Source organism: Pseudomonas sp. Sample_16 (assembly GCF_004307665.1).
Lineage (GTDB): Bacteria > Pseudomonadota > Gammaproteobacteria > Pseudomonadales > Pseudomonadaceae > Aquipseudomonas.
Map to the genome: position 1 here is coordinate 1 of NZ_RCOB01000109.1, position 47,937 is coordinate 47,937.

43 protein-coding genes and 1 pseudogene are annotated in these 47,937 nt (G+C 60.6%); 21 read left to right on the forward strand and 23 right to left on the reverse strand.

The features are described 5' to 3' along the window. Positions 1 to 27: 27 nt before the first annotated feature. From D8U69_RS15995 to D8U69_RS16005, 3 genes are all read right to left on the reverse strand, one after another. On the reverse strand, positions 28 to 639 hold the full coding sequence (locus D8U69_RS15995) for a 3'-5' exonuclease (RefSeq protein ID WP_130907699.1): 612 nt from the start codon (positions 637 to 639) through the stop codon (positions 28 to 30). A gap of 23 nt (positions 640 to 662) precedes the next feature. Beyond that, positions 663 to 1,142 (reverse strand): NYN domain-containing protein, encoded by a 480-nt coding sequence (locus D8U69_RS16000; RefSeq protein ID WP_008022614.1) that lies wholly within the window; start codon positions 1,140 to 1,142, stop codon positions 663 to 665. A 131-nt stretch (positions 1,143 to 1,273) separates the two neighbouring features. After that, the gene (locus D8U69_RS16005) at positions 1,274 to 2,038 is read right to left on the reverse strand and encodes a DUF2076 domain-containing protein (protein WP_056855726.1); all 765 of its coding nucleotides are present in this window, start codon (positions 2,036 to 2,038) and stop codon (positions 1,274 to 1,276) included. A gap of 178 nt (positions 2,039 to 2,216) precedes the next feature. On the opposite strand from D8U69_RS16005, the gene D8U69_RS16010 reads away from it, so the two are divergent. Together D8U69_RS16010 and D8U69_RS16015 are read left to right on the forward strand one after the other, a co-directional pair. Further along, the gene (locus tag D8U69_RS16010) at positions 2,217 to 2,891 is read left to right on the forward strand and encodes a YciC family protein (RefSeq protein ID WP_056855894.1); all 675 of its coding nucleotides are present in this window, start codon (positions 2,217 to 2,219) and stop codon (positions 2,889 to 2,891) included. 66 nt (positions 2,892 to 2,957) lie between these two features. Beyond that, the gene (locus D8U69_RS16015; RefSeq protein ID WP_130907700.1) at positions 2,958 to 4,037 is read left to right on the forward strand and encodes an endonuclease/exonuclease/phosphatase family protein; all 1,080 of its coding nucleotides are present in this window, start codon (positions 2,958 to 2,960) and stop codon (positions 4,035 to 4,037) included. 86 nt (positions 4,038 to 4,123) lie between these two features. Here D8U69_RS16015 and D8U69_RS16020 read toward each other — a convergent pair whose 3' ends face one another. The 6 genes from D8U69_RS16020 to D8U69_RS16045 all read right to left on the reverse strand — a co-directional run bounded on the left by D8U69_RS16020 (position 4,124) and on the right by D8U69_RS16045 (position 11,781). Continuing rightward, positions 4,124 to 4,558, reverse strand: coding sequence for a RidA family protein (locus D8U69_RS16020; protein ID WP_056855728.1), 435 nt, complete (start codon positions 4,556 to 4,558; stop codon positions 4,124 to 4,126). A gap of 51 nt (positions 4,559 to 4,609) precedes the next feature. Further along, positions 4,610 to 5,875 (reverse strand): NAD(P)/FAD-dependent oxidoreductase, encoded by a 1,266-nt coding sequence (locus D8U69_RS16025; protein WP_130905831.1) that lies wholly within the window; start codon positions 5,873 to 5,875, stop codon positions 4,610 to 4,612. A gap of 252 nt (positions 5,876 to 6,127) precedes the next feature. After that, complete coding sequence (locus D8U69_RS16030; protein WP_056855730.1) at positions 6,128 to 7,510, reverse strand: aspartate aminotransferase family protein; 1,383 nt, start codon at positions 7,508 to 7,510, stop codon at positions 6,128 to 6,130. A gap of 28 nt (positions 7,511 to 7,538) precedes the next feature. Then, a complete protein-coding gene (locus tag D8U69_RS16035) occupies positions 7,539 to 8,984 on the reverse strand; it encodes an APC family permease (RefSeq protein ID WP_130907701.1) in 1,446 nt (481 codons plus the stop codon). A 102-nt stretch (positions 8,985 to 9,086) separates the two neighbouring features. Next, positions 9,087 to 10,076 carry an ABC transporter substrate-binding protein gene (locus tag D8U69_RS16040; RefSeq protein ID WP_347237902.1) on the reverse strand — a complete coding sequence of 330 codons (990 nt, stop codon included), beginning with the start codon at positions 10,074 to 10,076 and terminating at the stop codon, positions 9,087 to 9,089. Between the two features lie 214 nt (positions 10,077 to 10,290). After that, positions 10,291 to 11,781, reverse strand: coding sequence for an aldehyde dehydrogenase (locus D8U69_RS16045; protein WP_056855732.1), 1,491 nt, complete (start codon positions 11,779 to 11,781; stop codon positions 10,291 to 10,293). Positions 11,782 to 12,010: 229 nt separating this feature from the next. Here D8U69_RS16045 and D8U69_RS16050 point away from each other — a divergent pair, with 229 nt between their 5' ends. Then, positions 12,011 to 12,931 carry a LysR family transcriptional regulator gene (locus tag D8U69_RS16050; RefSeq protein ID WP_056855733.1) on the forward strand — a complete coding sequence of 307 codons (921 nt, stop codon included), beginning with the start codon at positions 12,011 to 12,013 and terminating at the stop codon, positions 12,929 to 12,931. Between the two features lie 14 nt (positions 12,932 to 12,945). On the opposite strand, the gene argE is transcribed toward D8U69_RS16050, so the two are convergent. The 3 genes from argE to hrpB all read right to left on the reverse strand — a co-directional run bounded on the left by argE (position 12,946) and on the right by hrpB (position 17,425). Further along, positions 12,946 to 14,115 carry an acetylornithine deacetylase gene (argE, locus tag D8U69_RS16055; RefSeq protein ID WP_130907702.1) on the reverse strand — a complete coding sequence of 390 codons (1,170 nt, stop codon included), beginning with the start codon at positions 14,113 to 14,115 and terminating at the stop codon, positions 12,946 to 12,948. Continuing rightward, positions 14,108 to 14,785 (reverse strand): DUF1028 domain-containing protein, encoded by a 678-nt coding sequence (locus D8U69_RS16060; RefSeq protein ID WP_056855735.1) that lies wholly within the window; start codon positions 14,783 to 14,785, stop codon positions 14,108 to 14,110. Before D8U69_RS16060 ends, argE begins: the two co-directional genes overlap by 8 nt. Positions 14,786 to 14,905: 120 nt before the next feature. Further along, positions 14,906 to 17,425, reverse strand: a complete 2,520-nt coding sequence (gene hrpB / locus D8U69_RS16065; protein WP_130907703.1) for an ATP-dependent helicase HrpB — start codon at positions 17,423 to 17,425, stop codon at positions 14,906 to 14,908. A gap of 109 nt (positions 17,426 to 17,534) precedes the next feature. Between hrpB and D8U69_RS16070 the strand changes: the two genes are divergently transcribed. Beyond that, a complete protein-coding gene (locus D8U69_RS16070; RefSeq protein WP_056855778.1) occupies positions 17,535 to 17,954 on the forward strand; it encodes a hypothetical protein in 420 nt (139 codons plus the stop codon). 29 nt (positions 17,955 to 17,983) lie between these two features. Continuing rightward, on the forward strand, positions 17,984 to 18,892 hold the full coding sequence (locus D8U69_RS16075) for a cation diffusion facilitator family transporter (protein WP_130905825.1): 909 nt from the start codon (positions 17,984 to 17,986) through the stop codon (positions 18,890 to 18,892). Here the strand turns inward: D8U69_RS16075 and D8U69_RS16080 are convergent. Beyond that, entirely contained in the window at positions 18,874 to 19,899 is a 1,026-nt protein-coding gene (locus D8U69_RS16080; protein ID WP_130907704.1) for a DUF6515 family protein, read from the reverse strand. The two genes, D8U69_RS16075 and D8U69_RS16080, sit on opposite strands and share 19 nt — an antisense overlap. Positions 19,900 to 20,375: 476 nt before the next feature. Here D8U69_RS16080 and D8U69_RS16085 point away from each other — a divergent pair, with 476 nt between their 5' ends. Together D8U69_RS16085 and D8U69_RS16090 are read left to right on the forward strand one after the other, a co-directional pair. Next, positions 20,376 to 20,855: an Lrp/AsnC family transcriptional regulator gene (locus D8U69_RS16085; RefSeq protein ID WP_056855781.1), complete on the forward strand. Its 480-nt coding sequence runs from the start codon at positions 20,376 to 20,378 to the stop codon at positions 20,853 to 20,855. 213 nt (positions 20,856 to 21,068) lie between these two features. Beyond that, a complete protein-coding gene (locus D8U69_RS16090; protein WP_056855782.1) occupies positions 21,069 to 21,278 on the forward strand; it encodes a DUF2788 domain-containing protein in 210 nt (69 codons plus the stop codon). Here D8U69_RS16090 and D8U69_RS16095 read toward each other — a convergent pair. From D8U69_RS16095 to D8U69_RS16110, 4 genes are all read right to left on the reverse strand, one after another. Next, a complete protein-coding gene (locus tag D8U69_RS16095) occupies positions 21,273 to 21,908 on the reverse strand; it encodes a pseudouridine synthase (protein WP_130907705.1) in 636 nt (211 codons plus the stop codon). The two genes, D8U69_RS16090 and D8U69_RS16095, sit on opposite strands and share 6 nt — an antisense overlap. 72 nt (positions 21,909 to 21,980) lie before the next feature. Beyond that, entirely contained in the window at positions 21,981 to 23,480 is a 1,500-nt protein-coding gene (gene amn, locus D8U69_RS16100) for an AMP nucleosidase (RefSeq protein WP_177336594.1), read from the reverse strand. Between the two features lie 178 nt (positions 23,481 to 23,658). After that, the gene (locus D8U69_RS16105; RefSeq protein ID WP_130907706.1) at positions 23,659 to 25,308 is read right to left on the reverse strand and encodes an acyl-CoA dehydrogenase family protein; all 1,650 of its coding nucleotides are present in this window, start codon (positions 25,306 to 25,308) and stop codon (positions 23,659 to 23,661) included. Positions 25,309 to 25,382: 74 nt separating this feature from the next. Continuing rightward, positions 25,383 to 27,767, reverse strand: coding sequence for a hybrid sensor histidine kinase/response regulator (locus D8U69_RS16110; protein ID WP_056855785.1), 2,385 nt, complete (start codon positions 27,765 to 27,767; stop codon positions 25,383 to 25,385). A gap of 389 nt (positions 27,768 to 28,156) precedes the next feature. On the opposite strand from D8U69_RS16110, the gene D8U69_RS16115 reads away from it, so the two are divergent. The 4 genes from D8U69_RS16115 to D8U69_RS16130 all read left to right on the forward strand — a co-directional run bounded on the left by D8U69_RS16115 (position 28,157) and on the right by D8U69_RS16130 (position 31,688). Further along, positions 28,157 to 28,954, forward strand: coding sequence for a hydroxymethylpyrimidine/phosphomethylpyrimidine kinase (locus tag D8U69_RS16115; RefSeq protein WP_056855786.1), 798 nt, complete (start codon positions 28,157 to 28,159; stop codon positions 28,952 to 28,954). Positions 28,955 to 28,986: 32 nt separating this feature from the next. Next, positions 28,987 to 29,610: a thiamine phosphate synthase gene (gene thiE, locus D8U69_RS16120; protein ID WP_130907707.1), complete on the forward strand. Its 624-nt coding sequence runs from the start codon at positions 28,987 to 28,989 to the stop codon at positions 29,608 to 29,610. Between the two features lie 15 nt (positions 29,611 to 29,625). After that, positions 29,626 to 30,909 carry a glutamate-1-semialdehyde 2,1-aminomutase gene (gene hemL, locus D8U69_RS16125; RefSeq protein ID WP_056855788.1) on the forward strand — a complete coding sequence of 428 codons (1,284 nt, stop codon included), beginning with the start codon at positions 29,626 to 29,628 and terminating at the stop codon, positions 30,907 to 30,909. A 224-nt stretch (positions 30,910 to 31,133) separates the two neighbouring features. Next, complete coding sequence (locus tag D8U69_RS16130; protein WP_056855789.1) at positions 31,134 to 31,688, forward strand: tetratricopeptide repeat protein; 555 nt, start codon at positions 31,134 to 31,136, stop codon at positions 31,686 to 31,688. Positions 31,689 to 31,906: 218 nt separating this feature from the next. Here the strand turns inward: D8U69_RS16130 and D8U69_RS16135 are convergent, their stop codons facing one another. After that, positions 31,907 to 32,236, reverse strand: coding sequence for a DUF1820 family protein (locus tag D8U69_RS16135; protein ID WP_003185742.1), 330 nt, complete (start codon positions 32,234 to 32,236; stop codon positions 31,907 to 31,909). Between the two features lie 136 nt (positions 32,237 to 32,372). Between D8U69_RS16135 and miaB the strand changes: the two genes are divergently transcribed. The 5 genes from miaB to lnt all read left to right on the forward strand — a co-directional run bounded on the left by miaB (position 32,373) and on the right by lnt (position 37,802). After that, complete coding sequence (gene miaB, locus D8U69_RS16140; protein ID WP_056855790.1) at positions 32,373 to 33,701, forward strand: tRNA (N6-isopentenyl adenosine(37)-C2)-methylthiotransferase MiaB; 1,329 nt, start codon at positions 32,373 to 32,375, stop codon at positions 33,699 to 33,701. A 229-nt stretch (positions 33,702 to 33,930) separates the two neighbouring features. Further along, positions 33,931 to 34,938 (forward strand): PhoH family protein, encoded by a 1,008-nt coding sequence (locus D8U69_RS16145; RefSeq protein ID WP_056855791.1) that lies wholly within the window; start codon positions 33,931 to 33,933, stop codon positions 34,936 to 34,938. Beyond that, positions 34,931 to 35,425 (forward strand): rRNA maturation RNase YbeY, encoded by a 495-nt coding sequence (gene ybeY, locus D8U69_RS16150; protein WP_130907708.1) that lies wholly within the window; start codon positions 34,931 to 34,933, stop codon positions 35,423 to 35,425. The genes D8U69_RS16145 and ybeY overlap by 8 nt, the downstream gene beginning before the upstream one ends. A gap of 5 nt (positions 35,426 to 35,430) precedes the next feature. Next, entirely contained in the window at positions 35,431 to 36,270 is an 840-nt protein-coding gene (locus D8U69_RS16155) for an HlyC/CorC family transporter (protein ID WP_128606005.1), read from the forward strand. Positions 36,271 to 36,278: 8 nt separating this feature from the next. Then, positions 36,279 to 37,802: an apolipoprotein N-acyltransferase gene (gene lnt / locus D8U69_RS16160; RefSeq protein ID WP_130907709.1), complete on the forward strand. Its 1,524-nt coding sequence runs from the start codon at positions 36,279 to 36,281 to the stop codon at positions 37,800 to 37,802. A 97-nt stretch (positions 37,803 to 37,899) separates the two neighbouring features. Here the strand turns inward: lnt and D8U69_RS16165 are convergent, their stop codons facing one another. Continuing rightward, complete coding sequence (locus D8U69_RS16165) at positions 37,900 to 38,661, reverse strand: YdcF family protein (RefSeq protein ID WP_130907710.1); 762 nt, start codon at positions 38,659 to 38,661, stop codon at positions 37,900 to 37,902. Positions 38,662 to 38,765: 104 nt separating this feature from the next. Beyond that, positions 38,766 to 39,086, reverse strand: coding sequence for a hypothetical protein (locus tag D8U69_RS16170; protein WP_056855795.1), 321 nt, complete (start codon positions 39,084 to 39,086; stop codon positions 38,766 to 38,768). Between the two features lie 281 nt (positions 39,087 to 39,367). Here D8U69_RS16170 and leuS point away from each other — a divergent pair, with 281 nt between their 5' ends. From leuS to D8U69_RS16195, 5 genes are all read left to right on the forward strand, one after another. Next, positions 39,368 to 41,974: a leucine--tRNA ligase gene (leuS, locus tag D8U69_RS16175; protein WP_130907711.1), complete on the forward strand. Its 2,607-nt coding sequence runs from the start codon at positions 39,368 to 39,370 to the stop codon at positions 41,972 to 41,974. Positions 41,975 to 42,062: 88 nt separating this feature from the next. Then, a complete protein-coding gene (gene lptE, locus D8U69_RS16180) occupies positions 42,063 to 42,668 on the forward strand; it encodes an LPS assembly lipoprotein LptE (RefSeq protein WP_056855902.1) in 606 nt (201 codons plus the stop codon). A 39-nt stretch (positions 42,669 to 42,707) separates the two neighbouring features. Then, the gene (gene holA / locus D8U69_RS16185; RefSeq protein WP_130907712.1) at positions 42,708 to 43,745 is read left to right on the forward strand and encodes a DNA polymerase III subunit delta; all 1,038 of its coding nucleotides are present in this window, start codon (positions 42,708 to 42,710) and stop codon (positions 43,743 to 43,745) included. A 231-nt stretch (positions 43,746 to 43,976) separates the two neighbouring features. Then, positions 43,977 to 44,141, forward strand: a complete 165-nt coding sequence (arfA, locus tag D8U69_RS16190) for an alternative ribosome rescue factor ArfA (protein ID WP_130907713.1) — start codon at positions 43,977 to 43,979, stop codon at positions 44,139 to 44,141. 62 nt (positions 44,142 to 44,203) lie between these two features. Then, positions 44,204 to 45,526, forward strand: a complete 1,323-nt coding sequence (locus D8U69_RS16195; RefSeq protein WP_130903858.1) for a lytic murein transglycosylase — start codon at positions 44,204 to 44,206, stop codon at positions 45,524 to 45,526. A gap of 92 nt (positions 45,527 to 45,618) precedes the next feature. Here D8U69_RS16195 and D8U69_RS16200 read toward each other — a convergent pair whose 3' ends face one another. The 3 genes and pseudogenes from D8U69_RS16200 to D8U69_RS16210 form a co-directional block, all read right to left on the reverse strand. Continuing rightward, positions 45,619 to 46,569 (reverse strand): LD-carboxypeptidase, encoded by a 951-nt coding sequence (locus tag D8U69_RS16200; RefSeq protein WP_130903859.1) that lies wholly within the window; start codon positions 46,567 to 46,569, stop codon positions 45,619 to 45,621. Positions 46,570 to 46,745: 176 nt separating this feature from the next. Beyond that, positions 46,746 to 47,744 (reverse strand): lipoyl synthase, encoded by a 999-nt coding sequence (gene lipA, locus D8U69_RS16205; protein WP_162250583.1) that lies wholly within the window; start codon positions 47,742 to 47,744, stop codon positions 46,746 to 46,748. Positions 47,745 to 47,769: 25 nt separating this feature from the next. Beyond that, positions 47,770 to 47,937, reverse strand: a pseudogene (locus D8U69_RS16210) (octanoyltransferase); the annotation flags it as partial.

A 47,937-nucleotide genomic window follows, 5' to 3' on the forward strand; every position in this document is an offset into this window, starting at 1 on the left:
GCGTGGGAACGATCAGTGGCGTTGAATTTAGAACCCGCGATGGCGTTTGAGATGCTCGTTGACCTTCGCCGCCGGGACTTTCTGCAACTTGCACAGCAAATCATGGGACAACTCCCGCACCCCGTGCTTGTGCCGCAACTCTTCAGCCAGATGCGCAGTCAGGTTGGCGGCCATCTCGGCATCAGCCATCGCCCGGTGAGCCTTGCCGGTGTGCGGCAGGTTGGCGAACGTGGTGAGGGTGCCGAGTTTGTGGTTCGGCGCGGCGGGCATCAGTCGGCGGGCCAGCAGCAGCGAACAGGCGAAGTTCTGCAACCGCGTACGTTTGATTCGCCCCAGTTCGAAGTCCCAGAACTTCTGGTCGAACGCGGCGTTGTGCGCCAGCAACGGTGTGATGCCGACGAATTCATTGACCTCGTTCATCACCTGCTCCGCCGATGGCGCAGCGCGTAGCATGGCGTTGCTGATGCCGGTGAGCTGTTCGATGAAGGCCGGGACACGCACGCCGGCATTCATCAGGCTTTGGTAACGCTCGACGATGCGCCCCTGTTCAAGGATCACCACGGCAATTTCCGTGGCCCGGCAACTGCTGCTCGGGGAGATCCCGGTGGTTTCAAAGTCGATGACTGCAATGCGTTCCAAACCTGTTTCAACTCCGTAAAAAATCAATTCTTGAGCAGCAGGGCGCCTTCGATCGGCACGTAGCGGCTGGCAGCGCGGATCAGCGAGTTGGCGGTCAGGCCCGGCACGCCATAAGCCACCGCTTGCACCCCGTGCTTGCTGATGATGCGTTCGAGCAACATATCGAAATCGCCGTCACCGGAGGCCAGCACGATTTCGTCGACGTGGTCGGCGGCGTCCATGATGTCGAGGGTGATGCCCACGTCCCAGTCACCTTTGGCCGAGCCGTCGCTGCGCTGGATGTAAGGCTTGAGCTTCACGGTGAAACCGAGGTTGCGCAGGATCTGCTGGAACTGCTGCTGTTTGCTGTCGCCACGGTCGATGGCGTAGGCATAGGCTTCGACAATCTCGCCCTGTTTGCTGACATCAGCCCACAGCGCGGCGTAGTTGAAGTGACAACCATAGGCCTGACGCACGGTGTAGTAGAGGTTCTGGACATCGGCGAACACAGCGATCTTTTTCACCGCACATCCCCTTGGGCGCAGACAGGATCAGGCACCAGGCCCGAAAAGTTGCCCAGTATGCCAGCCAAAAGGAAGGTTCCGCGAATAATCGGCTATGTGGCGAGGGAGCTTGCTCCCTCGCCACAGATTTATCAGACGAAGGAGTCGTCGTCGCCGCCGAACAAAGATGAACTGTCATCGCTGTAGTCAGCGTCGCTGAAACCGCCCTGGTCGTTGTCGTAGGAATCGTTGCCGGCCATGCGCTGGTCGTCGCCCCAGCCGTTGTTGCCCTGGTCGTTGACCTGGGCCGGTTCTTCCTTGATCACTTCGACAATTTCCTGCGGTTGCTGGTTATGCTGGAACAGGCTGCTGATGCCTTGCGCCAGCATTACACCACCGGCGACACCGGCCGCGGTTTTCAGCGCGCCACCGAGAAAACTGCCGCCGGCCGCTGCGGGCGCTTGTTGCTGCGGTGCATAGCCCTGTTGTGGAAAGCCTTGCTGTGGCGGTTGCGAGTTGAACGAAGGACGCGCCGGCTCGCGCCAGCCGCCCCCACTCGACACCGGCGGATGTTGCGCGGGCACAGGCTGAGGATCACGGTGTCCGCCACCAAAGATGCTCGACAGAAATCCACCGCTGCTCGGCGCCGGTGCAGCCGTCTGCGCCTTGGCCTGTTGCAGCTCGGCCTGCAATGTCTGGACTTGCGCACTCAGCTGTTTGTTCTGCTCGTCGAGGCTTTTGATGGCCGCCTCTTGCACCAGAATCGCCTGGGTCATGAAATAACCTGCCGCCGGTTGGCGCGTCAGGTGTTCCTTGATCCGCGCCTCGGCCTGGGCGTCGCGCGGGGCTGAGTCCGTTTCGGCCTGTTGCAGCCGGGAAAACAGTCCATCGATCAGGGTTTGTTCTTCGCTGTTCATGGCGACCTCGTAGATTGCCGGGGAAATCGTTGCCCTTCTCCACTGAAGATAAGGCACTCGACCTTAATGGAGGCTGAAACAAGATGTTTCAATGCCCTTTACCGAACGTTTACGTTTGCGTCCCCAAGGGCTTGATCGGTTAAAGTGGGCCACTGCTTTCAACCTGCGATACCGACTGATGAATCCGTTAGATGTACTGCGAGACTCCCTGTATTTCTTCAAGCGCAATCTGGGCCAGATCGTGCAGCTGTGCCTGCCGCTGGTGATTATCGAGGCGCTGTTGCAACAAGTCGTCGACCGCTCCACCGAGCCGGACAGCTTCCCCGGCATCAGCGTGATCGTCGGCCTGCTGGTTTACCCGCTGTACACCGCCGCGCTCATTCTGTTCCTCGATGCCCGCAGCCGTGGCGAATCGCCAAGCAACCGCGAACTGCTGTCGAGATCTGCTTATCTGTGGCCGCGTTTCGCCCTGCTGACGGCACTCAACACGCTGCTGATTCTGCTGGGCCTGTCGCTGTATTTCCTGCCGGGCATCTGGTTGATGGTCACCCTGGCGTTCGGCGAGTACCTGCTGGTGCTGCGCGGCCTGGCACCACTGCAAGCGATGAAGGAAAGCCTGCGCCTGACCCGTGGTCATTTCCTGCGCATCCTGGTGTGCATCCTGTGCGTGATGGGGCCATTGTGGCTGCTCAAGGGCGCGACGCTGGCGGCGTATCCAGAGCCGCAAAACCCGGTGATCTCGCTGCTGATCGACAGTGCCCACAGCTTCCTGCAACTGTTCACCAGCGTGGTGCTGTTCCGTCTGTTCATGCTGATCGGCGAAGAGCCGAAAAAAATCGACGGGCCACTCTGACCTTGGGCGACCGCCCGTCACTCGGGTATGCTCGGGGTCAACTTCCGTAACGCTATAAGCCGAGCCATGACCCGACTGCTGCGCTACACCTTGCTGGGATTGTTGATCGTCATCGGCCTGACCGGTGTGATGGTGTATAGCCTGACCTGGCGCCCCGAAGCCCGCGAAGTGCTGCCAGTCAGCTGCAGCACCGGGGCACCGTCTCTGGTTCCCGGCCAGGCGCTGAAGGTGATGACCTGGAACGTTCAGTACCTGGCGGGCAAGCGGTACGTGTTCTGGAATGACCTGGCCGACGGCACCGATGAGAATCCCACGCCCCAAGACATGGCCTTCAGCCTCGATGAAGTGGCGCGGGTGATTCGTGACGAGCAACCGGACGTGGTGCTGTTGCAGGAACTCGATGACGGGGCCAAGGCCAGCGATTACCAGCACCAGCTCAAACTGCTGCAGGAACGGCTCGCCGATCTGTACCCGTGCAGTACCAGCGCATTCGACTGGAAGGCTGAGTTTGTTCCTGATCCACACATCTTCGGCAGCGTTGGCCGGCAACTGGCAACCTTGAGCCGCTACCAGATCGACCATGCCCAGCGCCTGCAATTGCCGGTCGCGTCGGCCAACCTGATCAGTCGCCAGTTCCAGCCAAAAAACGCCTTGCTGGTGGCTTATCTGCCTTTGAGCGACGGCAGTCAATTGGCGCTGCTCAATACTCATCTGGAACGCGCCACGCAACCCGACGAAACGCTGCTGGCGCAGGTATCGGCCGTGGCCAAAGCCCTCGATAAACTCGAAAGCCGCGGGACGCCATGGCTGATCGGCGGCGACTTCAATCTGTTGCCGTTGGGGCAATACCAGCGCCTGCCCGCCGAACAACGCTCGCCCTACTCCGCCGACAGCGCCCTGCACGTGTTGTGGGACAAATACCCGATGATCCCCAACAACAACGAAGCCAGCGGCATCGATCGTGCGCGCTGGCTGACCCATTACCCGAACGATCCGAGCCTGAGCGGCCCGGATCGCACCGTCGACTACCTGTTCTACAGCCCGCGCATCAAGCGGGTCGAGGCAACGGTGAGGCAAGACGATACGTTGCGCATCTCCGACCACTTGCCGGTGATTGCGCGGTTCCTGCTGCCGGCGACACCATGATCCTGTGAGCAAAGCTTGCTCGCGATGACGCCGACACATTCAAGAGAAGGTGACCGACATACCGCCATCGCGAGCAAGCTCGGCGCCTACAGGGTTTGCGTTGCCTGCCAGTCGTCCGGGATGACCGCGATCACGTCGATTTCCATCAGCCACTGCGGTTGACCAAGCCCGGAAATCACCAACCCGGTCGAGATCGGGAACACGCCTTTCAACCACTTGCCCACCACTTGATAAACCGGTTCGCGGTAACGCGGGTCGATGATGTACGTGGTGGTCTTGACGATGTGCGACAGATCACTCCCCGCCTCTTCCAGCAGCTGCTTGACGTTTTTCATCGCCTGTTCGGCCTGGGCGGCCGGGTCGCCAAGGCCTACCAGGTTGCCCTCGAAATCAGTGCCGATCTGGCCGCGCACATACACCGTGTTGCCCGCGCGCACAGCCTGGCAAAGATCATTGTCCAGTGACTGGTTGGGATAGGTGTCTTTGGTATTGAACATGCGAATTCGCGTGTGAGTAGGCATCAACTGAGTCCCTGAAACGTGATTGAAAAGGGTCATTCCCGCGGTCGACTGTCACCGCTGTGAAGGGTCGCGGTATTCGAGGTACTGGCGCTGCGTGGCAATGTGCCCGGCGACATGCTTGGCGTCGTGCCAGACTCCCCAGATAAAGCTCGAACCGCGACGCGACAGCCATGGCAGGCCGACAAAGTAGACACCCGGCTCGTTCGAGACACCGCGCTGATGCCGTGGCTTGCCCTTCTCGTCGAACGTGTCGACCTGCAGCCAGCTGTAATCGACGGCGTAGCCGGTTGCCCAGATGATCGAGGTAATGCCCGCCTCGGCCAGATCGAGTTCGAGAATCGGGCGAGTGACGCACTCCGGGTCGGGCAGCATGAAGCGGGCTTCGGGTTCTTCCGGAAGGTCGAGTCCGTTGCGGGCAATGTAGGCATCCGCCGCGTCCAGCAGCGACAGGTAATTCTCGTCGCCCGCAGCGATGTTGCGCGCCAGATCCGGCTGGAACGTCACCACGCCGTCGTTGAACGATCGGGTCAGCCCCACCAGCGTGACGCCTTGTTTGGCGAGACCGCGGAAATCGACGGTGTGGCCACCCCGCGCACCGCTCACCGCGATGGTCACGTGCTCGCGACCCGGCTCCATGGTTTCAAGATCCCACAGCCCCAGAACCCCCAACCACCAACAAAAATCACGGTTGCGATAGCTGCGAGGCGGACGATCATGCTGGCCGACCGACAGATAGACCTGTTTACCGGCGCGCTGCAGCTCATCGGCAATCTGCACACCGGAAGAGCCTGCACCGACCACCAGCACACCGCCCTCGGGTAGCTGCTGTGGGTTGAAATACTCGGCCGAGTGAATCTGCGTGACCGTGCTGTCTTTCGGCGCAATCGGTGGGATGACCGGACGCTGGAAAGGACCGGTCGCCGCCACCACGCGATTGGCCTGGATCACGCCTTCGGAGGTTTCGATGGTGAAGCCTGGACGGTCACTGTTGCGCACCACTTTTTTCACTTCGACGCCAGTACGAATCGGCGCTTCGAATTTCTCGGCATAGGCTTCGAAGTACGCGGCAACGCGATCCTTTGAAGCGAAGGCGTCGGGCTCCAGATCTTCAAAAGCCAGGCCGGGGAAGCGGTCATGCCAAACCGGGCCGTTAGCCACCAGCGAATCCCAACGCCCGGTGCGCCACGCTTCAGCGATGCGGTTACGCTCCAGGACGAGGTGCGGCACACCGAGTTTGCTCAGGTGCTCGCTCATGGCGACGCCAGCCTGGCCGGCACCGACAACAAGCGTATCTATTTCTATCTTTTTATCATTCATGCTTGCGTCCTTCAGAGAGGCAACTAAGGCGCGACAAGTCGCGACCGTTCAGCTGTTTTAATAATTAATTCCGCGTCGATAACTTTGCTGGCGGGGTAGTTTTATTGTGCTTAGCGAATGCCAATAGCGAAAATATGATTTTTGTCGTTGTTGCCCATGAAAAAACTAACTAACAACTACATGGATAAATGCATTAACTGTGGGAGCGAGCCTGCTCGCTCCCACAGTTAATGGAGGCGAGCCGGTATTTATTTAGAGCACACCAATTTCTTTGGCAGTTCTATCAACCGCTATCTTGGTCTTGGCAACCAGTTCGTCGATTTCAGCGCGCGTTGCGATCAATGCCGGGGCCATGATCATGCGGCCCAGCGTCGAGCGAATAATCAGGCCTTCCTCAAAACCGATCGTGCGGCAACGCCAGGCGATATCGCCTTCGTTGGCGAAGCGTTTGCGAGTCGCCTTGTCCTCGGCAAACTGCAACGCGGCGACCAGACCGACACCCTGGATTTCACCCACCAGCGGATGATTGCCGAACACCTCACGCAGACACTGCTGCAGGTACGGGCCGGTGTCGCTTTTCACTTGGCTGACGACGCCCTCATCGCGCAACGCCGTGAGGTTGGCAATTGCCACGGCGGCCGCTACCGGGTGACCGGAATAAGTCAGGCCGTGGGCAAATACGCCGCCCTGCTCGACCAGCACTTCGGCCATGCGCCGACTCAGAATCAAGCCGCCCATGGGGATGTAGCCCGAGGTCAGGCCCTTGGCGATCGACAGGGTGTCCGGCTCGAAATCAAAGTGTTGGTGGGCGAACCATTCACCGGTACGGCCGAAACCACCGATCACTTCGTCAGCACACAGCAGCACATCGTACTTGCGACAGATTCGCTGGATTTCCGGCCAGTAGCTCTCTGGCGGGAAGATCATGCCGCCCGCGCCCTGGAACGGTTCGGCGATAAACGCAGCGACGTTTTCCGCGCCCAGTTCGAGAATCTTGGTTTCCAGTTGCCGGGCCGCGCGCAGGCCGAATTCGGCAGGCGTCAGGTCACCTTCGTGCGCAAACCAGTAAGGTTCGTCGATGTGCGCGACATCCGGAATCACTCCGCCCATTTCGTGCATGAATTTCATGCCGCCCATCGCGCTGGCGGCCAACGTAGAGCCGTGGTATCCGTTCCAGCGACCGATCATGATCTTCTTCTGCGGCTTGCCGAGTACCTGCCAGTAACGGCGCACGGTACGGATCAACACCTCATTGGCTTCAGAGCCGGAGTTGGTGTAGATCGCGTGGCTGTAGTGCTTGGGCAACAGGCTGAACAGCAGCTCGGACAGCTCGACTACCGCCGGGTGAGTGGTGTGGAAGAACATGTTGTAGTACGGCAACTGCTCCAATTGCCGAGTCGCTGCCGCGGCCAGATCCTTGCGACCGTAGCCGAGGTTGGTGCACCACAAACCGGACATGCCATCAAGGTAACGATTGCCGTCGTTGTCCCACAGGTGTAACCGCTCGCCACCGACGATCACGCGCGGCCCCTCTTCGTTCAACGCCTTCTGATCGAGGAAGGCATGAATGTGGTGGGCGGCATCGGCCGCTTGGTAGTCCTTGGTTTCACGCTGTGGTTTGTAATCGGTTGTCATTTTTTATTCTCCTGAATTGAATAAAGGTTCAGTTCCCGGACACGGTAGTCAGCGGTGCCACGGCAGGCACACCGTTGTCCTGCGATTCGTTTTGGATCAGGGGTTCGGGCGTAAACAGCGGTTTGCGCATCACGAATTTGACCCACACCACGGCGATCACCGATATCACGCCCAGTACCACGCCAGCGCAAGCAAAAATGCTGGCGGTCATTTCCGGTGTTGGCGACACGTGGTAGATCGCAAACAACATGCCGAGGATGCCAACCACTTGCGGCCATGGATAAAACGGTGAGCGAAATGGACGCGCCAGATGGGGATAGCGCCGGCGCAAGGCGATCACATCGATGTGCACGATGATGTACGCCAGCAGCCAGGCGAGCGCGGCAGCCAACAGCAACAAGCTGATCGCAGCCGCGTCGTGCCCCAGAATGAGGATCGGCAGGCCGGTGATCGCGGCAACGAACAACACCGCCACCCAAGGCGTTCGGCCACGTGCCGTGAGCATCCTGAACTGCGGGAAAGCCTGGCCGTTTTGCGCCATGCCGTAGAGCATGCGCGGCAACGCTGCCAGCGAAGAATTCACGGTGCTGCAAGTCGCAGTGATGGCGGCGATGACCAGAAACAGCTTGCCGGCTTCACCGAACACAGTGGTCGCCACCAGATAATGCGGCAGTGCGTCACTGGCCAGTTGCTCGCGTGGAATGCACAGCAAAGCGCCAAAGCAATACAACGCGATCACGCCGAAGATCACCGTCAAACCAATGGTCATCGAACGTGGAATATTGCGCTCGGGATTGCGGGTTTCTTCCACCAGCGGGCAGACGAATTCGGCCCCGACAAAACCCCATACCGCCATCGCCGCCAGGGTAATTGCACCGAACTCCAACGGGTTCCAACCCTGATCGAGCGGCAGCTGCAAACTGGCCTGGCCGTTACTCAGAGAAGCCAGGCCCATGGCAACGAGGATCACCACCATCACCAGCGCCAGCACGTTCTGCAGCTTGGCGAAGACATCGATGCCGAACAGATTCAAAACGGTGAACAGTCCCAGCACCCCGTAGGCCACTACCATGTGTGGAATGACATCCGGATAGACCTTGCTGATCACCAGGTCCAGCAACAGCAGTTCGGCCGACAGCGCAAACATCGCCACCACCATGTACCCCGAGAAGGTCGCGAGAATGGCCGGGAAATGCCCGATCGCCACTTCGGTGTAACTGCTGAGGCTGCCCGCCCGCGGGATCATCAAGGCCAGTTCGGAGAACGACCAGGCATAGGTGATTGCCAACACATAAGCGATGGCCAGCGGAATGATGAACCCGAAACCGGCGATGCCCGCACCTTGCAGCATCAGCACCATGACGCCCTGCGATACTACGACGCCCACCGCAACGGCAAGTAATGAACCCAGCCCCAGAACCCGGCGCAAACCGCCAGACTGCGCTTGGACGGACGCGGTTGTACTTGAACTCATGACAAAACTCCCCGTGTTTTCTTGTTGTTGATCGCCTCCGCGCGGAAGGCAGGGATAAACATCGCCACTCATCCTTGAATGGCGACAGGCGACAGCAATGGCTTAGCGGGCCGCCCAGGCGTTGAAGCGTTCCTCGAGTTCTTCGCCGTGATCGACCCAGAACGTGGCATCGACCAGTTGGCCTTCAGACAGGTTGGCTTGAGCGGTGGGCAATTGGGCAAGTGTGTCGGCCGGCAGCTGCGCCAGCACATCCTTGCGGATCGGGCCGTAGGGGATCTGGCTGGAGAAAGATTTCTGGCCGCTCGCCTGGCTGGCAAACACGATGAAGCGTTCGGCCAGCGACTTGTTCGGGCTACCGCGAACAATCGCCCAGTGATCAGGATCGTAGAGGTGGCCGTTCCAGGAGATCGCCAGCTTCGAACCTTCCTTCTGCGCCACGGCAATCCGCCCGTTATAGGCCGCCGACATCACCACGTCACCCGCTGCCAGCCATTGCGGCGGCTGCGCTCCGGCTTCCCACCACTGGATCGACGGCTTGATCTGGTCGAGCTTGTGAAACGCCCGGTCCACGCCTTCCTTGGTCCCCAGCACTTTGTACAGGTCATCCTGTTGGACCCCATCGGCGAGCAGCGCCACTTCCAGCGTGTACTTGGCGCCCTTGCGCAGGCCGCGCTTGCCAGGAAATTGCTGCAGGTTCCACATGTCCGCCCAGGACGTCGGTGCCGCCGCCACCTTGTTCGAGTTGTAGGCAAGCACCATCGACCACACGTAACTCGCCACGCCGCATTCGCTGACCGCGCCCGGCAAATAGTTTTTTGCATCGCCGATCAGCGCCGGGTCCAGCCGCTCGAACAATCCCTCTTCACATCCACGCAAGAGTTCAGGGCTTTCGACTTCGACCACGTCCCAACTGACCTGGCCGACATCGACCATGGCTTTGACTTTGGAAAGTTCGCCGCTGTACTCGCCGACCACTACTTTCCCGGCACCCGTTTGTTCAAAGGGTTTGAAGTAAGCACCCTCCTGCGCCGCCTTGGTGGCACCGCCGAATGAAATAACCGTGAGACTTTCGGCGTGCGCAACAAGCGGCACCGTAAATCCCAGAAGCGCGGTTAAAGCAGCCGCTGATTTAACGCTCGAAGACGAATATCTGAACATGAAAGCTCCCTCACTTTTTAATTGTGGTTAGTTACTGAGGCAGTCACGGCCACGCAGCCGCAAGTACACGGAAAACTCTCCGTGCGGTGACATCTTTTTATTCTTCAAGCCGCACACAATCAGCGTGCGGTAATTGTTCAGTAGATGTTTAACGCAATTGAAACCAGGTGGTTTTCAACTGGGTGTACTTATCGAACGAATGCAACGACAGATCCCGGCCAAACCCCGATTGCTTGCCGCCACCGAACGGCACGCTGACATCGAGGGCATCCACGGTGTTCACCGAAACAGTGCCGGCCTTCAACGCCCGTGCAACGCGGTGCGCGCGGTTCAGGTCATCGCTCCATACCGAGGCAGCCAGCCCGTAGATGCTGTCGTTGGCCAACCGCACCGCTTGCTCTTCCGTGTCGAACGTAGAGATCGCCAGTACCGGCCCGAACACCTCTTCACGCGACAGGTGCGATTGATGATCGACATCGGCAAAAATGGTTGGCTCGATAAAGTTGTCGGAACCGTTGAAATTCAAGCGACGCCCGCCGGTGAGCAATCGGGCGCCGTCTTCGTGGGCGCGCTCGATAACACTCATTACCCGCGACGCTTGGGCCGAATCGACAATGGCGCCAGCAGCACTGGCAGGATTCAATGGATCGCCAGGCATCCAGGCTTTGGCTTTTTCCAGAAGACGCTCGATAAACTCATCCTTGACCGTGTCCTGCACATACAGCCGCGAATTGGCTGAACACACCTCGCCCTGATTGAAGAAGATGCCGAATGCCGCCTTCTCCGCCGCCAGATCGAGATCACGGCAATCGTCGAACACCAGGCTCGGGCTCTTGCCGCCGCATTCGAGCCAGACCTGCTTGAGGTTCGATTGCGCCGCGTACTGCATGAAGTATTTGCCCACCTGAGTCGAGCCGGTGAACACCAGGCAATCGACATCCGGATGCAGGCCCAAGGCCTTGCCGGCGGACTCGCCGAGCCCCGGCAGCACATTCAGCACGCCCGGCGGCAAACCGGCTTCCAGCGCCAGTTCGGCCAGACGCAACGCCGAGAACGGCGATTGCTCCGCGGGTTTGAGCACCACGCTATTGCCGGCCGCCAGGGCCGGTGCCAGTTTCCACGCGGCCATGTCGAGCGGGAAGTTCCAAGGCACCACGGCGGCGACCACACCCAGCGCTTCGCGGGTGATGGTCGCCAGCGCCGATGACGCGGTCGGCGCGACCTGATCGTAGAGTTTGTCCAGCGACTCGCCGTACCAGGCAAACACATGCGCCGCGCCCGGGACGTCGATGTTGTAGGCATCCATCACCGGTTTGCCCATGTTCAGCGAGTCGAGCAAGGCAAGCTCTTCGCGATGGGCCAGCACCAGCTCGGACAGACGCAACATCACGCGCTTGCGCTCGACCGGTGCCATCCGCGCCCACGGGCCTTCGTTGAACGCGCGACGCGCACTGCGCACGGCAAGTTCCACTTCCACTTCGCCACACGCGGCGACACGGGCAAGCAACTGACGGGTCGCCGGGTTGATCGAATCGAAAGTTGCGCCTGAAGACGCAGCGACCTGCCGGCCATCGATCAAGGCTTTGTCAGAGAAGGTTTGCCGGGCAGCTCGTTGCTGCCAATAGTCGAGGTCGAACACGCTACGCTCCCTTTACGACCGCCAGGGTGGTCGGGGTTGTTATCAGAGGTTGTAGAGATAGTGCGGCAACCGTGCGAAGAGGAAAATTATTAAAAATGTGCTCGGGGTATAAGAAAAAACTTGGCAAGCGCTTACCCAGCCTGGAACGCTCATAGGGTAAGGTTCAGTCCACAATCCGTGCGACGGTCATCCGGGCCTTCACCGCAAAACAAAGCAAAACGAGGTGCGTGTGGCTTCCTATACATTGCGGCAACTCAAGTATTTCGTCACAACGGTAGAAGCCGGCAGCGTCGCTGAAGCCTCGCGGCAGCTGTACATCGCGCAGCCCTCGGTGTCCACGGCGATCAAAAGCCTGGAAGAGTCGTTCAACGTTCAGTTATTCATCCGCCACCACGCCCAGGGTGTGTCCCTGACCCCCACCGGCACGCGCTTCTATCACAAGGCGCAAGAGCTTTTGCGGATGGCCAGGGAGTTTGAACAGAATGCGCTGGCCGATAACGATACGGTGTCGGGACAAATCGACATCGGCTGCTTCGAGACGGTAGCCCCGCTGTACCTGCCGCAATTGATCGCCGGCTTTCGCAAGCTTTACCCGGGCGTGGACATCCGCATTCGCGACGGCGAGCAACAAGAGCTGGTGCAAGGCTTGACCGCCGGCACGTTCGACGTGGCCTTCCTCTACGATCACGATCTGGACGGCACCATCCAGACCACGCCACTGATGCCGCCACAAAAGCCCTACGTGCTGCTGCCTGAAGGCCACCGTTTTGCCGACCAGAAAGAAGTGTCGCTGCGCGACCTGTGCAGCGAGCCGATGATTCTTCTCGATGTGCAGCCGAGCCGGACCTACTTCGTCAGCCTGTTCCACGAACTGGAACTGACACCCAACATCGTCTTCAGCTCACCCTCTATCGAGATGGTGCGGGGCATGGTCGGCCAGGGATTCGGCTTCTCGATCCTGGTCACCCGCCCGCACTCGGAGTGCACCTACGATGGCAAGAAGGTGATATCGGTCAACATCAAGGAGCCGGTCACCCTGTCCGGCCTGGCGTCGGCCCATTTGAAACGCAGCCAACTGACCAAGCCTGCACAGTTGTTCGTGGATTTTTGCCGCGAACAACTGAGCCAGAAAGTCGCAGCCCCCCTGTAGGAGCGAGCCGGCTCCTACAGTGAGATGTCGCCACACAGGTAATCAGCCAACCGAACCAACATCGCATCGCAACCGTTCAACTGCTCCAGCGCGATGAACTCGTCAGGCTTGTGCCCCTGATCCATGCTGCCAGGTCCGCAAACCACCGTGGGAATGCCAGCCTGATCAAACAACCCGCCCTCGGTGCCAAACGCGACCGTGCCAAACGCTGAAAAATTGCTCAACAGCGCCAGCAGCCGCGCCGCTTCACTCTCGGGCGGTGTCGCCAACCCGGGATAGGCGCTCAGCGGGTGCAAGCGGATGTCGGTGTCCGCTTGTACCGCACGCATCTTCGGCAATACGTGTTCCTGGGCGAACGCTTGCAACTGGTCCGCCACACCCTGTGCATCGAAGTCCGGCAGCGCCCTGACTTCGAAATCGAACTCACACTCGGCGGGAACAATGTTCAGCGCGCGGCCACCTTTGATCACTCCCGTCTGCACCGTCGAAAACGGCGGATCAAAACGCTCGTCATGATGATCCGGGTGAGCGAGCGCGGCTCCGATAACGCCCAATTGGCCAATCAACTGCGCGGCATATTCGATCGCATTCACCCCATAAGGCGCATACGCCGAATGACACGCGGCACCGCGCACTTCGCAACGCATCGCCAACTTGCCCTTGTGGCCAAGCACAGGCTTGAGTTCTGTCGGTTCGCCGATCAGGCAGAGGCTGGGCTTGAACGGCCGCTTCTCCAGCTCGGCGAGCATCGGTCTGACACCCAGACAGCCGATTTCTTCATCGTAGGAAAACGCCAGATGCACCGGCTTCAGAAGCGCACGCTGGACGAAGGTCGGCACCGCCGCGAGCACCGAAGCGATGAACCCTTTCATGTCCGCCGTGCCACGGCCGTACAGGCGTCCATCCTTTTGCGTCAGGTGGAACGGATCGACCGTCCACGCCTGCCCGTCTACCGGTACCACATCGGTGTGACCGGAAAGCACTACGCCACCGGACGTGAGCGGGCCGATGGTCGCGAACAGATTCGCCTTGGTCCGTTCTTCATTGAAGAAGAGTTCGCTCTGAACGCCGTGCCCGGCCAGGTACGCCTCGATGAAACGAATCAATTCGAGGTTGGAATCGCGGCTGACAGTGGCGAAGCCAATCAGACGTTCCAACACGTCGCAACTGGACGCCTCACTCATCCCCGGGCACTCCGTAGCTCGGTGCCGTCGTCGGGTTGAGTGCGCGCGTCAGGTAGTCCTGCATTTGCGGTCGATAAGCCTGCCAGAGGCCGTCAAGCTGACCAATGGGATCTTCCTCGGCCCAGTCGACCCGCAAGTCGATGATCGGCCACGTATGGTCACCCACCACTTTCAGCGCGGCGGAATGCACCGGCCCGGCCTCGCCACCGGCCGCCATGGCCGCGTGCATGGCCGCCAGCAGACGGTCCGCCAACTGGCCCGGCTCGGCCTCGAATGCCCCGACCATGGCTTCGATGACTCGCACGTCGCTGAGCAGGTTGCCCGCCGCGACGCACTGCTCGCCCTTCACTGCGTTATGCACCCCCAGCGATTCCTTGCCGCTGAACAGCGCAATCCTGCCCGACGCATCGATCACCGTGACTTGACGGTACTGGCTCCAGCCGTTGGACGTCAGCGCCTTGTCCAGCGCCGCGTCAGGTTGCAGATGCTGATGCTCCAGCAGGTCGAGGATCTGCGGCCCAAGAGCCGGCAACGTAATGTTCTGCGTCGAGACCGCACCGACCCCCGCCCGCGCCCAGGGGCAACGTGCACCGACCGCAATGCTTGAAGAGCTGATGGCAATACCGAGCTGCCCGGTTTCCGGGCAGCGTCCGATAATCGAAAACGTCATGACTCACTCCTTAAAATTCCAATGCACGCGCCATTGCATTCTGTTCATGCACTGGAAAGGGAGAAAGCAGGTTTTTTGTGGCTTTGGGCTAGGAAAAAACTGGTCTGGCCCACGATTAGCTCAGCTCTTGCGCGGTTTGATCCGTGCCGTGGCCTCGGCCACCAAGGGATCGTCCGGCCAATAGTGTTTCGGGTAGCGGCCCTTCAAATCCTTCTTCACTTCGGCATAGGTACTGCGCCAGAAGTTCGCCAGATCCTGGGTCACCTGCACCGGCCGCCGCGCCGGCGACAGCAAGTGCAGCTTGACCACTTGCCGACCACCGGCAATGCGCGGGGTTTCGGCCAGGCCGAACAGCTCCTGCAAACGCACCGCGAGAATCGGCGGCTGTTCGCTGTAATCCAGACGAATCGATGAGCCCGACGGCACGCTCAAGTGATGCGGTGCCAATTCATCAAGTCGTTGCGGCAGCGGCCATGGCAACAGGTTGTGGACAATGCTCGACAGGTCGAGATTGGCGAAGTGACTGAGCCGCGAGACCTTGCCCAGATACGGCATCAACCAGTGTTCGAGGCTTTTGAGTAACGCGGCGTCGCTGACATCCGGCCATTCGCTGTCGCCCTTGCCGGCCAGATCCAGTTGGCGCAATAACGCCACCCGCGCTTGCCACTGACGCAGCTCCGGCGTCCACGGCAACAGCTCCAGGCCTTTGCGCCGCACCAGATTGACCAGTGCCTGACTGCGAGCCGTTTCATCGAGACCGGTCAACGGTTCGCGGCTGAGGATCAGCTCACCGACTTTGCGCTGGCGCTCGGCGCGCAGCACGCCTTCGCGCTCATCCCAATCCAGTTGATCGACGCAACGCACCTGCTCCGCCAGCACCGAATCGAACAGCGCCGGATCAAAATCCGCCGCCAGATAAATCCGCTCCTCGCGCTGGCCCTGACGACTGCCCAGATCGGCGATCACCAGCCACGGTTGTTTCATCAGGCTGTCCGCTTCGGCGAACAACGCAGCGCGACCGTTGGTCAAACGATATTCGGCGCCGCCAGCACGACGCTGCTGGGCGACGCGGTCGGGATAGGCCAGCGCCAGCAACGCGCCGAGCCAGCGCGGATGATCGGGGTCGGCGACCGGTTCCGACGCCTTGCCACGCAGATAACCGCGATACTGCCGCGCCAGTTGCCGGGCTCGCTGCACGCCACCCTGCGCGCCGCGGGCAGCTCGTTCTTCACCCGACAACAACACCAGTCGACTGTGCAGATCCGCCCCGGCACCGCGCAAGATATCGCGTTCGCCAAGCAACGCCGCGACATCGCAAGCCATGTCCGCCAATCCAAGCGCCTGAGCGCGCAACAGTAGATGGGCGATGCGCGGGTGCGCCGGCAATTCGGCCATGGCCTGGCCGTGACGGGTCAGCGTTTCGCCTTCCAGTGCCCCCAGACGTTCGAGCAAATCCTGCGCCTGTGCATACGCGGCGCCAGGCGGTACATCGAGCCACACCAATTGCCCAGGCGTCACGCCCCAGCGGCCGAGTTGCAAGGCCAGCCCCGCCAGATCCGCCGAGAGAATTTCCGCACTGCCATAGGCCGCCAGTTGTTCGTGCTGATCCTGCGACCACAAGCGATAACACACACCCGGTTCCAGTCGCCCGGCCCGACCGGCGCGCTGCGTAGCGCTGGCCCTGGAGATGCGCTGGGTGTCGAGACGAGTCATGCCGCTGCCGGGATCGAAACGCGGCACCCGCGCCAGCCCGGCGTCGATCACCACGCGCACGCCGTCGATGGTCAGGCTGGTTTCAGCGATGTTGGTGGCCAGCACCACCTTGCGTTTGCCCGGTGGCGCCGGATCGATCGCCGCACGTTGCGCGGCCAGATCCAGTTCACCATGCAACGGGCAAAGCAAAACCTGTGGGTTGTCACCCAGCGCGTCGGCCAGTTGCTGATGCACACGCCGAATCTCCGCCTGCCCCGGCAGGAACACCAGGACGCTGCCGGTTTCGTCGTTCAAGGCTTCGAGAATGGTCTGCACCAGTCGCGGCTCGATGAATTCACCGGCCTGGAACGGTCGCCCCCAGCGCATTGCCACCGGGTACATGCGCCCTTCACTGCGCAGGATCGGTGCATCGTCGAGCAACCCGGCTAGGCGTTCGCCCTCGAGAGTTGCCGACATCAAGAGGATTTTCAGCGGCTGATCGTCACGGAACAATTCCCGGCCATTGAGGCTCAGGGCCAGCGCCAGGTCGGCATCGAGACTGCGTTCGTGAAATTCATCGAAGATCAGCAAGCCCACGCCTTCCAACGCCGGATCATCCTGCAAGCGCCGGGTGAGGATGCCTTCGGTGACCACTTCGATGCGGGTCTTCGGGCCCACCTTGCTGTCGAGCCGAATGCGATAACCCACGGTTTCGCCGACCTTCTCACCCAGCTCACTGGCCAACCGCTCCGCCGCCGCCCGCGCCGCCAGGCGACGTGGCTCAAGCATCAGGATGGTCTGCCCCGCCAGCCACGGTTCATGGAGCAAGGCCAAAGGCACGCGGGTGGTTTTACCGGCGCCGGGCGGTGCTTCGAGCACGGCTTCGTGGCGCTTGGCCAAGGCTTCACGCAGGGCGGGTAAAACTTCATCAATCGGCAAAGAAATCATGCTGGCTCCAAAACAGAGGCACGAGTATAACGGCGAACTGCCGGGCGTTTGTCAGGGTCCTAATTCATATCGACGACGTTTCGTTTTGAGATAACTCAGGAGATTTCATATGCGTGTTCCCTTTCGCCTGATCGGCGGTGTTCTGGTCGCGACGCTACTGACTCAAGTCACCGCTTGCGGTTCGATTTTCTACCCGGACCGCCGTGGCCAGATCGACGGCAAGATCGACCCGGCCATTGCCGTACTCGATGCCGTGGGCCTGCTGTTCTACATCGTGCCTGGCCTGATCGCGTTTGCCGTGGACTTCGCCACCGGCGCGATTTACTACGCACCGGGAGAAACCGCGCAAGTCGCCCCGGAAAAACTCAAGGAAGCCATCGGCGCCGACGGCAAGGTCGATAACCTCAAGTTGCAGACTATTCTGGAACGTGAAACCGGCCGCCATTTCCCGCTGGACGATCCACGCCTGATCCAGCACAAGGGCAGCACTCAGCAATTGGCCCTGCTCGGCCTGCAACCCGCCGCGTAACCGGTGCCCATGAAGGAATAGCCGCACTCATGATCTCCAGCTCCGAACACGCCCGCCTGTTGCGGCTGGCGACCCGTGCCTCGGTGGCGGTGGCCTGCTCGCTGATCATCGCCAAAGCCATCGCCTGGTGGTTGAGCGGCTCGGTGAGCATGCTCGCCGGCCTCACCGACTCGGCACTCGACGGCGTGACTTCGCTGCTCAACCTGCTGGCCGTGCACTACGCCTTGCGCCCGGCCGACGACGATCATCGCTACGGGCATGGCAAGGCCGAGTCGCTGGCGGGTATGGCGCAGGCGTTGTTCATTGGCGGTAGCGCCGTGCTGATTGCGTTGCAGGCGTTCGAGCGGCTCAAGCATCCGGAACCGGTGGGCGCACCGTGGATCAGCATTGGTGTGATTGTCTTTTCGCTGGTGATGACCCTGGCGCTGCTGATGTTGCAGCATCGGGTGGTCAAGGCCACCGGCTCCAACGCGGTGCGCGCCGATTCTTTGCACTACCGTTCGGATTTGTTGCTCAACGGCAGCATTCTGGTCGCACTGGTGCTGGCCGGGTTTGGCTGGCATCAGGTCGACCCCTGGTTCGGCCTGGGAATTGCCGCGTACATCTTCTGGAGCGCGGTGCAGATCGCCCGGGAAAGTTTTGCGGTATTGATGGATGAAGAACTGCCGCCGGATGTCAGCCAGCACATGCTCGAACTGGCCTGCAGCGTGCCCGGGGTGTTGGGCGCCCATGACCTGCGAACACGGATTTCCGGCAACCAATGGTTTGTGCAACTGCATCTGGAATTGCCGGGAGAACTGACCCTGTCAGTTGCCCATGGCATCAGCGATCAGGCCGCTGATGCGATTCACGCCGCTTATCCGCGAGCCGAAGTGCTGGTGCACGCCGACCCGCAGGAAGTGGTCAATGCCGCCCGGGCTCAGAACGTCACTCGATAACCGCGACTGCTCAGACACCCGCCCTGGGCCTGCCGGTAGGTTTGCACCACGGTCGGGTCCGGTTGATAGGTGTCGACGCGCGGGTCGAAACCACTTTGTTCCACCGCCCAGCGATAGCAGTCGTAGCCGTCCTGATTGACCTGCTCCGGCGACTGACCGTTGGCCGGGTAAGCCTCCACGTCATAGCCATTGCCGGTCGCCAGCGGCTGTCCGGGCGGCTCGACCACCACGTAATCCTGCGTGCTTTCCTGATAGGCGTAGTAAGAGCCAGCCGCCAGGAACAACAGCGAACCGCCGATCCAGACTTCACGGGCATAGTCGGGTAAATACTGGATGCGTATCCCGCGTGGCGGCTGGACCACCACATAGCGCGGGCCTTGCGGGCGATACCAGTAGCCGCCGGAATAGAAATAATCACGACCGCCATAGGGCACCCGGTAGTCACGATCCGGGAAGCGGTCGATCACATGCCCCGGCCGATACTGCGGGCCAGGTCCCCAGCCATTGCCGTGACCGCTCGGACGACCTTGCCACTGGCTGCTGCCATTGGACGGTGCGCCGATGTAGCCATTCCAATGCGGGTTCGGGTCATTGCGCCGCGGTTCATCCTTGTAGTATCCACGGCGCGGTTCCTGGGTTTGCTGCACGGTGTCGGGCCGAGGCTGAATCGGCAAGTCGTTGGCCGGCAGTTGCGGCGGTGGCGGCGGCGAGCGCACACGGCTGTTGTAGTCAGGTGGTGGACGGTTCTGCCATTGGCCGTTGTTCTGAGGTTGATTCTGGCCGTTAGGCTCGAACTGGCGACTGTTGTCGCCACGAATGATCTCGTTATTCTGCGGGCGCGGCTGATTGCTAGCGCCATGTCCCGGATTATTGTTGCCCTGACGACCGCCGTCGCCGCGTTGCCCGCCGTCGGGGCCACGGTTCTGCGGCTCATCGGCCAGCGATTGCGCAGTGACACTGACACACAGCAAACCAACACCGGCCAAACGCCAGATGCGCGACTTCATGCTATTCCTCACTGCAGATAATGGCTGTCGGGGACGGATTCTGCAGGAGCGAGTCTGCTCGCTCCTGCACGTAAGACTGGAAATGCACAGGCCGGTTCTGCAACAGGTTATCAGTCGCGAAACTTATTTATTGAGGCCCGGGCGGCAAATTTCAGGCAAGAAAAAGGGGAGACCCGTCGGCCTCCCCTTGAGAACTTCGTCCGTGCTCGACGCTTTTGACGTCGGCTCACCTCACGCCGTCTTCTGGACAGTGTGTAGCTCGGGGGCCTGCGCATCCCCGGTGGGGGGTGGCGGCCGCGACTGGCCTGATTGGGCGAGTCGCACTGGACTGTTTGTCCGAGCAGTGATTCTGGTGATAAGAATAGGCTCGTGGCGCCGGCAGAGGATTGCGAAGATTGCTGAAATAAACATCACTTGCGCAATTTTTAACCCTGGATAGATAATCTGCCGCAATAGATACGACAAGGGATCGTTTGATGAGCAAACTCGACCGTTACGACCTGAGCATTTTGGCTGAATTGCAGCGCGATGCGCGCATCTCCAATCAGGAGCTGGCCGAACGCATCGGCCTGTCACCTTCACCCTGCTCGCGTCGGGTCAAGCAACTGGAAGACGACGGCTACATCTCCCGCCAGGTCGCCCTGCTCGACCGCAAGATGCTCGGCCTGAGCCTGACGGCCTACGTGCTGATCGGCATGGACCGCCATACGCCGGAGCGTTTCGAAAATTTCGAACAGGCCATTCGCACCTTGCCCCAGGTGCTGGAATGCAGCTTGGTGACCGGTATGGATGCCGACTATCAGCTCAAGGTGGTGGTGCCGGACATGGATCACTATCAGAAACTGCTGCTCGGTCACTTGACCCGGATTGAAGGCGTGACCAGTGTGCGCTCGAGTTTCGTGCTGAATCAGGTGTTGAACAGCACTGAACTGCCTTTGACTCATCTGCGTAGCTAATTACGCAATCGCTGGCAAGCCAGCTCCCACAGGTTTTGTGTTGGACAAAATATTGTGATCAACACAAAGCACTGTGGGAGCTGGCTCGCCAGCGATGGGGCCGGGCCGGGCGATGAATAGCTGCGACACACCGCCGCAGGCCCATACTGCACGCCGCCTGCCGGGCGTATACTCCCCGCGCCCTTTTAGCCTCGCCCGCGCTGGAGAAGTTCGATGGATCCTGCAGTATTCGAAGAGTGGATGATGACCGGACTGGTCAGCATCCTGATCATTTTCATGGGTTTCATCGTCTGGGATCTGGCGAAGAAATCCAAGGCCGGGCGTTTCGGCTCGTTCATCCTGTTCTTCGTGCTGGGCCTGGGCGTGGCCGCGTTCGTGATCAAGAGTGTAGTGATCGGCATGATCGAATCCGGCACCTTATAAACGCGCCGGCACTTCCTTCCACTGGCCCTGATCGAGCCCCTGGATCGTCCAGTCACCGATCCTGACCCGAACCAGCCGCAACGTCGGCAAGCCGACCGCTGCCGTCATGCGCCTCACCTGACGGTTGCGACCTTCGCGAATCACCAACTCCAGCCAATGGGTCGGCACGCTTTTGCGAAAGCGTACCGGCGGGTTGCGCGGCCACAGCTCAGGCTCATCCAGTTGCCGCGCCTCGGCGGGCAAGGTCATGCCGTCGTTCAATTCAACGCCGTCACGCAAGCGCTGCAACTGCTCGGCGGTCGGCTCGCCCTCGACCTGCACCCAGTAAGTCTTGGCCAGTTTGTGTTTCGGGTCGGCGATCCGTGCCTGAAGCTGGCCGTCATTGGTCAACAGCAACAACCCTTCGCTGTCGCGGTCGAGTCGCCCTGCCGGGTAAATCCCGGGGATATCGATGTAATCCTTGAGTGTCGCGCGCCCTTCGCCGTCGCTGAATTGCGTCAGCACATCGAACGGTTTGTTGAACAGGATCAGCTTCGGTTCGGCGGGTGGCGCCTTGGCGACACGGCGCGGGGCTGAAGGCGAAGGCTTCGCGCCAGGGCGGCGGGAAACGGGGCGTGGAGGACGAGACATGGCGAAGAGAACATCTAACGGTCAGGGCCCACTATGCTAGTGGCCTGACCGCCAAATGACCATGACCAACCGTTAGCGGAACGGCGGCTCGTCGAAGCTGCGCAGTTTGCGCGAGTGCAGCGAGTTGAGTTCGGTGCGTAATAGATCGACTGCTTCAATGCCGATCTTCAAGTGCTGGCTGACTGCGCGTTCATAGAAGGCGTTGGCCGAGCCTGGCAACTTGATCTCGCTATGCAGGGGTTTGTCCGAGACGCAGAGCAACGTGCCATAAGGCACCCGCAAGCGATAACCCTGAGCGGCGATGGTGCCGCTTTCCATGTCGACCGCCACGGCGCGGGACAAGTTGATCAGCGGCCGCTCCTGCGCCCAGCGCAACTCCCAGTTGCGGTCGTCGTAGGTCAACACGGTGCCGGTGCGCAGGCGTTTCTTCAGCTCGTCACCCTTCTCGCCGGTGATGTTCGCCGCCGCTTGTTGCAAGGCCATCTGTACTTCCGCCAGGGCCGGGATCGGAATGTTCGGCGGCACGACGCGATCGAGAATCCCGTCGCGGCGCATGTAAGCGTGCGCCAGCACGTAATCGCCAATCGTCTGCGACTGACGCAAGCCACCGCAGTGACCGATCATCAGCCAGCAATGCGGACGCAGCACGGCCAGGTGGTCGGTGATGTTCTTGGCGTTGGACGGGCCGACACCGATATTCACCAGCGTCACGCCGTGGCCGTCGCTGGCGATCAGGTGATAGGCCGGCATCTGGTAACGGTGCCAGACCACGCCGGCAGCAATCGCCGAGGCTTCACCGTGGTCCATGCTTTTTTCGATGATCACGTTGCCCGGCAATACCATGCGCACAAAACGCGGATCGTTGCGCAACTGCTCCAGGCCATGGACGATGAACTGGTCGACATAACGGTGGTAGTTGGTCAGCAGGATCCACGGCTGCACATGACGCCAGTCGCTGCCGGTGTAATGCACCAGGCGGCGCAAGGAAAAATCCACCCGCGCCGCGTCGAACAGGGCCAGCGGCAGCGGATGGGTGTTTTCCCAGTCGTACAGGCCGTCGGCAATGCCATCGGTGGCGGCCGACAGATCGGTGCTTGGGAACACTCGCGCCAGCACGGCAGCGGTCACGCCGGAACCGGCCAGCTCATCGCCCTGCTCGACCACGTACGGATAAGGAATGTTCTGCTCGCTGACCCCGACTTCGACGGTCACGGTGAAGTCGTGCATCAACGGGACCAGCTGTTCCAGCAGGTACTTTCGGAACGCCGACGGATGGGTGACGGTGACGCTGTAGGTGCCTGGCAATTGCACCTTGGCGTAGGCGCGGGTGGTCTGCGGGACTTCGCCCTGGCAATGGTAGGTCAGGCGTAATTCGGGATAACGGAACAGGGCACGCTGCTCGGCATCGGGCTCGACGCGATCCTTGAGATAACGCTTGAGCGCCTGGTTCAGCGCGGTGGTTGCACGATTGTGCAAAAGCGCAAGCCGATCCACGGCTTGCTCGGCGGTTTGAACGACAATAAAAGCTTCGGTCACGATCAGCATCCTGTGTTCTGACTTGCAGACCTTCATCTTGCCTGCATCGTCGCTTCACGGGAACAGTGGCGTGTTGGCTGCACAACAATTTCCAAAGACACAAAAAACCTGTGGGAGCGGGCTTGCCCGCGATTGCTATTTATCATTCAACAGGAATGTTGGCTGATAGACCGCTATCGCGGGCAAGCCCGCTCCCACAGGAGGGGTGTTGGGATTAGTAATTTTGTGGAGTCGAGCGGGCGACAATGGCCTCCACATCCAGCCCTCGCGGCAGCGCGCCGTACACCCGGCCACCGCCACTCAGGCGACTGGCGATGAACGCATCACTGACCGCCGAATTCCCCGCCTCCAGCAACAATTTGGCCTGCAAACCCAACGCGATGTCCTCGGTCAACTGCCGGGCACGATACTGAATGTCGCTGGTGTCTTTGAACGCCGTCTGCAATTGATCAATGTGCGCAGCCAGGCGCTTGTCGCCATGCCCATCGCCCAATTCGCTGAACAACGCATCCAGCACACCCGGCTCTTTCGACAACGCCCGCAAAACGTCAAGGCACTGCACGTTGCCCGAACCTTCCCACGTCGAATTGACCGGCGCCTCGCGGTAGAGGCGCGGCAAGATGCTGTCTTCGACATAACCGGCACCGCCCATGCATTCGGCGGCTTCGTTGATCATGGCCGGCGCGCGCTTGCAGATCCAGTACTTGCCCACGGCCGTCACCAGCCGAGCAAATTTGGCTTCCCGGGAATCATTCAGATGATCCAGCGCCCGGCCCATGCGCAAACTCAACGCCAGCGCCGCTTCGCTCTCCAGCGCCAAATCGGCCAGCACGTTTTGCATCAACGGCTGCTCACTGAGCAGCTTGCCGCCCACCGAGCGGTGAGCGCAGTGATGACTGGCCTGGGTCAGTGCCTGGCGCATCAAGGCGCTGGAACCGACCATGCAATCGAACCGGGTCATGGCAACCATTTCGATGATCGTCGGCACGCCACGGCCCTCTTCGCCGACCATCCACGCCAGGGCGCCACGGAATTCCACCTCGCTGGACGCGTTGGAGCAGTTGCCGAGCTTGTTTTTCAAACGCTGGATGTAGAACTGATTGCGCGTGTCGTCCGGGCGATGGCGCGGCAGCAGGAAACAGGTCAGGCCCTTGTCCGTTTGTGCCAGGGTCAGGAAGGCATCGCACATTGGCGCCGAGCAAAACCACTTGTGCCCCACCAGTTCGTAAGCCTGCCCCGGGCCACTGGCGCCCACCGGATAGGCTTTGGTGGTGTTGGCGCGCACATCGGTGCCACCCTGTTTCTCGGTCATGGCCATGCCGATGGTGACACCGGCCTTGTGGGCCATGCCGACGTTGCGCGGATCGTATTCGGTGGCCAGAACCTTGGGCAGCCATTTTTCCGCCAGATCCGGCTGTAGGCGCAGCGCCGGAACACTGGCGAATGTCATGGTCAGCGGGCAGCCGCTGCCGGCTTCGGCCTGACTGTGCAGATACGTCATGGAGGCACGGGCCACGTGGGCGCCGGACTGTGGATGCGCCCAAGGCAATGAGGTCAAGCCATGCGCCACCGCTGCGCGCATCAGTTCGTGATAGGCCGGATGGAACTCCACCAGATCGATGCGGTGCCCGTATCGATCATGACTGTTGAACAGTGGCTTGTTCTGATTGGCCAGGAACCCCGCTTCCATCAACGGTCCACCGGCCAGTGCACCGTACGCATCGATACGCGACTCGGCCCAACCGGCACCGAAACGCCGCGACCACTCCTGTAACGGCAAGTCGATGCGATACAGATTGGCACCGTCCAATGACGGCGGCTGGTTGGTGACTTCGTGGGTTTCGGCGAACTGATGCAGGTTCATGACAGGGCTCCTTTGGTCAGCCAAGGGATTTCAGTTAAGCACCGCCCCCCGGCTGAAAAAAGCGTCATATCTGCCTAACTGTCGGCGCTTTCGCCCTGTTGCGAACAGAGCACCCGGCGGTAGAGCGCCACCTGCAAGTCTTCGAATTTCACCGGTTTGCTCAGGTAATCAATCAACGCACCGGTCGGGCAACGCTCGCGATCCACACCTTGGGCAATCAGGAAAACCGGCAACTGCGAGCAACCCGGCAAAGCGCGAATCTGGCAGCAGACAGATACGCCGTCCATCGGCTGCAACTCATGATCGAGCAACACGGCATCAACGGTTTCTCGTTGCAGAAAATCCAGCGCGGAGCTGCCGCTGTCTGCGGTGCGCACCCGAAATCCGAGCTTGAGCAACATGCCACGCATCACCAGTTGATTGACGTGGTTGTGATCGACCAACAGCACCGTGCAGTCCTGCGGCAGCCGCAGACGCGCAAGATCCGGGGCCTTGGCAGGTGTTGAAGGACGCTCTGTCGCCGGCACTTCGAACTCGACATCGAGCTGGAAGCGACTACCACGCCCCGGCTCCGAACGATGAGTCAGTCGACCGCCAAGCAATTCGACCAGTTGCCGACAGATCGCCAGGCCGACCCCGAGACCACCGTATTCACGGGTCATCGATCCGTCGAGCTGGAAAAAACGCTGGTACATCGTCGCCTCACCCAGATCGGTGAAACCGATACCGGTGTCGATCACCGCAAACGACAACGCCAACCGTTCGGGCTTGACCGTCTTCCCGGATACCCGCAATGCCAGCCCGCCCACCCGGGTGAACTTGATGGCGTTATCCAGCAGGCATTCCAGGCATTGCGCCAGCTTGGCGCTGTCACCGTGCAAACGATCAGGCACACCGGGCGCCACATCGACCTTGAAGTCCAGCGACTTGCTCGACGCATTGCCCTCGAACTGCACACGCAACGCCTCGACCACGCCGCGCAAACTGAAGGTCGACGGCGTCGCCTTGAGCTTGCCGGCCTGCAACTCGGTCAGGGTCAGGATGCCGTTGACCATGCGCATCATTTCGCGCGCCGACCCGGAAGCGGTTTGCTGATACTGCTCCAGCTCGGGGTCCATCTCGACGGTTTGCATCAACTCCAGCGAACCGATCACGCCATTCATCGGCGTGCGCAACTCGTGGGTCAAGGTCGCGAGGAATTCGTCCTTGAGCTTGTTGCTGTGAGCCAATTGCTGGTTGAGCACTTCAAGCTTTTGCCCCGCGTCTAACAGGGTTTGCGCCTGCTGTTCGCGCATGGCGTTGATACGGTCTGCCAGGGCCAGGGACAAAAGCGCCACCTCGATGGCAGAGCCGATCTGGCTGGAATACATGGTCAGGAACACGTTCGGCAGATACCCCAGCACCATCATCGTATTGACGATACCGCCGAGCAAAAATGCCGACCAGGCAATGATGAAGTACCGCGCCACCCGCAACCCGCGCAGCCAGGCAAATATTCCTGCGGCAAAGATGACGACGGTGAAGGTCAATGCCAGCGCTGTGGCCAGACGCAGGGCCAGGGCGTAACTGGTCATCAGCGACAACCCGACCACCAGCGCACTGAACGCCACCAACGCCAGCAGCATGCGGTCAAGCCAGCGGCTGTGGGTGGCTGTCTGCAGGAAACTGCGCGCGAATTGACTGCCGAACAACCCCGCGCAGCCAATGAAAAACGGCGTCGCGGCATTCGCCCACCAGGGATTGTCTGGCCAGAAATACTGCACAGCCGCGCCATTCACCGACAACTGATAGAGGCCGAACGAAGCGATATAGAAGATGTAGTAGAGGTAACTGGTGTCACGCACGCTGAGGTAAATGAACAGGTTGTAGACCAGCATGCCCAGCAACACGCCGTAAATCAGCCCCAGCACATAAAGTCGCACAGGCTGCTCTTCGAGGTAGGCGGTGCTCGACCACAACGTGACCGGCGCCTGGATCGAACCCTGGCTTTGCAGGCGCAGGTAAACGGTTTGCGTCTGGCCGGGAGTGAAGTCCAGGTTGAACAGGTAGTTGTTCTGGCGAACCTCACGAGTGGAGAACGGCAAGGCATCGCCCGTCTGCCTGACCAACTGATAGTCGCCGGCAGCATCGGGCAAATACAGATCGAGGTGATCGAGGGGTGGATAGGCCAGTTCCAGCAGCCAGGTACGTTGCGCCGACGGGTTGCTCGGACGGTATTGCAGGTCGATCTTCAGCCAGAACACCGAGCGCGAATAACCGGCATTGAGCGTAGTTTTGTCATGAGGCTGGAAGTGGCCGGCCGCCGCTTGCGCGCGCACCTGGGCAATGCTCGCCTGACCGTCCGCGTCTTCAAACACTTGCAGGGATTGGCCCAGGGGAAGGCTTTGAGTGAACTCATCGAATTCGACGGCGTTCGCCAAAATGGGCAAACACAACAGCAACATCAGCAAATAGCGCATTTATGCCCCAGCGTGGCCTGTCCGGTTCTGTCAGGAAGCCCCCCATTCCTTTTGAGTAGACGTAAAACCGGTGTTGCCTGTTATTTGTTTGGATCCACTCTAGCATAGCCGCTGATGGCCTTTGAGCACTACAGAAATATTTCCTGCAAAGGCTCTAGAACGGGCGTTCCAGCGAAGATTGTTGAGATAGAGCTGTTGACTTGGTCAGATACCTATTTGTGGCGAGGGAGCTTGCTCCCGCTGGGCTGCGAAGCAGCCCTGAAATATTCTGCCAGCGACACCCTATCGCACAACACTACGACGGCTGCGCAGCCGAGCGAGAGCAAGCGCTCTCGGCAGATTATGTCGCCACACCCGAAAAAAGATGTTTGGTGGTAAGCTCGCGCACCATGAATATCTACAGCTCTCGCCCCGTTGTCCTCTGTCTCTCCGGCCACGACCCAAGTGGTGGCGCCGGCTTGCAGGCAGATATCGAAGCCCTGCTCGCTCAGGGTTGCCATGCGGCTCCGGCCGTCACCGCCCTGACCGTGCAAGACACCGTCAATGTCACTGATTTCCGCGTCCTCGACCGGGAGTGGGTATTGGCCCAGGCCAATGCCGTGCTCAACGACTCCGAAGTGGCGGCCGTCAAACTGGGCATGCTCGGTTCCCTGGAAATGGTCGACACCGTGGTCGAACTGCTTTCAGCGCACCCGCACCTGCCAGTGGTCTGCGACCCGGTGTTGCGCGCCGGCGGCGGCGGACGACTGGGCAAGGATGAAGTCGGCTACGCCATGCGCGAACGCCTGCTGCCGCTGTCGATCATCGCCACCCCTAACCTTCCCGAAGCCCGCATCCTCGCCGAACTGCCTGAAGGCACCGCGGACCAGTGCGCTGAGAAATTGCTGCCGTTCGTCAAACACCTGCTGATCACCGGCGGTCATGGCGACGAAACTGAAATCCACAATCGCCTGTACACCCGCGACGGTCTGCGCGAAACCTACACCTGCCAGCGTCTGCCGGGCAGTTATCACGGTTCCGGCTGCACCCTGGCCAGCGCCCTTGCCGGTCGTCTGGCGCAGGGCGAAAACCTCGCGAGTGCCGTACAGACCGCGCTTAACTACACATGGCGCACCCTGCGTGATGCCGAGCAGTTGGGCAAAGGACAGTTTGTGCCGCGTCGCTTGCCACTGGATTTTTGTTCGTAACTTTCAATGAGTACTGCGCTGAGGCTTGCCTGATGAAACTACGTGGCCTGTACGCCATTACCGACAGCGATCTTCTGCGCGGTAAACTGCTTGAGTACGTGGAGGCGGCGCTGGAAGGCGGCGTCACCTTGCTGCAGTACCGCGACAAGAGCAACGACGAGGCCCGCCGCCTGCGCGAGGCTGAAGCCTTGCGCAGCCTGTGCGAACGCTACAAGACCCGGCTGATCATCAATGACGATGCCGAACTGGCCGCTCGCCTGAACGTCGGCGTGCATCTGGGCCAGACCGATGGCCCGTTGTCGCCGACCCGCGCATTGCTCGGCTCCAAAGCGATCATCGGCTCGACCTGTCACGCGCAAATCGAACTGGCCGAGCAAGCCACTAAAGAGGGCGCCAGTTACGTCGCCTTCGGCCGCTTCTTCAACTCCAACACCAAACCCGGCGCACCAACCTGCAGCCTCGAGCTGCTCGACCAGGCCCGCAAGCAACTGCATCTGCCGATCTGCGCGATCGGCGGGATCACCCTGGAAAACGCTGCTCCGCTGGTGGCCCACGGGGCTGATCTGCTGGCCGTAGTGCATGGCCTGTTCGGCGCGGCAAGCACGGCTGACGTGACCCGCCGCGCCCGCGCATTCAATGAATTACTGAAAATCTGATTTGAGAGTCCACACATGTCTCGTTCCGAAACCCTGTTTGCCAATGCCCAGAAACACATTCCCGGTGGCGTGAACTCGCCGGTTCGCGCGTTCAAGAGCGTCGGCGGCACGCCGCTGTTCTTCAAACACGCCGAAGGTGCCTACGTCACGGATGAAGACGACAAGCGTTATGTCGATTACGTTGGTTCCTGGGGGCCGATGATTCTCGGCCACAGCCACCCGGACGTGCTCGACGCAGTGCGCAAGCAACTGGAGCACGGCTTGTCCTATGGCGCGCCGACCGAGATGGAAACCCAGATGGCTGATCTGGTCTGCTCCCTTGTGCCGTCGATGGAAATGGTGCGCATGGTCAGCTCCGGCACCGAAGCGACCATGAGTGCGATTCGTCTGGCCCGTGGTTTTACCGGTCGTGACAGCATCATCAAATTCGAAGGCTGCTACCACGGCCACTCCGACAGCCTGCTGGTCAAGGCCGGTTCCGGCGCATTGACTCAAGGCGTGCCGAGCTCGGCCGGTGTGCCGGCAGCGTTCGCCAAACACACCCTGACCCTGCCGTTCAACGACATCGATGCCGTTGAGGCCATGCTCGCCGAAGTTGGCCAGGACGTGGCGTGCATCATCGTCGAGCCTGTGGCCGGCAACATGAACTGCGTGCCTCCGGCTCCGGGCTTCCTCGAAGGCCTGCGCAGCCTGTGCGACAAGCACGGCGTAGTGCTGATCTTCGACGAAGTGATGACCGGTTTCCGCGTCGCCCTCGGGGGTGCCCAGGCTTACTACGGCGTGACGCCGGACCTGACCACCTTCGGCAAGATCATCGGTGGCGGCATGCCCGTGGGTTGCTTTGGCGGCAAGCGCGAGATCATGTCGCGCATTGCTCCGCTCGGCCCGGTTTACCAGGCAGGCACGCTGTCGGGTAACCCGCTGGCGATGGCGGCAGGTCTGACGACCCTGCGCCTGATCAGCCGCCCGGGCTTCCACGCCGAGCTGACCGATTACACCACGCGCCTGCTCGATGGCCTGCAAGTGCGCGCCGATGCCGCGGGGATTCCGTTCGTGACCACCCAGGCCGGTGGCATGTTCGGTCTGTACTTCAGCGGCGCCGACGACATCGTGACCTTCGATGACGTGATGGCCAGCGACGCCGCCCTGTTCGGCCGCTTCTTCCATCTGATGCTCGAAGGTGGCGTGTACCTGGCGCCGAGCGCCTTCGAAGCAGGCTTCACCTCGATCGCCCACGGCGAAACCGAATTGAAGCTGACACTGGATGCCGCCGAGCGCGCATTTGCTGCGTTGAAGTAACATTGTCGTACTGACGCCGGCCAATGCCGGCGTCAGCTTTCACCTGCACTCCTGCCCTTTTGCCTGCTCATCTGCTAATAATCCCCCGCAAGTGGGCGATATATTCCCCGCGCAGCAGAAAAACGAGTAAAGACTTTGTAAGGTTGGCCCTGCTTATTTCATAATGCGCGCTTATTGGATCCCCTCGATGGGTCCGCGCGCCCTTCAGAGGTAAGTCGATTCCCATGAACCGCACCGGCCGCGCCCTTTCACTGGGCTGCCTGTTGCTCCTTCAGCCCCTGCTCGCGCTCGCACAAGCAGGCGGTAACTCGTTGTTAATCCCAGCGATGGGTCGCTGCACCCTCAATACCCAGCCGCAAGACCTGGCACAGGCACTCGCTGCCTGCCAAAAGGCGTCGGATGAAGGGGATGCGCAAGCGCAATACGAGTTGGGTGAATTCTATTACGAAGGCAAAACCGCGCCGCGCGACCTCAACCAAGCCCTGAGCTATTTCGAAAAGGCCTCATTGCAAGGCCACGCTCAGGCGCAATTCAAACTTGGCAGCATGTTCTTCCATGGCGAAGGCGTGCCGGCCAATAACGTCCAGGCCTACATCCTGCTGAAAATGGCGGCGGTCAACGGCGCTGAAGAGGCACTGGACACCGCTGACGAAGTCACCGAAAAAATGCCCCGCGAAGAATTGGAAGTCGCGACCCAGGTGCTTGGGCAAATATTCCGTAAATACTTGATGGAATTGCAGAGCGCCGACGGGCGTACACCGTTCGCGCCACTGCCCTGAGCACTGCTGACTGCAAGGTAGCTTGTTGTGGCCAGGGAGCTTGTTGTGGCGAGGGAGCTTGCTCCCGCTGGGGCGCGAAGCGGCCCTAATCCTGCAATCACACACCGTCTGACACATCGCGCACATCGCGCACATCGCGAGTTTCGGCCTTGCGACTGCTGCGCAGCCGAGCGGGAGCAAGCTCCCTCGCCACAACAAGCCTCGCTAGCTGCTGCTGCCTACTTCTCAGGCATCGGCATCGGAAACGGCATGACATTGCCGACCGCGCCGCGGGCTTCGCTGATTTTCGGCGTGCCCAGGCGCTCGACCTCATCGATACGCACGATCGAATGCATCGGCACAAAGCTGCGCACCACACCTTCGAACTGGGCCTTGAGCTTCTCTTCGCTCGGATCGACGACCACTTGCGTGCGCTCGCCAAAGACGAATTCTTCCACTTCCAGAAAACCCCACAGATCACTTTGATAGATCTGCTTGGCGTACATTTCGAACACCTGGCCCTGGTTGAGGAAAATCACCTTGTAGATTGGAGCTTCACGTTTGGTCATGGTGGGCGAGCAACACATCGGGGGATAAAAATGAGGGCGCAAACTATAGCATAGCCATCGGACGCGTAGCGGTAGGAACCTGGGTTCATGTTCCCTATAATGCGCGGTTCTTTGAATCACGTGATGACTCTATTCCATGGCCAAGAAGCTTTACATCGAAACCCACGGTTGCCAGATGAACGAGTACGACAGCTCGCGCATGGTGGATCTGCTGGGCGAACACCAGGCCCTGGAAGTCACCGCTCGCGCTGAAGACGCGGACGTGATCCTGCTCAACACCTGCTCGATCCGCGAGCGTGCCCAGGACCGCGTTTATTCGCAGCTCGGCCGTTGGCGCGAACTGAAACTGGCCAACCCGGACATGGTGATCGCCGTCGGCGGTTGCGTGGCCAGCCAGGAAGGCGCGGCGATTCGCGATCGCGCACCGTACGTCGACGTGGTGTTCGGCCCGCAAACCCTGCACCGCCTACCGGAAATGATCGACGCCGCGCGCAGCAGCAAACTGCCGCAAGTCGACGTCTCGTTTCCGGAAATCGAAAAATTCGACCACCTGCCCGAGCCGCGCATCGATGGGCCAAGCGCCTATGTGTCGGTGATGGAAGGCTGCAGCAAGTACTGCACGTTCTGCGTGGTGCCCTACACCCGCGGTGAAGAAGTCAGCCGGCCGTTCGACGACGTGATCGCCGAGATCATTCACCTGGCCGAAAACGGCGTGCGTGAAGTGACGTTGCTGGGGCAGAACGTCAATGGTTATCGCGGTGCGACCCATGATGGTCGCCTGGCCGATCTGGCGGAGCTGATCCGCGTGGTCGCCGCGGTCGATGGCATCGACCGCATCCGCTACACCACCTCGCATCCGCTGGAATTCTCCGACAGCCTGATCCAGGCCCACGCCGACGTGCCGGAACTGGTCAAACACCTGCACTTGCCGGTGCAATCGGGTTCGGACCGTATCCTTGCTGCGATGAAGCGCAACCACACCGCGCTGGAATACAAGTCCAAACTGCGCAAGCTGCGCGCCGCCGTGCCGGGCATCTGCATCAGTTCGGACTTTATCGTTGGCTTCCCCGGTGAAACCGAGAAAGATTTCGAACAAACCATGAAGCTGATTCAGGACGTGGGTTTCGACTTTTCCTACTCGTTCGTCTACAGCCAGCGCCCGGGCACACCCGCCGCCGATCTGGCCGACGACACGCCGGAAGAGCTGAAGAAAGAACGCCTGAACGCCCTTCAACATCGCCTGAACCAGCAGGGTTTCGAAATCAGCCGACAAATGGTCGGCTCGATCCAGCGCATTCTGGTAACCGATTATTCGAAAAAAGACCCTGGCGAACTGCAGGGCCGGACCGAGAATAACCGTATCGTCAACTTCCGCTGCGACAATCCGACCCTGATCGGCCAGTTCGCCGATGTGCGCATCGATGCGGCGCAGCCGCACTCACTGCGGGGTTCGCTGCTGCAATAACGGTTTTTTGGAAACATTGAGGATCCTGTGGGAGCTGGCTTGCCAGCGATGGCGGTGCAACAGGCAACAGCTCAGTCGAGGCTGATTGCCTCATCGCTGGCAAGCCAGCTCCCACAGTGGACTGCGTTGATCCTGAGAATGGGCTCATCCATTTAAGAGCTTTCACACCCACGCCTCTGGCGCTATCCTTGAACTCATCACTATTGCCCCAGGGCGGCTAAATACGACCTTGAACGCACCCATCGAACCACATCGTTTCATCCTCGAGCCTTTTGAGGCTCGCCGCTTCGCCAATCTGTGCGGGCAATTCGACGAGCATTTGCGTCTCATCGAACAGCGCCTGACCATCGAGATCCGCAACCGCGGAAACCAGTTCGAGCTGATCGGCGAGCCAAAGCACACCACCTCCGCGGAAAACCTTCTGCGCCGCCTGTACCGGGAAACCAAGGGTACCGAGTTGTCGCCGGACATGGTTCACCTGTTCCTGCAGGAGTCCGCCGTCGAAGAGCTGGACAACCACTCCCCCGCCGAAGCCTCCGTCGCCCTGCGCACCAAGAAAGGCATGATTCGCCCTCGCGGCTTGAATCAGCTGCGCTATGTGAAGGAAATCCTCGGCAACGACATCAACTTCGGCATTGGTCCGGCCGGTACCGGCAAGACCTACCTGGCCGTTGCCTGTGCGGTCGATGCGCTGGAACGCGAACAGATTCGCCGCATCCTGCTGGTGCGTCCGGCGGTTGAGGCGGGTGAAAAACTCGGTTTCCTGCCCGGCGATCTGTCACAGAAGATCGACCCGTACCTGCGCCCGCTCTACGACGCGCTGTACGAAATGCTCGGCTTCGAATACGTGGCCAAGCTGATCGAGCGCCAGGTCATTGAAGTCGCGCCGCTGGCTTACATGCGTGGTCGTACGCTGAACAACAGCTTCATCATTCTCGACGAGAGCCAGAACACCACGGTCGAGCAGATGAAAATGTTCCTGACCCGGATCGGATTCGGCTCCACCGCGGTCATCACCGGCGACATCACTCAGGTCGACCTGCCCCGCGGCACCAAGTCCGGTCTGCACCACGTGATTGAAGTGCTCAAGGATGTGCCGGGCATCAGCTTCACCCACTTCCAGCCCAAGGACGTCGTGCGCCATCCGCTGGTGCAGCGGATTGTCGAAGCCTACGAGCGTTTCGAAACCAAAGCGGCCGACGATGCAGCCGCCAGGGAAAGCCGCCGCGATGCTTGAGCTTGACCTGCAATTCGCCACCGAAGCCAGCGCCCCTAGCGAAGCCGAGTTCCGCCAGTGGTGCGAACTGGCCCTGCGCCAGCGTACGGCGGATTCGGAAATGACCATTCGCCTGGTCGACGAAGCCGAAGGCCGCGAGCTGAACCACACCTGGCGGCAAAAGGATTACGCGACTAACGTCCTGTCGTTCCCGGCGGACGTGCCGGACGAGTTTCTCGACATCCCGCTACTGGGCGATCTGGTGATCTGCGTGGCCGTGGTTGAACGCGAAGCTGCTGAACAAGGCAAGGAACTCAAGGCCCATTGGGCACATCTGGTGATTCATGGCTGCTTGCATCTGTTGGGTTACGACCATATAGATGACGAGGAAGCCGAAGAAATGGAAGCACTGGAACGAACGTTGCTTGCTGAACTGGGCTTTCCCGATCCGTACGCGGACGACGAAACCGACGCATTCCCTACCGAAACAACAAAGGATTCAGAGTAATCGCTATGAGCGAAGATCGATCGAGCAACGGGCAGAAGTCATGGCTGGGTAAGCTCACCCAGGCTTTTGCCCACGAGCCGAAAAACCGCCAGGAGCTGCTGGAGCTTCTGCGCGATGCACACCAGAACAAACTGTTGGACAGCGAAGCGCTGGCCATCGTCGAAGGCGCCATCCAGGTTGCAGACCTGCAAGTACGGGACATCATGGTCCCGCGTTCGCAGATGATCAGCATCAAGGCGACCCAGACACCCCGCGAGTTCCTCCCGGCCGTCGTCGACTCGGCTCACTCCCGTTACCCGGTCATCGGCGAAAGCCACGATGACGTAATGGGCGTGTTGTTGGCCAAGGACTTGCTGCCGTTGATCCTCAAGGAGAACGGGGACAGCTTCAACATCAAGGATCTGCTGCGCCCGGCCACCTTCGTGCCGGAGTCCAAGCGCCTGAACGTGTTGCTGCGCGAGTTCCGCGCCAACCACAACCACATGGCCATCGTCATTGACGAATACGGCGGCGTGGCGGGTCTGGTGACGATCGAAGACGTGCTGGAACAGATCGTCGGCGATATCGAGGACGAGCACGACGTCGAAGAAGACAGCTACATCAAGCCGCTGCCCAGCGGTGACTTCCTGATCAAAGCCCTGACGCCGATCGAGAATTTCAACGAGTTCTTCGACAGCGAATTTTCCGATGACGAGTTCGACACCGTCGGCGGCCTGGTGATGAGCGCGTTCGGGCACCTGCCCAAACGCAACGAAATCACCGAAATCGGCACCTACCGTTTCCGTATCCTGAATGCCGACAGCCGTCGGATTCACTTGCTGCGCCTGACGCCCATTGCTCGCTAAGGATTGAAATGCGCTGGACAACCCGCCCCGGCTGGCCCGGTAACCTGCTGGCCGTGGCGGCCGGTGCAATCACCACCCTGGCGCTGGCGCCATTCGATATCTGGCCACTGGCATTGCTGGCCGTCGGGCTTTTCTATGCCGGCCTGCGCGAGCTGACTCCACGCCAGGCCCTGGGCCGTGGCTGGTGCTTCGGCTTCGGCCTGTTTGGTGCCGGCACCAGCTGGATCTACTACAGCATTCACCACTTCGGTGGCGCATCGGTGCTGCTGGCCGGTTTCCTGATGCTGATTTTCACGGCGGCGATTGCCTGGTTCTTCGCCCTGCCGGCCTGGCTTTGGGCGCGCTGGCTGCGACGCAACGAAGCTCCGCTGGCGGATGCCCTGGCGTTTGCGGCGCTCTGGGTCGGCCAGGAAGCCTTTCGCGGCTGGTTCCTGACCGGTTTCCCCTGGCTGTATTCCGGTTACAGCCAGCTCGATGGCCCGCTGGCCGGGCTCGCCCCCGTCGGCGGGATGTGGCTGATTTCCTTCTCCCTGGCCCTGACCGCGGCCCTGATCTACAACGGTGTGCGTCTGATCCGCGCCGGGCGTAAAGGCTTCATCGTGATCGGTGCATTGTTGCTGGTCGCTCCGTGGATCGCCGGCATGGCCTTGAAGCACCACGCCTGGACCAGCCCGTCGGGCGCCCCCCTGAGTGTCGCGGCGATTCAGGGCAACATCGAACAGAGCATGAAGTGGGACCCGGCGCAGCTCAATGCACAGCTTGCGCTGTACCGTGACATGAGCATGAGTTCCAAGCGCGTCGACCTGTTGATCTGGCCGGAGACCGCAGTCCCTGTGCTCAAGGAGTCCGCCCAGGGCTACCTGGACATGATGGGTGAGTTCGCGGCAAATCGGGATTCGGCCCTGATTACCGGTGTGCCGATTCGTGAAGTGGTCCATCAGCAGAAGCGCTATTTCAACGGCATTACCGTCGTCGGTGAAGGTGATGGCACCTACCTCAAGCAAAAACTGGTGCCGTTTGGCGAATACGTGCCGTTGCAGGACGTGTTGCGCGGACTGATTGCGTTCTTTGACCTGCCAATGTCGGACTTTGCCCGCGGCCCGGCCGATCAGCCGATGCTGCAAGCCAAGGGTTACCAGATCGCGCCGTTCATCTGCTACGAAGTGGTCTACCCGGAGTTCGCCGCCGGCCTGGCCGCCCAAAGCGACCTGCTGCTGACGATCAGCAACGACACCTGGTTCGGCACCTCCATCGGCCCGCTGCAACACTTGCAGATGGCGCAGATGCGCGCACTCGAGGCCGGACGCTGGATGATCCGCGCTACCAACAACGGCGTCACCGGGCTGATCAACCCGTTTGGGCAGATCACCGAGCAGATTCCGCAGTTCGAGCGCGGCATTTTGTATGGCGAAGTGGTGCCGATGCACAACCTGACGCCTTACCTGCAATGGCGCTCCTGGCCGCTGATCATCACCTGCGTGTTGCTGTTTGCCTGGGCATTGGTCGCTAACCGGATGGCCAAGACCGTTTAAACCTGACCTGCCTATGTGATGAGCGGGCCTTTTGTGGCGAAAGGGCTTTTGTGGCAGGGGAGCTTGCTCCCTCGCCACAGGTTGTCAATCGATAGACCTATCGATAAAACAACGAATACCCCACCTGCCCCACCGCCTCGTTCATCATCTGCCCGCTCTGCCAGATCGACTTGAACTCTGGCAACCAGCCACCCAGCGGTCGGGCGTTGTCCGTTCCCAAAAAGCCCATCGGTGCCGGCACCACCTCAAACCCGGCCTTGCGGAAACTCCAGGCTGCTCGCGGCATGTGCCAGGCGTGAGTCACCAGCACCACGCGCTTGACCCCTACGGGTAACAGCACCTGGGCACTGAACTGCGCGTTTTCCCAGGTCGTGCGGCTACGACCTTCCTGCCAGCGCACCGACACGCCGAAATCATCGCGCAAGGAGTCAGCCATCAATTGGGCCTCGGTGGGTGGCGTACCGTAATGCAAACCGCCACTGGTCAAGATCGGCAGGCCTGAAGCTTTGGCCAGCCGCGCGGCATAGCGTTGACGTTCCAGGCCCACCCCGGTCGGCTGATCGGCGCCCCAAGCCGAATCACCGCGCTCGCGCCCCGAGCCCAGCACCACAATCGCATCAGCGTGTTGCGCCAGTGTTGCCCATTCGCTGAGCGCCAGCGGCGGCTCTCGCTCCAGCAGTGCCGCGCTCCATTGCACGAAAATCGGCAAGCTCATCAGCCAGAAGCCGCCAAAACCCAAGGCAAAACACACGGCAGCCAACTTTGGTCTGGAGCGGCGCCACCACCAGGCAAGCGCCAGCAGCAGCAACAGAAGGCCCGGCGGCAAGAGAAGTTGTTTCACGAAATAACGAAAAGGCATCGAGCATCTCCATAAAGATGCCCGAAGCCTAAGTGGGTTGATGCAGTGCGACAATGAATACGCAAGGACTATGCTTCAAAAAACCCTGGAGCATGGCTCGATACCTACTTGAACTGCATAGACCGGACCTTTACCGCGTCTCTGCCAGGTACCTTGTCCTTGAGCCAGATAATCTTGGCTGAGCGTGGTGCGTCGAGTTGCTTTACTGCCTCGGACAAGCATCCGTGTGTCTCACGCTCACTGCGATCCAGATACGCCTTGACCAAAGCAAACTCAGCGGGGCTCAAACCACGCAATTCCAGCTCCAGCGGACGTTCATCACGCAACCGGCCTGCGGTTTTCGCCGCTTCCAGGGCCAATCCAAGACGATCAATCAGTCTTTCGTACAACTCCGGTTTTGTAGCTTTGCGTCGTGACTCAACCATCCCTCACCTCATTGGAAGATAAGACCTACTCCCCAGTTAGAGCTTAGCTTCCATGAACAAACCGGCTGAGCGCCGCGACCAACGGCCCTCGCGGCGTTTTTCGCAAGACGCGTGGCAGCAATCAGGGTTTCCCTCGATAGAGCACGGTCATGTATGCTACGGCGCTTCCTGTAACTCCACTTCCAGCTCGTCTGGGCAAGGAAACGCCGAATTGGCGCCCTTACCGTCCAGCGTCGCATTGAAGAGGATTAGGCCACCCCTATTCAGTTCAAAAAGTAGCCATGCACGAACAATATCAGCCCCGTGAAATCGAAGCCGCCGCCCAGTCGTTCTGGGACGAGCAAAAGTCCTTTGAAGTCAGTGAACAGCCAGGCAAGGAGACTTACTACTGCCTGTCGATGTTCCCTTACCCCAGCGGCAAGCTACACATGGGGCACGTGCGCAACTACACCATCGGCGACGTGATCTCCCGCTACCAGCGCATGCAAGGCAAGAACGTTCTGCAACCGATGGGTTGGGACGCCTTCGGCATGCCGGCGGAGAACGCCGCGATGAAGAACAACGTAGCGCCCGCCAAGTGGACCTACGAAAACATCGCCTACATGAAAAACCAGCTGCGCAGCCTGGGCCTGGCGGTGGACTGGTCGCGTGAAGTGACCACTTGCAAACCCGATTACTACCGCTGGGAACAATGGCTGTTCACTCGCCTGTTCGAAAAAGGCGTGATCTACAAGAAAAGCGGCACCGTGAACTGGGACCCGGTCGACCAGACGGTACTGGCCAACGAACAGGTAATCGACGGTCGCGGCTGGCGCTCCGGCGCGCTGATCGAAAAGCGCGAAATCCCGATGTACTACTTCAAGATCACCGCCTACGCGGATGAACTGCTGGAGAGTCTCGATGATCTGCCGGGCTGGCCTGAACAGGTCAAGACCATGCAGCGCAACTGGATCGGCAAGTCCCGCGGCATGGAAGTGCAATTCCCGTACAACGTCGATTCCATCGGCGAAGTCGGCACACTCAAGGTATTCACCACCCGTCCGGACACCTTGATGGGCGCGACTTACGTCGCTGTGGCTGCCGAGCACCACCTGGCTACCCTGGCCGCACAGAACAACCCTGAGCTGCAAGCGTTCATCGCTGAATGCAAGGGCGGTAGCGTGGCTGAAGCCGACGTTGCCACTCAAGAGAAGAAAGGCCTGCCGACCGGCCTGTTCGTCGAGCACCCGCTGACGGGCGAAAAACTGCCGGTGTGGGTCGCCAACTACGTACTGATGCACTACGGCGATGGTGCGGTCATGGCGGTTCCGGCCCACGACGAGCGCGATTTCGAATTCGCCCACAAGTACAACCTGCCGGTCAAATCGGTGGTGCGCACCAGCGCTGGCGACACCAACCCGGCGCCATGGCAAGACGCCTATGGCGAACACGGCACGCTGATCAATTCCGGCGAGTTTGACGGCCTGGACTTCGCCGGCGCTTTCGACGCGATTGAAGTGGCGTTGATCAAGAAATCACTGGGCGCCTCGCGCACCCAATTCCGCCTGCGCGACTGGGGCATCAGCCGTCAGCGCTACTGGGGCTGCCCGATCCCGATCATTCACTGCGCGGCCTGCGGCGACGTTCCGGTACCGGAAGATCAACTGCCCGTCGTGCTGCCGGAAGATGTCGTACCGGACGGCGCCGGTTCGCCACTGGCGCGCATGCCCGAGTTCTACGAATGCAGCTGCCCGAAATGCGGCCAGCCTGCCAAGCGTGAAACCGACACCATGGACACCTTCGTCGAGTCCTCGTGGTACTACGCGCGCTACGCCTCGCCACACTTTGAAGGTGGCCTGGTGGAAAAATCGGCGGCCGACCACTGGTTGCCGGTGGATCAGTACATCGGCGGTATCGAGCACGCGATTCTTCACCTGCTCTACGCACGCTTCTTCCACAAGCTGATGCGCGACGAAGGCCTGGTGAGCTCCAACGAGCCGTTCAAGAACCTGCTGACCCAGGGCATGGTGATCGCCGAGACGTACTATCGCCGCGAAGCCAACGGTGCTTACACCTGGTTCAACCCGGCGGACGTTGAACTCGAACGCGACAGCAAAGCCAAGGTCATCAGCGCCAAATTGAAATCCGACGGTTTGCCGGTGGAAATCGGCGGTACCGAGAAGATGGCCAAGTCAAAGAACAACGGCGTCGACCCACAGTCGATGATCGACCAGTTCGGCGCAGACACCTGCCGCCTGTTCATGATGTTCGCTTCGCCACCCGACATGAGCGCGGAATGGTCCGACTCCGGCGTGGAAGGTTCGCACCGTTTCCTCAAGCGCGTCTGGCGTCTGGCTCAGGCACATGTCAGCCAGGGCCTGCCGGGCAAACTCGACGTTGCCAGCCTGAATGACGAACAGAAAGCCGTGCGTCGCTCGATCCACCTGGCCATCAAGCAAGCCAGCCAGGACGTCGGCCAGAACCACAAATTCAACACCGCCATCGCCCAGGTGATGACGCTGATGAACGTTCTGGAAAAAGCCGCACAAGCCACCGAACAGGATCGGGCACTGATTCACGAAGGCCTGGAAACCGTGACGCTGTTGCTGGCACCGATCACACCGCACATCAGCCACGAGCTGTGGAATCAGCTGGGTCACGCTGACCCTGTGATCGACGCCGGTTGGCCGGTACAGGACGACAGCGCACTGGTGCAGGACAGCCTGACGCTGGTCATTCAGGTCAACGGCAAGCTGCGGGGCCAGATCGAAATGCCGGCCACCGCGACCCGTGAAGAAGTCGAAGCCGCCGCACGCGCCAACGAAAACGTGCTGCGCTTTGTCGATGGTCTGACCATTCGTAAAGTGATTGTGGTGCCCGGGAAACTGGTCAACATCGTCGCCAGCTAATTGGATCGGGCGCCAGGCCATGCCTGGCGCTGAGTAAAACCTTTCGGGCCGCATGATCGGCCCACATGGTTTCAAGGGGAGCAACACAATGATCAAACGCAACTTGCTGGTGATGGGCCTCGCGGTCCTGTTGAGCGCCTGCGGTTTCCAGCTGCGCGGCACCGGCACCACCGAACTGGCGATCACGGAACTCGACCTGAGCGCCCGTAACGCTTACGGCGACACCGTCACCCAACTGCGCCAGGTTCTGCAAAGCAGCGGCGTCAAGGTCTACAGCGGCGCGCCTTACAAGCTGTTCCTGGCCGACGAACAGGAATCCCAGCGCATCCTCAGCTATGCCGGCGCCGGTCGTACGGGCGAGTATCAGTTGAACACCGTGCTCAGCTACAGGATCCTCAGCCAGGGCAACCTGTCGCTGATCGACGACAAGCTCGAAGTACAGAAGGTCTTCATCCACGATGGCAACAACCTGGTGGGGTCTGACCAGGAAGCCGCCGATGCGCGCAAGGAAATGCGTCGCGAGCTGGTGCAACGCATGATGCTGCGCTTGCAGCAGATCACGCCGACCCAGTTGGCCCAACTGCAACAGACTGCCGAAGCCAAGGCCAAGGCCGAAGCCGCCGCGCTGGAAGCGGCGCAGAAGGCTGAAGCGGAAACCCCGCGTCAGTCGCCTATCGAACTGCCGCAGCAGTAAGACTTGCGGGGCGCTCAGGCGCCCCGTTCGCCCTCTCTTATGAAACTCGCACCCGCCCAACTCGCCAAACACCTGCAAGGTGCCCTCGCGCCGGTCTATGTGATCAGCGGCGATGACCCCTTGCTGTGCCAGGAAGCCGCCGACGACATCCGCACCGCCGCCCGTCAACAGGGTTTCGATGAACGCCAGGTGTTCGCCGCCGACGCCAGTTTCGACTGGGGCACGTTGCTGCAAGCCGGTGCGAGCATGTCGCTGTTCGCCGAAAAGCGCCTGCTGGAGCTGCGCCTGCCCTCAGGCAAGCCCGGTGATAAAGGCGCTGCCGCACTCATCGAGTACTGCTCACGGCCGGCCGAAGACACGCTGCTGTTGATCAGCCTGCCCAAGCTCGACGGCAGTGCGCAGAAAACCAAGTGGGGCAAGGCACTGGTCGAAGGCGCGCAGACCCAGTTCGTGCAAATCTGGCCGGTGGATGTCAGCCAGTTGCCGAGCTGGATCCGTCAGCGCTTGTCCCAGGCTGGCTTGTCTGCCAGCCAGGACGCCGTTGAACTGATTGCCGCACGGGTCGAAGGCAATTTGCTGGCGGCGGCCCAGGAAATCGAAAAACTCAAGCTGATGGCCGAGGGCGGTCAAATCACGGTCGAAACCGTGCAGGCTGCGGTAGCCGACAGTGCGCGATTCGATGTCTTCGGGTTGACCGATGCGATCCTCAACGGCGAGGCCGCCCACGCCCTGCGCATGCTCGAAGGATTGCGCGGTGAAGGTGTCGAGCCGCCGGTGATCCTCTGGGCTTTGGCTCGCGAGCTGCGACTGCTGGCCAACATTTCGTTGCAATACAGCCAGGGTACGCCGCTGGACAAAGCCTTCAGCCAGGCCAAACCACCGGTTTGGGACAAACGTAAACCGCTGATGAGCAAAGCCTTGCAACGCTACTCGGCGCCACGTTGGGCGCAGTTGCTGTTGGAAGCGCAACGCATCGACGCGCAGATCAAGGGCCAGGCGGCGGGTTCGCCGTGGATGAGCTTGAGTCGGTTGACGCTGTTGATGGCTGGCCAGCGTTTGACGTTGCCTGCCGAGTAACGCTTTTGTGGCGAGGGAGCTTGCTCCCGCCGGGTTGCGAAGCGCCCCCAGTCCACCCATCGCGTTTCTTCAGAAAAGCCCCGCTTGCCCATTTGCGACTGCTGCGCAGCCGAGCGGGAGCAAGCTCCCTCGCCACGATTCACATTTCCTGCACAACCTAGGGACTAGACAGAAGCCTCGCTTGAGCCGATGATTTGCCCCGCAAAAAACCTTTACTTGCGAGAGTCCATCATGAGCAAAAAGCCGTCCAAACGCGGCCCCAACAAGGCCAAATCCATCATCGCCCAGCCATTGTTCCGCAGCCGTCAGGAACGAGCCGGCAAGGGCAAAGGCAGCTACCGCCGCGAAGCCTTCCAGTCTAAAAGCTGGGAGGCTTCTTACTTTCTGGCAGCCTGAAAGGCATGCATCCGCTCAACATGTTAAGGTCTGCACCTGATCCGTTTTCCCTGGACCCGTGCATGCCCCTTTGTCTTTCCCGTCGTTGGCACCTGCGCCAATTGATTGCTGCCTCCAGCCTCGTTTTGCTAGTCGCCTGCGCGGAAAAACCCACCGCCGCCGACGCCCAGCCATTGAAGACCCTGCCAGTCGCCACCGCCCCCGCGGTTGTACCGCCGGTGGTACCGAACGGTGAAAACCTCGACATCCAGCCGACCCAGACCTTCGCCGAATGGCAGGCAGGTTTCCGCAAGGATGCCCTGGCCGCCGGCATTCGTGCCGACCTGTTCGACCGCGCCTTTGCCAATGTCAGCCTCGACTCCAGCGTGATTCGTGCCGATCGCAGCCAACCGGAATTCGCAAAACCGGTGTGGGAATACCTCGATGGCGCCGTGTCGCCGCTGCGGGTTCGCAAAGGCCAGGCACTGGTCGAACAGTACGCCGACATCCTGCAGAGCATCGAACAGCGTTATGGCGTTGATCGTCAGGCCCTCGTTGCCGTGTGGGGCATGGAAAGCAACTTCGGCCAGTTCCAGGGCAGCAAGTCAGTTATCAATTCGTTGGCAACCCTGGCTTACGAAGGTCGTCGCCCAGGATTCGCCCACGCGCAATTGATTGCTGCGCTGCAAATTCTGCAACAGGGTGATATCGAGCCAGAAAAAATGCTCGGCTCCTGGGCTGGCGCCATGGGCCAGACCCAGTTCATCCCGACCACCTACAACACTCACGCCGTGGATTTCGATGGCGACGGCCGACGCGACATCTGGGGCAGCGCCACCGACGCCCTGGCTTCGACCGCGCACTATCTGCAAAGCTCCGGATGGCAGAGAGGCCAACCGTGGGGCTTTGAAGTGCAATTGCCGGGCAGTTTCAACTACGTGCTGGCCGACGGCACAATCCGCAAGAGCGTCGCCGAATGGCAGCAACTGGGCGTCTCGCTGCCCAACGGCCGCCAGGTCCCGGCAGGTTCCGAACACTTGTCCGCAGCGCTGCTGCTACCAGCGGGCTACCGTGGCCCGGCCTTCCTGGTGCTGGACAACTTCCGCGCCATTCTCAAATACAACAACTCATCGTCCTACGCCCTGGGTGTCAGCCTGTTGTCCGAGCGATTCAATGGCGCGGGCCTGATCAGCGGCACTTGGCCAAAGGACGATTTGCCGCTGAGCCGAACTGAGCGGATCGAGCTGCAAAACCTGCTGAGCGCACAGAATTACGATGCGGGTACCGCCGACGGCATAATCGGCGCCAACACCCGCAAAGCGATTCGCAGTGCCCAGCAGTCGTTTGGCTGGCCGGCGGACGGATACCCGACGCACAAGTTGCTGGAAGGTTTGCGCAACCGCTGAAATCAACGCGGGCAAGCCTCGTTCCTACAGGGTTTTCGCAACCTGCAGGAGCGAGGCTTGCCCGCGAAAGCTGTCTATCAGGCGACAAGCACCTAAGGCTTGATCACCACATCCTGCTCCACCACCAACTCCTTGTTCCCAGCATCCAGCCTGACCAGCGCCCCCATCGGCAGCGTCAGGTTCGGATCGCAATGACCGCTGCGCCATCCGGACAACACCGGAATCCGCAACGGCCCGAACATTTGCTTGAGCAACTGCTCCAGCGCCGGCACCTCAACCCCCGCCACATCACCCACCAACACCCCACGCAACTTGCCCAGCGTGCCGGCCAGTCGCAGGTGAGTCAGCAGACGGTCGATGCGATACAGCGGCTCGTTGATGTCTTCAATGAACAGAATGACGCCCTCGGCATCCATTTCGTAGGGCGTGCCCATGGTCGCGGCGATCATCGACAGATTGCCCCCCAGTAAACGCCCATGGGCGATGCCTGGTTCAATCGTGGTCAAGGGATAGGCCGCCGGATGGGCCAATAAGCTACCCGCCTTGACCTGCCCTCGCAGCATGTTGAAAAAAGAAGGCTCGGTCGGCTTTTGCCGGCCACCCAGCAGATCGGCGTTGAGCAACGGGCCGTGAAATGTCACAAATCCCGCGTAGCGACTGATAGCCAGGTGCAAAGCGGTAATGTCGCTGTAGCCGATGAAGGGCTTGGCGTTACTGCGCAGCAGCTGGAAATCGATGCGATCGAGCAACCTCGGCGTGCCATAACCACCGCGCAAGCAAATGATGGCGTCGACTTCGCTGTCGGCGAACGCCGCGTGCAAGTCATTGAGGCGCACATCATCGCTCCCGGCGAGGTAGCCGTCCCGCTCATAGACGCCCGGAAACACCTTTAGCGTATAGCCGCGGGCGCGCATCCATTGCACGGCTTTGTCCGTGTCCAGCGGTGCCGGCCCGGCAGGCGCAATGACAGCGATCACCCCTTCCGACGGCAAGGCCGGAACCGGGGTGTGAGGACAAAGCGTGTGAGTCGGTCGAACGGTCATCCGTGAATCTCCCTGCGTGAACACTTGAGCACACAGTAGTCAGGAACGGGGACAAACAGAAGAGGGATCGTCGCCCCGCAGGTTGCAGGAAAAAACGCCAGTGGCCGTGGGCATGCCAAAAAAAACGCCCGCAAGCCTTGATGCCTTGCGGGCGGATTTTGTTTCTTTTCAGCAGATCAGGACGACATCAGCTCGGCCTTGACCAGCTTCGCCTGCTCGTCGGCGTGGTACGACGAGCGTACCAGCGGACCGGAAGCGACGTTCTTGAAGCCCATCTTGTAACCTTCCTCGGCGAACCAGGCGAAGGTGTCCGGGTGCACGAAACGTTGGACCGGCAAGTGACTGCGCGAAGGTTGCAGGTATTGACCCAGGGTCAGCATGTCGATGTCGTGCTCGCGCATGCGCTTCATGACTTCGATGACTTCTTCATCGGTTTCGCCCAGACCCAGCATCAGGCCGGACTTGGTCGGAATGTGCGGCATCATCTGCTTGAAACGTTGCAGCAGGGTCAGCGACCACTGATAGTCCGAACCCGGACGCGCAGCCTTGTACAGGCGCGGCACGGTTTCCAGGTTGTGGTTGAACACATCCGGCGGCTCGGCGGCGGTGATCTGCAGGGCGATGTCCATGCGGCCACGGTAATCCGGGACCAGCGTCTCCAGCTGCACGTTTGGCGACAGCTTGCGGATTTCACGGATGCAGTCGGCGAAGTGCTGGGCACCACCGTCACGCAGGTCGTCGCGGTCTACCGAAGTGATCACCACGTATTTCAGGCGCAAGTCGGCGATGGCAATGGCCAGGCTTTGCGGCTCGTTGACGTCCAGTGGCTTCGGACGGCCGTGGCCGACGTCGCAGAACGGGCAGCGACGGGTGCAGATGTCGCCCATGATCATGAAGGTTGCGGTGCCACCGGAGAAGCACTCGCCCAGGTTCGGGCAGGACGCTTCTTCGCACACGCTGTGCAGCTTGTGCTTGCGCAACAGCGCCTTGATGCGGTCGACTTCCGGGGATACCGGGATGCGCACGCGGATCCAGTCAGGCTTTTTCGGCAGTTCGGTGGTCGGAATGATCTTCACCGGGATGCGTGCAACCTTCTCGGCGCCGCGCAGCTTAACGCCGGCTTCAACCTTGGCACGCGGGGCCGGACGCTCGGTAACATCCTGCGTCGGGATCATGGTTTGCACTGCATCAGTAGTCATATCAGTCGATTCCGCCCGTTAGGGTCGTCTGCTCAGCATAGTCGAGGTGTTTGACGAGCTGCGCGCGCAGCCGGGCACTTACCTCGGCAAATTCAATCGATCCTGCGTGATCGCTCAGCTGGGTCATCGCCAGCCCGGCGTAGCCGCAGGGATTAATCCGTCGAAACGG

Excerpts from the sequence above, each read along its gene's own strand:
- D8U69_RS16005 (WP_056855726.1), bottom strand. The coding sequence starts at position 2,038 with ATGAACAGCGAAGAACAAACCCTGATCGATGGACTGTTTTCCCGGCTG.
- D8U69_RS16010 (WP_056855894.1), top strand. The coding sequence starts at position 2,217 with ATGAATCCGTTAGATGTACTGCGAGACTCCCTGTATTTCTTCAAGCGC.
- D8U69_RS16015 (WP_130907700.1), top strand. The coding sequence starts at position 2,958 with ATGACCCGACTGCTGCGCTACACCTTGCTGGGATTGTTGATCGTCATC.
- D8U69_RS16020 (WP_056855728.1), bottom strand. The coding sequence starts at position 4,558 with ATGCCTACTCACACGCGAATTCGCATGTTCAATACCAAAGACACCTAT.
- D8U69_RS16025 (WP_130905831.1), bottom strand. The coding sequence starts at position 5,875 with ATGAATGATAAAAAGATAGAAATAGATACGCTTGTTGTCGGTGCCGGC.
- D8U69_RS16030 (WP_056855730.1), bottom strand. The coding sequence starts at position 7,510 with ATGACAACCGATTACAAACCACAGCGTGAAACCAAGGACTACCAAGCG.
- D8U69_RS16035 (WP_130907701.1), bottom strand. The coding sequence starts at position 8,984 with ATGAGTTCAAGTACAACCGCGTCCGTCCAAGCGCAGTCTGGCGGTTTG.
- argE (WP_130907702.1), bottom strand. The coding sequence starts at position 14,115 with ATGAGTGAGGCGTCCAGTTGCGACGTGTTGGAACGTCTGATTGGCTTC.
- D8U69_RS16060 (WP_056855735.1), bottom strand. The coding sequence starts at position 14,785 with ATGACGTTTTCGATTATCGGACGCTGCCCGGAAACCGGGCAGCTCGGT.
- hrpB (WP_130907703.1), bottom strand. The coding sequence starts at position 17,425 with ATGATTTCTTTGCCGATTGATGAAGTTTTACCCGCCCTGCGTGAAGCC.
- D8U69_RS16070 (WP_056855778.1), top strand. The coding sequence starts at position 17,535 with ATGCGTGTTCCCTTTCGCCTGATCGGCGGTGTTCTGGTCGCGACGCTA.
- D8U69_RS16075 (WP_130905825.1), top strand. The coding sequence starts at position 17,984 with ATGATCTCCAGCTCCGAACACGCCCGCCTGTTGCGGCTGGCGACCCGT.
- D8U69_RS16080 (WP_130907704.1), bottom strand. The coding sequence starts at position 19,899 with ATGAAGTCGCGCATCTGGCGTTTGGCCGGTGTTGGTTTGCTGTGTGTC.
- D8U69_RS16085 (WP_056855781.1), top strand. The coding sequence starts at position 20,376 with ATGAGCAAACTCGACCGTTACGACCTGAGCATTTTGGCTGAATTGCAG.
- D8U69_RS16090 (WP_056855782.1), top strand. The coding sequence starts at position 21,069 with ATGGATCCTGCAGTATTCGAAGAGTGGATGATGACCGGACTGGTCAGC.
- D8U69_RS16095 (WP_130907705.1), bottom strand. The coding sequence starts at position 21,908 with ATGTCTCGTCCTCCACGCCCCGTTTCCCGCCGCCCTGGCGCGAAGCCT.
- amn (WP_177336594.1), bottom strand. The coding sequence starts at position 23,480 with ATGAAGGTCTGCAAGTCAGAACACAGGATGCTGATCGTGACCGAAGCT.
- D8U69_RS16105 (WP_130907706.1), bottom strand. The coding sequence starts at position 25,308 with ATGAACCTGCATCAGTTCGCCGAAACCCACGAAGTCACCAACCAGCCG.
- D8U69_RS16110 (WP_056855785.1), bottom strand. The coding sequence starts at position 27,767 with ATGCGCTATTTGCTGATGTTGCTGTTGTGTTTGCCCATTTTGGCGAAC.
- D8U69_RS16115 (WP_056855786.1), top strand. The coding sequence starts at position 28,157 with ATGAATATCTACAGCTCTCGCCCCGTTGTCCTCTGTCTCTCCGGCCAC.
- thiE (WP_130907707.1), top strand. The coding sequence starts at position 28,987 with ATGAAACTACGTGGCCTGTACGCCATTACCGACAGCGATCTTCTGCGC.
- hemL (WP_056855788.1), top strand. The coding sequence starts at position 29,626 with ATGTCTCGTTCCGAAACCCTGTTTGCCAATGCCCAGAAACACATTCCC.
- D8U69_RS16130 (WP_056855789.1), top strand. The coding sequence starts at position 31,134 with ATGAACCGCACCGGCCGCGCCCTTTCACTGGGCTGCCTGTTGCTCCTT.
- D8U69_RS16135 (WP_003185742.1), bottom strand. The coding sequence starts at position 32,236 with ATGACCAAACGTGAAGCTCCAATCTACAAGGTGATTTTCCTCAACCAG.
- miaB (WP_056855790.1), top strand. The coding sequence starts at position 32,373 with ATGGCCAAGAAGCTTTACATCGAAACCCACGGTTGCCAGATGAACGAG.
- ybeY (WP_130907708.1), top strand. The coding sequence starts at position 34,931 with ATGCTTGAGCTTGACCTGCAATTCGCCACCGAAGCCAGCGCCCCTAGC.
- D8U69_RS16155 (WP_128606005.1), top strand. The coding sequence starts at position 35,431 with ATGAGCGAAGATCGATCGAGCAACGGGCAGAAGTCATGGCTGGGTAAG.
- lnt (WP_130907709.1), top strand. The coding sequence starts at position 36,279 with ATGCGCTGGACAACCCGCCCCGGCTGGCCCGGTAACCTGCTGGCCGTG.
- D8U69_RS16165 (WP_130907710.1), bottom strand. The coding sequence starts at position 38,661 with ATGCCTTTTCGTTATTTCGTGAAACAACTTCTCTTGCCGCCGGGCCTT.
- D8U69_RS16170 (WP_056855795.1), bottom strand. The coding sequence starts at position 39,086 with ATGGTTGAGTCACGACGCAAAGCTACAAAACCGGAGTTGTACGAAAGA.
- leuS (WP_130907711.1), top strand. The coding sequence starts at position 39,368 with ATGCACGAACAATATCAGCCCCGTGAAATCGAAGCCGCCGCCCAGTCG.
- lptE (WP_056855902.1), top strand. The coding sequence starts at position 42,063 with ATGATCAAACGCAACTTGCTGGTGATGGGCCTCGCGGTCCTGTTGAGC.
- holA (WP_130907712.1), top strand. The coding sequence starts at position 42,708 with ATGAAACTCGCACCCGCCCAACTCGCCAAACACCTGCAAGGTGCCCTC.
- arfA (WP_130907713.1), top strand. The coding sequence starts at position 43,977 with ATGAGCAAAAAGCCGTCCAAACGCGGCCCCAACAAGGCCAAATCCATC.
- D8U69_RS16195 (WP_130903858.1), top strand. The coding sequence starts at position 44,204 with ATGCCCCTTTGTCTTTCCCGTCGTTGGCACCTGCGCCAATTGATTGCT.
- D8U69_RS16200 (WP_130903859.1), bottom strand. The coding sequence starts at position 46,569 with ATGACCGTTCGACCGACTCACACGCTTTGTCCTCACACCCCGGTTCCG.
- lipA (WP_162250583.1), bottom strand. The coding sequence starts at position 47,744 with ATGATCCCGACGCAGGATGTTACCGAGCGTCCGGCCCCGCGTGCCAAG.